Source organism: Methylobacterium persicinum (assembly GCF_022179525.1).
GTDB lineage: Bacteria > Pseudomonadota > Alphaproteobacteria > Rhizobiales > Beijerinckiaceae > Methylobacterium > Methylobacterium persicinum.
This window is the reverse complement of sequence record NZ_BPQX01000014.1, coordinates 166034-223414: the sequence shown is the minus strand read 5'-3', so window position 1 is coordinate 223414 and position 57381 is coordinate 166034. Positions and strand designations below refer to the sequence as shown.

Below are 57381 nucleotides of genomic sequence, written 5' to 3'. Positions count from 1 at the left end.
CGACCCCGCCGATCAGCACGTAGGCAAGTGCCCCCCAGAACACCGAGTGGGTGAGCGGGATGAAGGCCAGCATCGCCGCCGCCGCCGTCAGGATCACCGGGCGGGCCCGGCGCACCGTCGATTCGACGATGGCTTGATAGTCCGACAGTCCCGCCGCGCGGTCGTGATGGATCTGATCGACAAGGATCAGGGTGTTGCGCATCAGGATGCCCGACAGCGCAATCAGCCCGAGGATTGCGTTGAAGCCGAAGGGCTGGTGGAAGACGAGCAGGGTCGGGACCGCGCCGACGAGGCCGAGCGGTGCGGTGGCGAACACCATGAACATCGTGGTGAACGAGCGGACCTGCAGCATGATGACCGTCAGCGTCACGATCAGCATCAGCGGGAAGACCGTCACCAGGGCCTGCATCGCCTTCTCGCTCTCCTCGACGGAGCCGGCGGTGTCGATGCGGTAGCCCGGCGGCAGCTTCGCCTTGATCGCCGCAAGGGCGGGCACGACCTGCGCGTGAATGTCCGGAGGCTGCTTACCGTCGAGTACGTCGCCCTGCACGCGGATATAGGTCTCGCGGTTGTAGCGCTTGAGCACCGCGTCCTCGTTACGGCTCTCCAGGTGCGCGACTTGTGAGAGTGGGACCTGCCGTCCGTCCTTCGTGGCGAGCGTGAGGTCGCCGATGTCGCCCAGGGATCGGCGCTCCGGGCCGGGGCTGCGCAGGAGCACGTCCACGGAGCGCAAGTTCTCACGCACCTGGGTCGCGGGGGTGCCGTTGAGGTAGCTCTGCAATTGCTGGCCGACCTCCTTCGGCGTCAGGCCGATCAGGCGCAGGCGCTCCTGGTCGAGGGCGAGGTGGAGGGTCGGCGTCCTGTCGCCCCAGTCGAGGTGGACGAGGCGCAGATTCGGGTTGGCCATCATGACGTCACGTACCTCCGCCGCAATTCCGCGGATCACGTCGAGGTCGGGGCCGACCACCCGAAAGGCGACGGGAAAGCGCACCGGTGGCCCGAATACGATCTGCAGGACGCGTACACGCGCCTCGGGGAAGCGCCCCTCGTCCACGAGGTGGCGCACCTTGGCCCGGAGGACGTCGCGGGCGTGAGAATCGGCGGTCTGCACGACGATCTGCGCGAAGGCGGGATCCGGCAGCTCCGGGTCGAAGGAGAGCACGAAGCGCGGCATGCCCTGGCCGATGTAGCTCGTGATTTCGCGCGCCTCGGGCAGGGTGCGAACGGCGGCTTCGATCCGCTTCACGCTGGCTTCGGTGGTGGCGAAGGCGGAGCCGGATGGCAGCGTCACCTCCACGATCAGTTCCGAGCGCTCCGAATTCGGGAAGAATTGCTTCTCGACCTTGCCCATGCCGACAACAGCGGCCGCGAACAGCGCCACGGTGATGCCGGCCGCGATCCACTTGTGGTCTACCGAGAGCCGCACGACCCGGCGCAGGCGCTGGTAATTTCTGGTGGCGTAGATCGCCTCGTGCCCGCCCTCGACTCGTTTGATGTCCGGCAGAAGCTTGACGCCGAGATAGGGCGTGAAGGTCACGGCCACGATCCACGAGACGATCAGCGAGAAGGCCACCACCCAGAAGATGTTGCCGGCATACTCGCCCGCCGTGGAGGCGGCGAAGCCCACGGGCAGGAAGCCGGCGATGGTGACGAGGGTGCCGGTGAGCATGGGCGCGGCGGTGGCGGTCCAGGCATAGGTCGCCGCCGAGATCCGGTCGGCCCCCTCTTCCATGCGCACCACCATCATCTCGATGGCGATGATCGCGTCGTCTACGAGGAGGCCCAGGGAGATGATGAGCGCGCCGAGGGTAATGCGGTCGAAGTCGCGGCCGGTGACCATCATCACGACGAACACGGCCGAGAGGGTGAGCGGCACCGCCAGCGCCACCACGATGCCGACCCGGAAGCCCAACGCCATCAAGCTGACGAAAATCACCACCGAGAGGGCAGTGAAGAATTTCACCATGAACTCGTGGATGGCATCGTCGATCACCTTCGCCTGATCGGTGATCTTGGTGAAGGTCACGCCCGCCGGCAGCTCGTGATGGATCGCGACCTCCTCGGCGTTCAGCGCCTCGCCGAGGTTGAGGCCGTTGAAGCCGGGCTTCATGACGAGGCCGAGCACCAGGGCCGGCTCGCCATCGTTGCGGATGGCGAAGGCCTTCGGATCCTCGTAGCCGCGCGTCACCTGCGCGATGTCGCCGAGCTTGAGGCTTCGCCCGTCCGCCGCCACCGGCAGGTTGCGGATCGCGTCGAGCCCGTCGATGGCCCCATCGAGCCGCAGGTACACCCGGGGTCCGTCGGCCTCGACGAAACCGGCGGGGGTCACGTCGTTCTGGTTGCCAAGTGCGGCCAGGAGTTGCTGGCCGTTGATGCCGAGCGTTGCGAGGCGCTGGTAGGAAACCTCGACGAAGATCTTCTGCGCCTGTTCGCCGAGGATGTTGATCTTCTCGACGCCGGGCACGCGCAGCAGGCGCTGGCGCAGATCCTCGGCGCGCAGCACAAGGTGCCGGTGCGGCAGGCCCTGGGCCTGGAGCGCGTAGAGGGCGAAGTAGATGTCTGAGAACTCGTCGTTGAACAGCGGCCCGAGCACGCCGCGCGGGAGGGTGGACGCCTGGTCCGACAGCTTCTTGCGCGCCTGATAGAACTCCGATTGGAGCTTCGCCGGCGGCATCGAGTCCTTGAAGAACACCTTCATCAGCATCAGGCCCGGGCGGACCGTCGTCTCCACCCGGTCGTAGTAGACGAGTTCCTGCAGCCGCTTCTCCAGCGGGTCGGCCACCTGCCGCTGCATCTCGTCGGTGGTCGCGCCGGGCCACGCCGCCGAGACCGCCATCGTCTTGACCGTGAAGGTCGGGTCCTCGGCGCGCCCGAGCTTCTCGAAGGCGAAGATGCCGGCGGCCGTAATCGCGAGCAGGAGAAACAGCGTGACGGCGCGCTCGCGCACCGCCAGAGCCGAGAGGTTGAAGGCCGAGGCGTTCATCGGACGGCCCCCGTCATGGCGGCGTCGGCCTGCCGAACCTTCTGGCCGGCCTTGAGCAGATGGGCGCCGAGGGCGACGATCCGGTCGCCGGGGCTGAGGCCCGCGGCGATGTCCGCGCTCTCCTCCGACAGGCGCGCCACGGCGACGGGCTGCGCCGCGACGGTCTGCGTGTCGGCATCGTAGCGCCAGACGGCCGCGCCGCCGCCCTGGTCGAACAGGGCGCCGAGGGGCACCGAGACCGACGCTGACGCCCGACCCTGGGCGGGCTTCAGCTGGAGGGTGACGGTCGCCCCGAGCGGCGCGATCTCACCCCCACCCGCGAGGATGTAGCGGGCGCGGTACGTGCGAGTCGCAGGGTCGGCGGTGGCGGACAGCTCGCGGAGCTTGGCCGGATAGGTTGTCTCGCCCTCGGCATAGAGGGTTGCCGAGGCGGTGCCCTTCGCCAAGTGCCGGCTCGCCTCGGGGAGGAACACCTCCGCCTCACGGGCGCCGTCGCGGGCGAGCTTCACCACAGTCTGGCCGGCGGCGACGACCTGGCCGGGCTCGCTCGGCACCTCCATCACGACGCCGTCGGCATCGGCCTGCAGCTCAGAATAGCCCGCTTGGTTGGCGATCTGGCTCGCCTGCGCCTCGGCATTGGAGAACTGGGCGATGGCCGCGTCGGCGGCAGCCTTGTTCTGGTCGTAGGTTTGCTTGGAGGTCCAGCCGTCGCCCACGAGCTTGCGGCTGCGTTCTTCGTCGGCCTTGGCCTTGACCATCTGCGCACGGGCGGCCTCGACGGACGCGCGGGCGGCGTTGAGTGCCAGGGTGAAGTCGGTCCGGTCGAGGCGCATCAACGGCTGGCCGAAGCGCACGTGGTCCCCCGGATCGACAAGGCGCTCGGCGATCTTGCCGCCGACGCGAAAGCCGAGGTTGCTCTCGGTGCGGGCCCGAACGACGCCGGTATAGCGGGCGACGGTGCCCGGGGCGGGCGCGACCGCGACGGTCTGCACCAGGGGCGGCTCCGGCGTGACGGCGGTTTCTGCCGGCGAGCACGCCGTCAGCGCCAAGCCGGCGAGCCCGATCATCCATCTTGCGTCCATCGCTAGTCCCCGCCGCCGTCCGAGTGCTACAAAAGATTATGATCGTAATCTATTATGGCCCGGTGTCGACGTCAACGGCACCTGCGGCGCCAGCGGTAAACGGACGAGCAGCTTGCCTTTCGCCCCAGCAACAGGCGAAGCATGGTGCGACGGCCAGGAAGACTGCCGATGAACCGTGACCCCGATAGTGTCGGCCACCAATCTCCCGCTCGTGCGTTCACCGTTCATTCGTCGGCGGAGTGTCCTATGCTCGCTAGAGTTGCCCTGATCTCGATTGCCCTCGCATCAGGTGCCCAAGCCGCCGCCTTCGATGATCTGAAGGGTCATCTCGCGTCCTGCCTGCGATTCGAAATGAACGATTCGCCCGCGCGGCGCGGCGTTCCGGCCTCGGTCCGGGTTCATGACGCGCTGGATCGGTGCGCCGACGATGTCGCCCGCCTCGAGCGGGCCGATGGACGACGACTCCGCGGCGACGGCGGAATCAGCCCCTCCACCAAGGAGGTCATCCTCCGGGTCGTGAGTCGCAGCGGCAACGGCGTCGCCAACGTGCGGTACTGAAGGCGATCTTCCCATTGGATCCGCGGCAAACGAGACGTTGGCCGTCCGCCGAGGGTGGCGCTCAGGCTCTGATATCGAGCACTTGCCCTTGTCCAGACGGTGCCGGAGGGGCCGGTGAGGCCGCAGTCTGTGCGACCAGCGCCGCGACCGACTTCTGGGCATCGATCTGTTGTCGGGCGACAGCGACGCCGACCGATTGGGCGAAGCTTCCCGCTTGCATCTGCACAGTTTGGGCAAGGACGCTCGTCATTCCCCATCCTTATCGGCAGCCTATTAAGGCCAGGTGTTCGCAATTGCTCGAATGAGCGCCAACTCATTCGCGGGGCGGCTGTCTTTACTCTCTTTGTGAGTGTTTTACGGAGGGACGAAAGCCTCGGACCTTCCCCGTTTGCCAGACCCGTGATTGAGAGCCGAGCGAAGCAATCCAGGGCTCCGCCACGTTCGGGCACGGCCCGCTACCCTGGATTGCTTCGCTCCGCTCTCCATGACGGTGAGGATCTGGACGCCGTCCGATTTGTCGCACCCAACTCGGGAAAGTGCGAACGTAACTAGCGAATTCCTGATCATATATCGACGGAACATGCTTGCGGTAACGGTTCATTACAATGAATGTGCCTATACCTTCCGCATATAAGTATAAATTATAGTCTATAATGAGATGAAGATTCTGCTTATTCTCCATTACAGGCAGAATCGTAGATCAAAATATAATTTATAGCATCAAATTTTTGAAATACGCCTCATTTGAACATTCCATACTGTTGATTTCACAAAAAATTGCGCCTAAGATGGAAGCAAAATCAATACTAAACACCTAGGGAAACACATGTACGATTTTAGCTGGCATGAACGCCATGGGGAGAAGACTCAAGCGTCGGCACACGCTGTCCTTTCAATCGTTACCGAAATATACACACCGAAATCGGTCATCGACATCGGCTGCGGTAGCGGGATTTGGCTCCGAGAAGCGAAGCGCCTGGGCTTTTCGGAGACGAAAGGTGTCGACGGCCCTTGGACAGATCTTGACCATTTGTGTATTCCACCGAACGAGGTCACGATCTGCGACCTCGAACATCGCTTGAATCTCAACCGTCAGTTTGACGCCGCCCTCTGTCTCGAGGTTGCGGAGCATGTTTCGCAGGCGTCGGCGAATTTGATCGTCGAAAATCTGACTTCGCTCAGTGATGTCGTGATATTCGGCGCCGCCATCCCATACCAGGGTGGCTTTCGCCATATTAATGAAAGGTGGCAGTCCTGGTGGGCCGAGAAATTTGCCAACCACGGATATCAGTATTTCGATGTTTTAAGACCGCAGATCTGGCATAATCCAGATGTTCATTTCTGGTACAAGCAAAACACGCTCGTGTATGTCAGGCACGATCGGGCCGATCTCATCAAGATCTACAAGGATTACATAGCGAACAGATCGTTGGGCAGCTACCCGTTGGATCTCGTCCATCCGGAACGGTACGAAGCCTTGGCATCGTATAAACAGATCGCGTTCAAGCCGCTGCTGCGCGAGCTCCCCGCCGCCGTCGCCAAGCGGGCGACAGGAATGCTCTTGGGCAGACGCTGAGGCGGCACAGGCCGGCCGCCACCCCGCGGTCCCGCGGTCCCGCGTTCATTCAAGCCGGAAGAACATGGAGCATCCCGCCGAGCAGGCCGAGCACGCCAATGCCGACCAGAGCGACGGTGATATACAGCCGCATCCAACTCGCGTCGGCTGCCCGCGAGGGCTGGGCATCGTCGGAATCGTCAAACCAATCGGTCACGGGGTCACTTCGTGTCGGGTCTCTGGGGAGACGCATGCCCTATGCACTCCCCAAGACGATGAGATGACCTTGGCCGTTCTCGCGGCGGATTTACTGGATCGGCAGTTCGCTCCGCTCCGAGTCCTTGCGGCGATCCTTCTTCCGTCGGGACACCGGAAGAGTGGTCTCCTCGTCCTCGTCGATGCGCGCCTTCAACGCGAAGTCGTGCAACCGCTGTGCGCGCTCCACGTCGCCATCCACTGGGCTGGTGAGGGCAAAGAACGCAGCGCGCACGATGTCCTTCTTGGACGCTTTCGGGTGCTTTTCACGCACGGCGGCGATCAATTCCTTCCGCTTGATCCCCGGCCCCGCCAACCCCTGCAACGTGGCGGCCAATTCTTCGATCTTGGGCATTGCTCTCTCTCCTGCCGACGACCATCGCCCCGGCGATCAAGCCCGCGATCATCTGGTCATAGGCCTCCTATTGGCGCACGGGCAACCTGCCGGGGGAAGATTCGCTTCCAATTCCATCGGCTGCGGACGAAGACAGGGTTCAAAGAACCCTCGCCGTACCGCCCATGCGCCGTTATTGAAAGAATTCGTGTCGGACCGCCCATGTCGAGGCTCGAAGGGGTGGGATTCGCGGCGCCGAAACTACTTAACGCGGGTCCGCGCCGCCGCAACTGAGTTTCGTCGATGCCCCGATACTTCATCGATTTGCACGATGGCATCGAAGCGGTGCGCGACACGACAGGCCACGAACTCGCGAATCTCGATGCGGCGCGGGTCCAGGCCGTGCGCGTTCTCACGGGCATCGCCCACGCCTTCTCCGACGAGCCGGGGCGGCAGGATTTCGTCGCCGCCATCCGCGATGCGGAAGGTGCCGTCAGGCTGCGCCTCCGGATGTCCCTCGACGCCGGTCCTATCGGCGATGTGCACACCGCGTCGCGGGACGGCAATGGGAGCATCGCGACGCCCTATCCCGTTTGGGTGAGCAGCCCGCTGAAGCTTCGCTGCTTCCTTGTCGCCGTTGAGCATCGGCGGCGACCCGCACCGGTCTATGCCGTGTTGGCGAATTCCCCCGACGATGCGCTGACGGCGGTCGCCTCGGCCGTGGCGCCGCGGTCGAAGCTCAGGATGGTCGGCGGTTTGTCGAAGGATCTGGTTCGTCAGCTCCGGCTGAAACCGGGCGACGTTCGCCTGATCTGAGCCCCGGCGCCCGTTCCGGGATGGGAGCCGGGATGGGCGCAGCCGCCCCACCGGGCATCGAAGGCGAAGGGCTCCGGCGGGGTTCGGTCCGCTTCTTGCTGGCCTCAGGAACAAGGGGAGTATCCGCGACGACCGAACCGGGAGAGCCTGCATGCGTCGATCCCTGCATACGGACGAGGAGATCGCCTTCCTGCTGGACGAGGCCGCCCGCGGCATCCCAATCGCCGAGATCTGTGCGAGCGCCCATGTCTCGCTCGGCACCTTCTACCGATGGCGGCGGCGGCTCGGCGGCCTGAAGCCCGCGGGCGTGGCCCGGCTCGATCAGGTCGAGCGGGAAAACGCGGCCCTGCGGGCGGAGCTGCAGCGCTTGCGCGGGGCGATGACGATTCAACCGACGCGACAGGGTGTAGCGGAACGGGCGGCTCCGTACCGGCCGCCACGTTACCGCAACTCCGACGCCTGTGTCGGCCGCTTCGCCTTCGTGCGGACCGCGAACTGACGGTCCCTCCGAAGGCGAACCGGCCTACCAACCCGGCGCGATGGTCCTACCCCTTCGCGACGAGGGCCGCCTTGGGCATCAGCATGTGCACGCCCTTGTTGCCGTCCACCGTTTGGGTGATCCGCAGATTCCCGGCAAGGGAACAGAGCATGTAGGCTTGGTTGCGGGTCAGGCCGGTGCGGGCGCAAACGAGGCGCACCATCTCGCGCACGGCCTGGCGCATGGCCTCGTCCAGGCTCTCGTGCAGGCCGATTGACATCAGGTCGGTTGGGGTCTCGGCGAAGGGCCACGCCCCGGCAAGATCCTTGCGAACGGTGAGGCGAAAGGTGCCGGTGAGCCCCGTCTCCAGGGCGGTGATACAGACCTCGCCATCCCCCTGCACGCCGTGGCCGTCGCCCGCGTAGAAGCCGCCGCCGGAGTTGAACACCGGCAGGTACAGGGTCGTCCCGACCCGCATCTCCTTGTTGTCCATGTTGCCGCCGAAGGCCCGGGGCACCGGCGTCCCGACCCGTCCCCAGGCGGCGGGCGGGGCGGTTCCCATGATGCCGAAGAACGGATCGAGGGGCAGTTCCGTCCCCCAGGGCAGGCGGCAGACGCCCCGGGCGGTGTCGATGTCGGCGTGGATGGTCTCGTACTCGGTGAACTCGTCCGGCAAGGTGCCGAGCAGGGGCAGGATCGCCACGAAGCCCCAATCGAGGCGGAACTTCAGGTCGAGGATGTCGACCTGAAGCATGTCGCCCGGCTCGGCGCCGACGACGTGGACCGGACCGGTGACGAAGTGTGGGCCGGGACCGGGCTTCAGCGTGTCGAGGGCCTTCAGCAGGTCGGCCGGCACCCGGGCCGGATCGGGATGGAGCGACTCGCGCCCGCCTGCGGGATGGGAGTGCAGGGTGACCGTGTCGCCGGACTCCACCGTGAGGACCGGTGGAAGCGCGGCGTCGAAATAGCCGAGCACCATCGTCTCGGGGGTACCTGGAATGTCGTGATGCGTGGGCACGGGGCCTCCTTCTGGTCCTGTCAGACGGCGATGTGGCGGGCGAGCGTCTCGTGGGTCAGCGAAGCAGGATCGCCGCGCTCCACCACGCTGCCCCGGGAGAGCACCACCACGGTGTCGGCGACCCGCAGCGCGAAATCGAGGTACTGCTCCACGAGGAGCACCGTGATCCGGCCCTTCAGCCCGGCGATCACCGTTTCGATGGCGGCGACGATCGAGGGCTGGATCCCCTCTGTCGGCTCGTCGAGGAGAAGGGCGCGGGGCCGCGTCGCCAGGGCCCGGGCGATGGCGAGTTGCTGCTGCTGGCCGCCGGAGAGGTTGCCGCCGGGGCGGTGCCAGAGACCGCGGAGCGCCGGGAACAGGGCGACCGCCTCATCGACCGACCCGGACCGGTCCAGCCCGTGGGCCCTGGCGGCCACCCGCAGGTTCTCCGCGACCGTGAGTTCGGAAAAGATCTCCCGGCCCTGCGGCACGTAGGCGAGGCCCGACCGGGCCCGCCGGTCGGAAGACAGGCGGGTTAGTTCAGTCCCGTCGAGGGCGATCCGCCCACGGCTCGCCGGGATCAGACCGGTCAGGCAGCGCAGCAGCGTGGTCTTGCCCGCGCCGTTGCGCCCGAGCACGGCGAGGCAGGCGCCCGGCTCGACGGCGAGGCCGACCCCGCGCAGAACCTGCGCACTGCCGTAATGCTGGTCGAGCCCCTCGACGAAGAGGCTGGCGGGGGCGGGGGCATCGGTCATCGGCCGAGGAAGACCTCGATCACGCGGGCATCGCCACGGGCACCATGCATGCTGCCCTCGTAGAGAGTCCGGCCCTCGTGCAGCACCGTGACCCGGTCCGCGATGGCCTCGACGAAGCCCATGTCGTGCTCGATCACCACGACGGCCCGGTCCGGCCTGCGCAGCCCCCGGATCAGGGCGGCGGTATGGGCCGTCTCGGCGTCGGAGAGGCCCGCCACCGGCTCGTCCAGGAGGAGGAGGGCAGGTTCGGCAGCCAGGACCATGCCGATCTCCAGCCACTGTTTCTCGCCGTGGGCGAGGCTCCCCGCGAGCGCCTGGGCCCTGGGCGCGAGGCCGGTCTCCCCGAGGACGGAGGCGATCCGGGCCGGGCGCTCCCCCGGGCTCAGGGCGGGGCCGCAGCCGATCTCCAGGTTCTCACGCACGGTGAGGGCAGGGAACACGCTGGGCTTCTGGAACTTCCGCCGGACGCCCGCCCGGGCGATCTCGGCCTCGGAGCACTTGGTCAGGTCGAGGGTATCGCCGAGCATCACCCGGCCGGAGACCGGCTTGGTGATGCCGGAAATCACATCGAGCAGGGTGGTCTTGCCGGCCCCGTTCGGGCCGATCACGGCCCGCACCTCGCCGGGATCGACGGCGAGGGAGACGGCGTCGAGGGCCGTGAAGCGGCCGAAGGCGACGGTCAGAGCCTCGACGACGAGGGCGCTCATCGCTGCCCCCCCAGCCAGGTCGGACGCGGGCGCCAGCTCACGAGATCGAGGAGGCCGTTGGGCAGGACCAGCACCACGAGGAGCACCAATCCGGACAGGATGAAGGGCCACGCGTCCGGCATCGCGGCGCTGAGCCAGAACTTCAGGCCGTTCACGAGGACGGCGCCGATCACCGCCCCGCCCAGGCGTCCGAGGCCGCCGATCGCCACCCAGACGGCGATCTCGATGGAGAGGTCGGGGGCGAGCACCCGCGGATTGATGATGCCGACCTGCGGGACGTAGAGGATGCCGGCGAGGGCCGCGATCATGGCCGAGAGGCACCAGATCCCGAGCTTCAGCCGGGTGGTGCTGTAGCCGAGCGTGCGCAGGCGGGTCTCGTCGTCGCGGCAGGCGAGCATCCGCCGTCCAATGGCGCTGCCGACGAGGAGGCGCGTCCCCGTCAGCACCGCCGCCAACGTCACGAGCGCCGCGACCGCGAGGCCGGTGACGACACCGGGGGATCCCATCGGCCAGCCGAAGAGCAGGGGGAAGCCTGTCATGCCGTTGTTGCCGCCGAGCCCGGTATCGTTGCGGTACATCAGCAGCATCGCGACGTAGACCAGGGCTTGGCTGATGATCGAGAAGTAGACGCCGTTGACCCGCGAGCGGAACGAGGCGAGCCCGAACACGAAGGCGACGAGCCCGGCGACCGCCAGGGCAAGGACGAAGGCGTAGGGCGCGTGGTCGAGGCCGAACCAATAAGCCGGCAGGCTCTTCCAGCCCATGAACTGCACGAAGTCCGGCAGGACGCCGGTGACGGCGGCGCCGTGCGCCAGCAGATGCATGGCGCAGACGTAGCCGCCGATCGCGAAAAACAGGCCATGCCCCAGGCTGAGGATGCCGAGGTAGCCCCAGACGAGATCGAGGGCGACGGCGAGGATCGCGAAGGCGGCAAGCTGGCCGAGGACGTTGACGAGGAACGGGGCGGGGGGCGCCACGAGGAGGGCCGCCGCAGCCGCGAGGCAGAGCCCCACCAGCCCGGCCACCAGGGGATCGCGCAGCGCGCGTCGGGCGGGTCCGCCCAGCGGCGCGAGGGCGGTCTGTACGGCGCCGCTCATCGCCGCCGCCTCACCGCGAACAGGCCCTCGGGCCGCCGCTGCAGGAACAGGATGATCCCCACGAGCACGATCACCTTGGCGGCGACCGCCCCCGAGATCGGCTCGATCAGCACGTTGGCGCCCCCGACCCCGAGGGCCGCCACCAGCGTCCCCGCGAGGCTGCCCACGCCGCCCAGCACCACGACCATGAAGCTATCGACGATGAAGCCGGACCCCATGCCGGGATTGACGCTGTAGATCGGGCACAGGGCTACCCCGGCGAGGCCGGCGAGGCCCGAGCCCAGGCCGAAGGCGAGGCGGTCGATGCGGCGGGTGGGCAGGCCGAGGCAGGCGGCCATGTCGCGGTTCTGGGTCACGGCGCGGATGTCGAGCCCCAGCGGCGTCCGGCGCAGGATCAGGAGGGTCAGCGCCAGGGTGGCCGCCGCGAAGCCGATGGCGAACAGCCGGTTCCAGGTGATGACGAAGTCGGCGTAGAGCGGGATCCCGCCGCTGACGTAGGCAGGCATCGTGAATTGCAGGTTCTGGGTGCCGACGCCCACGCGGACGAGGTTCACGAGGAATAGGCTCACCGCCCACGTGGCCAGCAGGCTCATCAGCGGGCGCTTGTAGAGGTGGCGCAGGATCAGCGCCTCGACGGCGATGCCTACCAGGGCGACCGCCAGGAAGGCCACCGGGATGGCGGCGAACAGGTATAGGTCGAGCTGAGCGGGGGCGAAGCGCCGGAACGCCTCCTGCACGCCGTAGGTGGCGTAGGCGCCGAGCATGATGAACTCGCCCTGGGCGAGGTTGATCACCCCCATCAGCCCGAAGATGATCGCGAGTCCGGCCGCCGCCATGAACAGGATGCTGGCAAAGCTCAGCCCGTTGTAGAGGATCGCGAGGGCGTTCCCGACCGCCACGGCGCGCCCGACCTGGGCGAGGCCCGCATCGAGGGCCGCCCGGAAGGCCGGATCGCTGGCGTAGGCGGGATCGCCCTTCAGGGCCTCAAGCCGTGCCGCGGCGGTCCCGGACGGGCTTGCGGCCACGGCGGCGATGGCCGCCCGGCGCCGGGCCGGATCGGGCGAGGACAGCGCCGCCGCCTGGGCGAGGCCGGCGATCGTCCCCTTGAGGGAGGCATCCGTCTCCGCGTCCCGCGCCCGGTCGAGCAAAGCCGCCGGGACGGTGGCGATGCGCCGCTCTAGGACCGAAAGGCCGGCGGCGCGGGATGCCGGATCCGGGCCGGTGAGCAGGGCGACGGTGCCGCGGGCGGTCTCCACAGCCGCGCGCTGGCGCAGGCCGAGGACCGGTGCGCGCGTCTCGGCGACCGGGCGAACCGCGCCGGTGAGCGCATCGCGTCCCTCGGGGGCCCCCGGTCGGTCGAAGAGGACGGCGCCCTCCGCCGGGCAGGCGAGGCGACGCTCCGCCAGCGCACCGAGGAGCCGACCGGCATAGGCGAGGTCGTCCGCGGCCAGATCCCCGCCGGCCTGAACGAGGCTCTCGGCGCCGCGGACCTGCCCGGCGGCGTCGCCGCACAGATCCGCCGTGAACCGGGCCCTGTCGAGGGGCGCGGCAGAGGCCGGAACCGCACAGACCGCCAGACACCAGAACGTCAGGAGCGCCGAGAGCGCCAGGAGTACCTTGGGGGAACGCCGTCCCGGATCAGCCATAGGGGCTGAAGGGGACCGGCTTCGGGGCGTTCGGAGACTGCCAGAGCACGTCGAAGCCGCGCTTCTCGTTGACCGAACCGATGAAGACGCCGCGGGAGACGTAGTTGTTGTCCCCGGTCATGCTCAGCGTGTAGCCGGACGGATCGTCGAAGCTGAGGCCCGCGAAGGCGCCGCGGACATCCGGCACCGCGAAGGATCCGGCCTTGGCGGCGGCGAGAGCCCAGAGGTGGACGCTGTCGTAGGCCGACACCATCGGATCGATCACCGTGTCGGCGCTGAACGGCACGTTCTTGGCCTTCACGTAGGCGGCCCAGTCGGCGAGGAACTTGGTGTTCCGCTCGCCCTTGGCGGCCTGGAGATAGGCCCAGCAATTGAGGTGGCCGACCAGCTTGCCGGTATCGAGCCCTTCGAGATCCGCCTCCACCATGTCGAGGCCGAGGATCGGCACGTCGGTGGCGCTGATGCCCTGGTTGGCGAATTCCCGCAGGAAGTCGGGGATGGAGGATCCGACCACGGTAAGCACCACGATCGGCTGTCCCCCGGGCTGGCTCGCGAAGCTGCGGACCTGGTTCACCAGGGTCTGGAAGTTCGAGAAACCGAACGGCACGTATTCCTCGCGCCACGCGCTTTCGGGAATGCCCTTGCTCTTCCAGTAGCCCTTCAGTTGCTTGTTGATGGTGCGGGGCCAGACGTAGTCCGAGCCGATCATGAAGAAGCGCTTCGCGCCGACGCCCTCCTGACCCATCAGGTAATCGACCGCCGGGAGCACGGAACTGGCCGGGGGCGAGTTCACGTAGACGACGTTCTTGCTGTTTTCATCGCCCTCGAAATGCAGTGGGTAGAACAACAGACCGTCGTTCTGCTCGACCACCGGCAGAACCGACTTGCGCGATACGGAGGTCCAGCAGCCGAACAGGGCCGCCACCTTCTCCTGCTGAAGCATCTGCCGGCCGACCTGCGCGTAGAGCGGCCAGTCCGAGGCAGGGTCGGAGGTCAGCACCTCGATCTGTTTGCCGTTGACGCCGCCGCGGCCGTTGATCTCGTCCGCGGCCATGCGAACCACGTAGTTCAGCCGGCCCTCGATGTTGGCCATCGTGCCCGACGAGGAGAACAGGCAGCCGAGTTTGACGGTGTCGGCGGCGAAGGCCGGCCGGATGATGGCCGGTGCCGCGAGCAGCGCCGCCGTGCCGACGAAGCTTCGCCGCGTGAGATGCGTCATCGACCCCAGAGCCCCTCTTGAATTGAGCGTCCGATTGTCGGTCCGCGGCCGGACGACAGGAAGGTCAAAGAGTCCGCAGGGCGGCGAAGGACTTGCGCATATTGGCAGCACTTGCGCGCGGAACGGGCGGCCTGCCCGCGAGAACGTAAAAATTGCGGTTGCCGCCTGTTCGGGCGAGGGCCGGTTCCTTTTGGAACGCGATGCCGGACCAGTATCCTGTAACGTTTTGTGACGGCGGCCTTCTCTCCATTGCAGGCCCCTCGCGCCGGCCTATCCTCCGGGGCATGACCGACGGCACCATCATCGCCATCGTCGAGGACGACGACGACATCCGCAGCCAGCTCGCTGGCTATCTGGAGGGGGAGGGGTTCCGCGCCGTGGCCCTCGACGGCGGCGCCAGCCTCGACCGGCTCCTCGCGAGCGGGCCCGCCCCGGCCCTGGTCGTGCTCGACTGGATGCTTCCGGGCGAGGACGGCCTGTCGATCTGCCGGCGCCTGCGCGACAGGGGCGGCCCGCCGGTCATCATGCTGACCGCCAAGGATGAGGACATCGACCGGGTGCTTGGCCTGGAAATGGGCGCGGACGACTACGTCTCCAAGCCGTTCAACCCGCGGGTGCTGCTCGCCCGGGTCCGCGCGGTTCTGCGCCGCGCTGCCGGGACCGGCGCCCAGGCTCCCGAGAGCCTGCCTGAACGCCTGAGGGTCGCCGACCTCGTCATCGACCCGGCAGGCCGCACCGTTACCACCGGGGAGCCCGCTACGGAAATCCCGCTGACCAGTGCGGAGTACGACCTGCTCCATTGCTTCGTCACCCGGCCCCAGCGGGTGCTGTCCCGCGACCAGCTCCTAGATTGGACGCGGGGCCGCACGGCCGACACGTTCGACCGGACCATCGACGTGCAGGTCAGCCGCCTGCGGCATAAGCTCGATGCCTCGGGCAGCGGCGCGTCGGCTCTGATCAAGACCGTGCGCAACGCCGGCTACATCCTGGCCGCCCCAGTCAAGGCCGGATCCCCCTGATGGCGCGCATCAGTCTTCTCGGGCGGATCATGCTGGTCCTGATGGGCGCCCTCTCCCTGCTCGTCGTCGCGACCTTCGGCATCGACCGGTGGCAGCGCAGCCAGGAGCCCACGCCCAACGGCGCGCGCTTCAACCGCCTCGATCAGGCGGCGGGCATCGTGGCCCTCGTGCGGGATGCGGATCCGGCGCAGCGGCCGGCGATCCTCCGGGCGGTGAACGGCGCGGCCCTGAGGGCCGAGATCGTGGACGCGCCTCCCGACGACGCCGCGCTGATCCGCGAGCCCTTCCTCGAAGCGCGCCTCCACCGGCTGGCGGGCGCCGGGTCCGAGGGCGTCCGCGCCTTCACGGAGCCCGATATGCTCCGTCGCGGCGGCGGTCCCACAGATCTCCTGAACGGCCGACCGAACCGGCCGATCGGCAGCCTCGCCGAGGCCACCTACCAGCTGCCGGACGGGAAGACCCTCGTCATCTCCACGGTGAAGGGGCATCATTCCCTCATGCCGTGGCTGCTCGGACAGCCCTTAAGCCTGTGGGTGGCGATCCTCGGCGTGGCCGTGGCAGGCGTCGTCACCGTCGGGGCGCGGCACGAACTCGCGCCCCTGCGCCGGCTGACCGAGGCGGTCTCCCGGTTCGACGGCCGGGCCGCCGAACCGGCCCCGGCCCCTACGGGCGCTCCGGAGATCCGGCGCCTCGCCCAGGCGGTCCAGGCGATGCAGGAGCGCATCGTCGGGCTGATGGGCGAGCGCTCGATGCTGATCGGCGCCATCTCCCACGACCTCAAGACCTACCTGACGCGGATGCGCCTGCGGGCCGAGGGCGTCGCCGAGACGGAGCGGCGGGACCTGCTCGTGAAGGATCTCGACACGATGACCGCCCTCATCGAGACGTCCCTCGGCTTCGCCCACGGGACCGCCGCCGAGGTCGGACGCTCCCCGGTGGACCTCGCCGACCTCGTGGCGGCCGAGGTCGCCGAGCACGAGGCACAGGGTACCCCCATCACCCTGGCGGGGGACGACATTCCGGACGCGACCGTGGCCGGTGATGCGGTCGCCCTGCGCCGGGTGATCGCAAACCTCATCGGCAACGCGGTGAAGTTTGGGCGCTCGTCGGTCGCCGTCGCGGTCCGACGCGCGGGGCCGGCCTGCCTGGTCGTGGTCGAGGATGACGGGCCGGGCATCCCGGAGGCGGAACGCGCCCGGGTGTTCAGCCCGTACTACCGGGTCGAGCGGTCGCGGAACCGCCAGACCGGCGGCACCGGGCTCGGCCTCGCCATCGCCCGCCAGATCGCCGAGGCGCATGGGGGCACCATCGTCGCGGAGGCCGCCCCATCCGGCGGGGCGCGGTTCGTGATGACCCTGCCGGCGCTCGCCTGACGCGCCCGGCGCCATCCGCAGGATGACAGAACGCGGGTCTGTCCCCCGGCTCGAGCTTGACAGCGCCCGCCCGCCCGGGACCCTTGCTCCATCGAGCGCACGGTACGGCAGGAGCGGCACGCATGGCGTCATTCGCGGCGGATGCATTCCCGGCGGACTGGGAAGAGGGCCGGTTTCTCGGGCGGGTTCAGCGTCCCGGAGGGCCGTCCCCGATCATCGTCGAGAAGGGCCGCGTCTACGATATGGCGGCGGTGGCCCCCACGGTGTCCGCCCTGATCGAGGCGGGGCATTTCTCGGCGGAGGGCGGCCGGCCGATCGAAGGGCCGGATGGGCTGGCGATCCTGAGCCCGATCGACCTCCAATGCGTCAAGGCCGCCGGGGTGACCTTCGCCACCTCCACCCTGGAACGGGTGATTGAGGAGCGGGCCGACGGCGACCCCTCCGCCGCGGCGGGCCTGCGCTCCCGGCTCGAAGGCCGGATCGGCGGCGGCCTTCGGACGGTGGTCCCGGGCAGCGACGGCGCCGCCATGCTCAAGCGGGCCCTGATCGAAGACGGTCTCTGGTCCCAGTACTTGGAAGTCGCGATCGGCCCCGATGCCGAGATCTTCACCAAGTCCCCGGTCCTCTCGACGGTGGGCTGGGGCGCCGAGATCGGGATCCGCTCGGACTCGACGTGGAATAACCCGGAGCCGGAGATCGTGCTGCTGGTGGCGAGCAACGGCACGCCGGTGGGGGCGACGCTGGGCAACGACGTCAACCTCCGGGATTTCGAGGGCCGCTCGGCCCTGCTGCTCGGGAAAGCCAAGGACAACAACGCCTCCTGCTCCCTCGGCCCGCTGGTGAGGCTGTTCGACGATAGCTTCACGATGGACGACGTCCGCAACGCCGAGCTCGAACTGCTGGTCGAGGGAGAGGACGGGTTCAGCCTCAAGGGAACGAGCGCGATGAACCAGATCAGCCGGGATCCCCTCGATCTGGTCCGGCAGGCAATGAGCGAGCACCAGTACCCGGACGGGTTCGTGCTCTTCCTCGGCACCCTGTTCGCGCCGATCCAGGACCGGGACGAGCCGGGCCGGGGCTTCACGCACAAGGTCGGCGACCTCGTGACGATCGAGAGCCCCCGGCTCGGCCGCTTGGTCAACCGCGTCACGACCTCGAAGGCCGCCGCCCCCTGGACCGAGGGCATTGGCGCGCTGATGCGCAACCTCGCCGAACGCGGCCTGCTCGCACGCCCCGCCGCCCGCTGAAAAGTCGTGGACGACGGCCGACGTCGCCCCTGGCGGGGACGGCGCCGGCGCCGGGCCGCCATGATGCTGGCCCGGCCCATGCTACGCTTCCGCGCTGACCCAAACGGAGCGAGTCACCGTGCTGAACAGACGACGTTTCATGGCCGTGTCCGGCGCCGCGGCGCTGGCCACCCCAGCCCTGGCTCAGGGCGCGGGCTCCCGGGTCCTCAAGTTCATCCCACAGGCCGACCTCACGGTGCTCGATCCTGTCTGGACGACGGCCTACGTGACCCGCAACCACGGTCTGGCGGTGTTCGACACGCTCTACGGCCTCGATGCCCGCTTCCGGGCCCAGCCCCAGATGGTGTCGGGGCATGTGGTCGAGAACGAGGGCAAGGAGTGGCGGCTGACCCTCCGGCCCGGCCTGAAATTCCATGACGGGACGCCGGTCCTCGCCCGGGATTGCGTCGCCAGCATCGCCCGGTGGGGCAAGCGCGATGCCATGGGCCAGACGCTCATGAGCTACACGGACGAACTGTCCGCCCCCGACGACACCACCATCCGGTTCCGCCTCAAGAAGCCGTTCGCGCTTTTGCCCGATGCGCTCGGGAAGGTCGGCTCCTCGATCTGCGCCATCATGCCGGAGCGGCTCGCCAAGACCGACGCGTTCACGCAGGTGACGGAGATGGTCGGCAGCGGCCCGTTCCGCTTCAAGGCGGACGAGCGCATCGTCGGCGCCCGGGTCGTCTACGAGAGGTTCGACGGCTATGTCCCCCGCGAGGGGGGCGAGCCGCAATGGACCTCCGGCCCGAAGCGCGCCTACGTCGATCGGGTCGAGTGGACGATCATCCCCGACCAAGCCACCGCCGCCTCGGCCATGCAGACCGGGGAGATGGACTGGTGGGAGCAGCCCCAGGCCGACCTCGTGCCGACCCTGTCCGGCCTGACGACGCGGATCAACGATCCGACGGGACTCATCGGCACGCTGCGGATGAACCAGCTCCTCCCGCCCTTCGACAACCCGGCGATCCGCAAGGTGCTCCTGAAGGTCGTGCAACAGACCGACTTCATGCAGGCGGTGACAGGGGACGACCCCAAGCTAATCTATACCCCCGTCGGCTATTTCTGCCCGAAGCTGCCCATGGCGAACGACGCGGGGCTCGAGGCCCTGACCGCCAAGCGCGACTTCGCGGCGGCGAAGAAGGAACTCGCCGCGGCGGGTTACAACGGCGAGAAGGTGGTGCTGATGGGCGCCTCGGACTTCCCGACCCTGAAGGCGCTCGCCGACGTCGCCGCCGACATGCTGACCCGGACGGGCTTCAACGTCGACTATCAGGTCATGGACTGGGGTACCGTAGTCCAGCGTCGGGCCAAGAAGGACCCGATCTCGCAGGGTGGCTGGAACGCCTTCTGCACCTTCTGGGCGGGTCTGGATCAGGCGAGCCCGGCGGTCAGCTCCTTCCTGCGGGGCAACGGCCAGAGCGCCGCCATCGGCTGGCCGACAAGCGAACGGATCGAGGCCCTGCGCGCCCAGTGGCTCGACGCGCCGGGCCTAGGCGAGCAGAAGACCATCGCCGCCGAGATCCAGAAGCAGGCCTTCACGGATTTGCCGTACCTGCCCCTCGGCCAGTACTTCGTGCAGACCTCGTTCAAGCCGTCCCTGACGGGTGTGCTCGAAGGCGTCCCGGTGTTCTGGAACGTGAAGAAGGGGTGAGGGCAAAAGGGGCCGCTGCAAGAGGCGGCCCCCCTGGGGCGCTTCGCCCGTCCCGCGAGAGGCTGACCGGAGGGCGTTTCCCCTCTAGGTGAAGTTGTCAGCGGGAGGAGCGCGCGATGCAGACGATCGATCACGGCAGCCACGGGGAGATCCGCGAGGCGGTCCGCGCCCTCTGCGCCGACTTCCCCGCCGAGTACCATCGCCGGATCGATGAGAAGCGGGGCTACCCGGAAGAGTTCGTCGATGCCCTGACCAAGGCCGGCTGGATGGCCGCCCTCATCCCGGAGGCCTATGGCGGTTCGGGCCTCGGGCTGACGGAAGCCTCCGTCATCATGGAAGAGATCAACCGCTCGGGGGGCAATTCCGGCGCCTGCCATGGGCAGATGTACAACATGAACACCCTCGTCCGGCACGGATCGGAGGAACAGCGGCGGACCTACCTGCCGAGGATCGCCGCGGGCGAATTGCGCCTGCAATCCATGGGCGTCACCGAGCCCACCGCCGGCACCGACACCACGCGGATCAAGACGACGGCCGTCCGCAAGGGAGACCGCTACGTCATCAACGGCCAGAAGGTGTGGATCTCCCGCGTCCAGCATTCGGACCTGATGATTCTTCTGGCACGGACCACCCCCCTCGATCAGGTGAAGAAGAAATCGGAAGGCATGTCGATCTTCATCGTCGACCTGCACGAGGCGGTAAAGAAGGGCATGACGGTCCGGCCGATCCTCAACATGGTCAACCATGAGACCAACGAACTGTTCTTTGACGATTTGGAGATACCCGCCGAAAACCTGATCGGCGAGGAAGGGCAGGGGTTCAAGTACATCCTCACCGGCCTCAATGCCGAGCGCGCCCTCATCGCCGCCGAATGCATCGGGGACGGCTACTGGTTCATCGACAGGGTCACGGCCTACACCAAGGAGCGGACCGTGTTCGGCCGCCCGATCGGCCAGAACCAGGGCGTCCAGTTTCCCATCGCCGAGAGCTTCATCGAGATCGAGGCGGCCAACCTCATGCGCTACGAGGCCTGCCGCCTCTACGATGCGGGGGAGCCCTGCGGCGCGCAGGCCAACATGGCCAAGTACTTGGCGGCCAAGGCGTCGTGGGAGGCGGCCAATGCCTGCATCCAGTTTCACGGCGGCTTCGGCTTCGCTGCCGAATACTATGTGGAACGCAAGTTCCGCGAGACGCGCCTCTATCAGGTGGCGCCAATCTCCACGAACCTGATCCTGTCCTACGTCGCGGAGCACATCCTCGGGCTGCCCCGGTCCTTCTGAGGATCCGGCAGCCGGACGAATTCAGTCAAAGGCGGGTTGCACCGGCGGTGTATCCTTGGCACCCCGCCGACATGCATGCACCGCACCCGATTCGCAGACCGGCCTCGGCCCTGCGCGACCTGCTGACCAGCGAAGCTGGCGGAGGGCTCGTCCTGATGGCCAGCGCGGCGCTGGCCCTCGCCGTCGCCAACTCGCCCATCGCGAAAACTTACTTCGCTGCGCTCCATGCCCATCTCGGGCCGCTCAGCGTCCTGCATTGGATCAACGACGGCCTGATGGCGCTGTTCTTCCTGCTCGTCGGGCTGGAGATTAAGCGCGAGACCCTGGACGGGCGCCTCCGGACGTGGCCCGACCGCATCCTGCCCGGCATGGCGGCGCTGGGCGGCATGATCGTGCCCGCCCTGGTCTATGCCGCGGTCAACTGGTCCTCGCCCGAGACCCTGCGGGGCTGGGCGATCCCGGCGGCGACGGACATCGCCTTCGCCCTCGGCGTCCTGGCCCTGCTCGGGCGGCGGGTGCCGGTGTCCCTCAAGATCTTCCTGACCGCGCTCGCCATCATCGACGATCTCGGCGCCGTCCTCATCATCGCGGCGTTCTACACTTCCGGCCTGTCGCTGCCGATGCTGGCGGGGGCAGGGGTCACCCTTGCCCTGCTCATCGGCCTGAACAGGGCGGGCGTCGCCCGTCTCTGGCCCTACCTGCTCCTTGGTGCCGTGCTCTGGGTGTTCGTCCTGAAGTCCGGCATCCACGCCACCATCGCGGGCGTACTCCTGGCTCTGACGATTCCCCTCCGGCTCAGTGCCGGCAGACCCGACGATCCGGAATCGCCCCTGCATCGCCTTGAACACGCCCTCCACCCCTGGTCAGCCTATTTAGTTCTGCCGGTCTTCGGCTTCGCCAATGCCGGGGTATCCCTGGCGGGCTTCGAGCCGGCGATGCTGCTCGATCCGGTGACGCTGGGCGTGGCGCTCGGCCTGTTCGTCGGCAAGCAGATCGGTGTGTTCGGTTTCGTGCTGGCCTGCGTGAAGTCCGGGCTGGCGAAGCGCCCGGCCCATGCGGGCTGGGGCCAGATCTACGGCGTATCGCTCCTGTGCGGGGTGGGTTTCACCATGAGCCTTTTCATCGGGCTCCTCGCCTTCGCGGATGCACCTGCCCTGGAAGCCGAGACGAAGGTCGGCGTCCTGGCCGGGTCCATCGCCTGCATCCTGGCCGGCGCGGTGGTGCTGCTCCTCGCCTCGTCCAAGGCCCGCCCGTCCTAAGCGGCTGGCACGGTCATCTCAAAGTGCAGGCTGTTGCCGTCGATGACGCGGTTGAAGCGGCCGCCCAGGCTTCGCTCGATGGTCTGGCGGAGCAACCGAGAGCCGAACCCGCTGCCCTCTGACCGGGCTTCGACCGCCTGCGCCACCGTCTCTTTCCAGGTGAGGCTGAGCACGCGGCTTGCCACGCCTCCGTTCAGGGTCAGCGCCCCCCCGCACGACAGGCACCCGTACTTGGCCGAGTTGGTGGCGAGTTCGTGGAAGATCATCGCGTAGTCGTTGACCCGATCGGGCGTCACGACCGCGTCGTCGCCGATTGCGATGCGGATCTCGGCGCCGTCACGGTACGGCGCCAGGATGCGCTCGGCGAGGTCCTGCAACGGAACGGTTCCGGCATCGAGCTTGCGCGACCGGATCGCCAGGGTCGTGGCTTCGTGCAGGACCGTGAACCGGCGCGACAGATCCTCCGTGAAGCCTGGAACGGACGTCGCCTCCCGGGCAACGATATTGGTGAGCGCCCGCGCCACGCTGAACATGTTCGACACCCGGTGTGCCAATTCCGCGGTCAGCAGTTTCTCAGCCTCCTCGGCGCGCTTGCGCTCGGTGACGTCGAGGAAGATGGCGTGGAGCCAGTCTCCCACCCGGCCGGCATCCCCGCCGACGCCCCGCGCCGAGATCCAGCGCGCCCCGATCCCCTCGCCGATGCGAAAATCGAAGCTGTAGGGTTGCGGGTTTGTGGCGCTCGCGGCCCAAGCGTCCATCATGGGGGCCCGGTCCTCCGCATTCACGCGGGAGAACAGCTCGTCGATGCCGACGAAGGTCTCGGTCGTGCCCCAGAATTCCCGGCAGAGCGCATCCAGCCGGGCGAGCCGGCGCTCGGGTACCCATGCCCACAGGCCTACGCCACCCCGATGGATGATCTCGCTGAAATTCGCGAGCGTCCACGCCTCGCCGCCCGTCGGGCCGGCTTCCGTCTCGAGTGTCTCAGATCTCATGTGCTCAGCGAATAGGACGGGCCGCTAGGGAATTATAGAAGCATATCGGATCAGTTTAGGCATCTGGTCTCCCTTAAATGCAGCTGATTCCCCACGGCCGACTTTTCCCTGAAACGCGAAAGCCGGTCGAGAGCCCCGGCCGGCGGCGCGATCACGTTTCCGGAAGCTGGCTGGCGATGGCGGTGATGATGCGGGGATCCGCGGGGTCCACCGTATGGGGGAAGGCCGCAAGGAGGTTGCCGTCGCGGGCCACGAGATACTTGTGGAAGTTCCAACCCGGCGTGGCACCCGGCTTCTCCGCCGCCGCCCAGCGGTAGAACGGATGGGCGGCCGGTCCCTTTACGTGGACCTTCGACACGACCGGGAAGGTGACGCCGAAATTGCTGCGGGCCGCCTCCGCGATGGCGACGCCGTCCAGGGGTTCCTGGTTGCCGAAATCGGGCGACGGCACGGCGATCACCGTGAGGCCCCGGTTGCCGAACCGGGTCCAGAGGCCCTGGAGCCCCACGAATTGGCCCGCATAGCCGCAGGCGGTCGCGGTGTTGACGACGAGGATCGGCTTGCCGGCGAGATCCGCCAGCGCGAGGCGGCCGCCCTCCGGCTTGTCGAAGGCGAAGGCGCCGGCCTTGACCTCTCCCGCCAGGGCTGCCCGCGACCCGCCCACCAGGGACAGGCCGAGGAGCGTGAGGATCTGACGGCGCTGGACGGCGCCGGTGAAGGATGAGGACATTCCTGATCTCCCAAGCGAACGGGGGTCGGAGAATCCACCCGGGGTCGAGCCATGGGATCTAGGCGATCCGGCGCCCGCGTCCATCGGCGGACCAGCCGCGCACTCAGCTTTCCAAGGGCGTCACGACTGGGATAGGACGGCAACATGTGCAACCGCTGGGGGCGTCCCCCCGGCGCGGGTGAGGATGCCATGGCCGGCAGGGACGAAGCGACGTGGCGTGTCGGCGTCCTGTTTTCCCGCAGCGGTGTCAGCGGCATCACGGAAACCGAGCACTTCCTCGGCACCGCCCTCGCCATCGAGGAGATCAACACCGCCGGCGGCGTGCTCGGGCGCGCCATCGAGCCCATCTGCTACGATCCCGCCGGAGATACCGACGCCTACCGCTCCTACGCCCGGCGGATGCTCGCGGAGGACGGGGCCGAGGTCGTGTTCGGCTGCTCCCTGTCGGCCAGCCGCAAGTCGGTGCTGTCCACCGTCGAGCGACACAACGGTCTGCTCTGGTACCCTTCGATCTACGAGGGCTTCGAGTATTCGGAGAACATCATCTATACAGGCGCGACCCTGAACCAGAACGTCTTCGCGCTGGCCGATTATCTCCTGCAGGAGCACGGCAAGCGCATCTTTCTGATCGGCTCCGATTACATCTACCCCCGTGAGTCGAACCGGGTGATGCGCGACCTCGTCGAGGCCAAGGGCGGGATGGTGGTCGGCGAACTCTACGCGCCCCTCGACGGGGACGATGCCGCCCACGGCGCGATGGTCGACGCCATCCGCCACGCCGCGCCGGACGCGGTTTTCTCGACGGTGGTGGGGCGCGGGGCCGAACGGCTGTACCGGGCCTATGCGCAATCCGGGATCGACCGGGCCCGCTGTCCCATCGCCAGCCTCACCATGGCCGAGGGGCAGATCCGGGCCATCGGCCCCGACCTGTGCCGTGGCCATGTCCTGGCGGCCTCCTATCTCGGGGCCCTGGCGGGCGAGGAGAATGCGCGTTTCGTGGCGGCGTTCCAGACCCGGTTCGGGGCCGAGCGGCCGACCAGCATGTGGTCCGAGACCGCCTATGCCCAGGTCCACCTCTTCGCCCGCGCCCTCGCGGAGGTGGGCACCCTCGATGCGGCGCGCCTCGGGGCGGCGGCGCTGCGGCAGCGTCTCGCCGCGCCGGAGGGCGACCTCGCCTTCGACGGCGAGACGCGGCACATCTGGCTCACGCCCGGCATCGGTGTCGCCCGGGCCGACGGGCAGTTCGACGTGGTCTGGCGGGCGCGCCGCCCTGTGCGGCCCGACCCGTACCTGGCGTGGTCGCGCTTCGAGGCGAACTCCCTGGACGAGGGGATGGCCGCTTGAGCGCGTCCGCCCGCAAGATCCTCGACGACCTGCGCCGGGCCCGGGCCCTCGTCATCCACCCGTCCGACGAGGAGGGCGCTGCGCTGGTGGAGCAACTCCGGCGCCTCGGCTGCACCGTGACGCTGGCTTGGCCGCCGCCGGCCGCCCTGCCGGCGGAAATCGACACCCTGTTCATCCAGCTCGACGACGCGCAGGTGATGCATCTCCTGCCCTCCATCGAGGAGGCCGAGCCCGCCGTCATCGCCATCGTCGCCTACGAGAGCCCGACGTCCCTGAAGGCCATTGCCGACGTCAACGCCCACGGCGTGTTGAACAAGCCGCTCCATCCCCGGGGTGTCCTCACCCAGTTCGCCCTGGCCCGCTACCGGCGGGGCTACGAGGGCAGGCTGACGAGCAAGATCAACCGGCTCGAGGAGACGATGAAGGGTCGCCGCACCGTGGAGAAAGCGGTCCGGCTGCTGGTGGAGCTGAACCGGATCGACGAGGATGCGGCCTACAAGATGCTGCGGGACCGCGCCACCGCCGCGCGGGTGCCGATGGCGAGCGTGGCCGAAGGCGTGGTCTCGGCCCACGAGGCCATGAGCGGCCTCGGCCTGCGCATCGCTTTGGCGGAAAAGACCTGATCGCAGCATCCTGCCGCAATTATCGGCTTGCTCTCTGCAAGACTGCGGCTATCGTCTGAGGACCGGGCAAGGTTGCCCCGCAGCAGGATTGCTGCATCACATCTCGGCTTTGGAGCCTCTGGACCGCGGATGATGTCCGCGCCCAGAGGCTTTTTGCGTTTTGGAGCAGTCATGATCCAAGCGAACGGTCCCGCACGCCCGCCAATACGGGTGTCTTGCATCCAATTCGCGCCGGAAATCGGCGCGGTCGATGCGAACATGGCCGAGGCCTCCCGGCTCGTCCGCGCCGCGGCGGCGGAGGGCAGCGGGCTGATCGTCCTGCCGGAACTTGCCAGCACGGGCTACGTCTTCGCCTCGCAGGAGGAGGCCAACTCCCTCGCCGAGCCCGTGCCCGACGGGCCGACGACCAGGGCCTGGGCGGCGCTGGCGCGGGAACTCGGCATCCACATCGTGGCGGGAATCGCCGAGCGGGGAGGGGACGTCCTCTACAACGCCGCGGTGATCGTCGGTCCGGAGGGGTACATCGGCACCTACCGGAAGGCCCATCTCTGGGATCAGGAGAACGTCTACTTCGCCAAGGGCGACCTCGGCTTCCCGGTCTTCGACACGGCGGTCGGCAGGGTCGGCGTCGCGATCTGCTACGACGGCTGGTTCCCGGAGACCTTCCGGCAACTGGCGCTCGGCGGCGCCGAGATCGTCTGCATTCCCACCAACTGGGTGCCGATGCCCGACCAGCCCGAGGGCGAGGCCGCCATGGCCAACACGCTTCACCGGGCCGCCGCCCACTCCAACGGCCTGTTCATCGCCTGCGCCGACCGGGTCGGCACCGAGCGGGGCCAGCCCTTCGAAGGGCAGAGCCTGATCATCGGGCCGAAGGGCTGGCCCCTGGCCGGCCCGGCGAGTCGCGACCGCACCGAGACCCTCTCGGCCCTCGTCGACCTCGACGAGGCCGGCCGCAAGGACCTGAACGCCTTCAACTCCCTCCTGCGCGACCGCCGCACCGACATCTACGGCTGAGGCCAGACGCCCCGTCCCCCAACCGTTTCGAGGAGCCAGACCATGCTGAAACATCGTCTCATCGGTACCGTTGCCCTCATGCTCGCAGCCTCCACCGCGCAGGCCGCGGACGGCAAGCCGATCGTCATCGGCGTCCCGATCGGACTGTCGGGCGCCAACAGTGTCGTCGCCCCCTCGGTGGTCCAGTCGGCCGAACTCGCCGTGGAGGAGATCAACGCCAAGGGCGGCGTGCTCGGCCGCAAGCTCGTGCTGGAGGTGGCCGACGACGCGTCCGGCGCGGCCGGCGCTCAGAAGGCCTTCGACGGGCTGATCTACCAGAAGAAGGTCGATGTCCTGATCTCGATGGAGACCAGCGCCGCCCGCAATGCCGGCCTTCCCGCAGTCACCAAGGGCCGCGTGCCGTACATCTACACCTCGTTCTACGAGGGCCATTCCTGCAACAAGAACCTGTTCGTGGATGCCTGGGTGCCCGAACAGCAGGTGCCCCCGGTGGTCGACGCCTTCAAGGCGAAGGGTGCCAAGACCTACTTCCTCATCGGCAGCGACTACGCCTTCGGCCGCGGCATGCTCGGCTTTGCAAAGGGCTATGTCGAGAAGACCGGCGGCAAGGTGGTCGGCGAGGAATACCTGCCGATGGACGGCAGCGACTGGACCGCGATCATCTCCAAGCTGAAGGAAGCCAAGCCTGATGCGCTGATCACCTCCACGGCGGGTGGCGCGCCGAACGTGACGCTCACCAAGCAGCTCCGGGGCGCGGGCGTCACTCTGCCCTTCGCCAACCTCGCCCTGGACGAGGGCACGGCCAAGAGCATGGGCGCCGACGCGGAGGGCGTGTACCTCTCGGCCTCCTACGTCACCGGAATCGACAGCCCGGAGAACAAGACCTTTCTGGAGGCGATGAAGAAGAAGTTCGGCGGCGAGCTGCGGACGCCCAACGACCTCTCGGTGCCGGAATACGAGGCGATCTACCTCTACAAGGCCGCCGTCGAGAAGGCGGGGGGCACCGAGACGGCGAAGGTCCTCGAAGCCCTGCCCACGGTGAGCGTCACCGGACCCCGGGGCACGATCCGCATGAGCAAGCAGCACCATGCGCCGCTGACCATGTATCTCGGCCAGATCCAGGCGGACGGCACGGTCAAGGTCGCCGGCACCTTCAAGGACGTCGATCCCGGCGACCAGTGCCCGAAGCTACAATGAGCTGACGGGGTCTTCCGACTTCGTCCGACGCCCATCGCACACTCGGAAGCCCCGATGCTGCTCCTCCTCGACATCCTCACCACCGCGGCGATCCTGTTCATCGTCTCGATCGGATTGCTGGCGATCTTCGGCGTCCTGAAGATCATCAACTTCGCCCACGGGGCGTGGCTGACGGTGGGTGCCTATTGTGCCGTGGTGACGGCCAAGCTCGGGCTGAACCCCTGGTTGGCCCTGCCGCTCGCCTTCGTCGTCGGCGCGGTGCTGGGCGGGCTGGCGGAGCACTTCATCATCCGCCCCCTCTACCGCCGGCCCTTGGACGCGATCCTCGCTACCTGGGGCCTCGGCATCGTGGTCGGCCAGCTCATCACCCTCGCCTTCGGCCGGGACGTGCAGCTGACCCCGAACCTGTTCGCGGGGACCGTCGCCTTCGGTGGCGTCGAGTATTCGGCCTATCGCCTCGTGGCGCTGGGCATCGCCCTGGTCATCGGGACGTTGTTCGCCCTCACCATCGAGCGGACGCGGCTCGGGCTCTCGGCCCGGGCGGTGATCATGAACGAGACGTTGGCCCGTAGCCTCGGCATCGACACGGGGCGGGTCCGGCTCGTGGTGTTCATGGTCGGCGCCGGTCTCGCCGCCCTGGCGGGCGTCCTGCTGACGCCGCTCACCAGCGTCGATCCCAACATGGGCGTCTCCTGGCTGATCGGCGCCTTCATGCTGGTGATGGTGGCCGACGCCTCCTTCCTGGCGCTGGCGGCGGCCTGCCTCGTCTTCGGGGCGGCCCAGGTGCTCATCAGTACCTTCGTGAGCCCGATCCTCGGCAGCATCGCCGTCGCGGTCCTCGCGGCCCTCGTCCTGCGCGTCAGCCCGAAAGGTTTCTCCCGTGCTTGAGACGATCCCCGCGGCGGAGCGCGCCGCCGTCGCCCCGCGCTCCCGGAGCCGGCTCTCCCGGGCGGCCCCCTTCGTCGCGGCGGTGCTGGCGTCCCTGGCCCTCTGGATCGCGCCGGCCTTCCTCGACACCTTCGCGGTCAACGTCCTGACCCGGTCGATGATCTACGCGGTGCTGGCCGTCACCGTGGATCTGCTGTGGGGATTTGCCGGCATCCTGACCTTCGGGCAGGCCGCGTTCTTCGGCGTCGGCGCCTACGCGGCGGCGATGATCCTCGGCGCCTATGGCGCGACGCCCGTCGGCATCGCAGCTGCTTTGGCCACCGCGGTCGCCGCGCCGGCGCTCCTCGGCCTCGTCGTCGGGTGGCTGTCCTTCTACCACCGCTCGACCCCCCTCTATGCGTCGGTGATCTCCCTCGTCGTCCCGATCGTCGTCACGCAGCTGATCTATTCGGGGGGCGAATGGACCGGCTCCAGCAGCGGCCTCGTCGGCTTCGACGTGCTGCCCTTCGAGATCGAGGGTTATTTCCGCCTCGCGGCCCTGGTGCTCGTCGCCGTCACCCTCGCCGCGTGGATCCTCGTCCAGTCGGATGCCGGGCGGGCCCTCGTAGCCCTGAAGGACAACGAGGCGCGCTGCGCCTATCTCGGCCTCAACCCCCGGCGGCTGCAGATCCTTCTCACGACGGCGCTGGCCGCCGTGGCCGGGCTCGCGGGCTTCCTGTTCGCCAACGCGTCCGGGGTCGTCGCCCCGGAGAATGCCGGCTTCCTGTTCGGCACCGAACTGGTGATCTGGGTTGCCCTCGGCGGGCGCGGCACGCTCCTCGGCCCGGTGATCGGCACCATCGCCATCGACTACCTCGCCGCGAACCTCTCGGGAGACCTGCCCTTCCTGTGGCAGCTTCTCCTGGGCACCGCCTTCGTCGCGATCATCATCCTGCTGCCCGGCGGGCTGGCCGATCCCGTCGGACGCCTGTGGCGGGCGCTGCCCGTCGGGCGGACCGGGCAGGCCGCCCCCGCCCTGGCGGCGCGGGAGGCCGGGTCCGCCACCAGCACGGCGGAGGCCCCGATCCTCAAGGTCCAGGGCCTCGCCAAGAGCTACGGCAGCCTGACCGTGCTGGAGGGCATCGACCTGGAGATCCGGGCGGGCGAGCTCGTGAGCCTCGTCGGGCCCAACGGCGCCGGCAAGACCACGCTGATGCGCTGCCTCAGCGACGGGACGGAGCCGTTCCGCGGCGCCATCGCCATCGGCGGCACGCCCACCACCGGGCTGACGCCGAACCGGATCGTCGGCCTCGGGGTCGGGCGCAAGTTCCAGGTGGCGAGCGTGTTCGAGAGCCTGTCGGTGGCCGATTGCCTCCGCCTCGCCCGGGCCTCCCATGATGGCCTGAGCCCGCTCAGCCAAGCCCCGACCCTCGGCCTGCCCCAGGCCGCCCTCGACGTCCTACGGATGACGGGCCTCGACCGCCTGCTCACCCGGCCGACACGCCTTCTCTCCCACGGCCAGAAGCAGGCCCTGGAACTCGCCATGGTGGTGGCCCTGGAGCCACGTCTCATCCTCCTCGACGAGCCCACCGCCGGCCTGACCAAGGCCGAGCGGACCACCATCGGCAGCGTCCTCAAGGCCCTCACCGCCGGGGGACGGATCGCCGCCGTGCTGGTGGAGCACGACCTCGACTTCGTGCGCGAGATCTCCTCGCGGATCGTGGTGCTGCACCAGGGCCGGCTGGTCCTCGACGGAACGGTCGACGAGGTGGTCGGCTCCGAACTGGTCCGGACCATCTACTCGGGAGGGGCCCATGCCTGAGGCAGCACGGCGGAGCGAACCGGTGGGGGCGGCGCTGGCCCTCGACGACGTGTCGAGCGGCTACGGGGCCATCTCGATCGTGAAGGGCGTGACCCTGTCGGTCGGGCAGGGGGAGATCGTCGCCCTGCTCGGCAAGAACGGCATGGGCAAGACGACCCTGCTCAAGACCGTCCTCGGCATGGTGGCACTCCGCGGCGGCGGCATCACCATCGGCGGACAGGCCCTCTCCGGCCTTTCCCCGGCCAAGCTCGTAGCGCTCGGCGTCGGCTACGCGCCGCAGGAGCAACCCCTGTTCCAGGATCTTTCGATTCGCGACAACCTGCGCCTCGCAGTTCCCTCGGACCGGATGCTGCCCGGGGCCCTGGAGCGGCTCTTCGGCCACTTCCCCTTCCTGAAAGAGCGGCTCGGCCAGCGGGCCGGGACACTGTCGGGGGGCGAGCAGAAGATGCTGATCCTCGGTCGCGCGCTGATGCTGCGGCCGCGCCTTTTGCTGATCGACGAGATCTCCGAAGGCATTCAGCCCTCCATGGTCGAGCGCCTGCGCAAGGTGCTCCTCGCGGAGCGGGACGCGGGCCTGTCCATGCTGGTGGTGGAGCAGCATGTCGCCTTCGCCCTCGGTCTCGCCGACCGTTACGCCGTGCTCAAGCTGGGCGAGATCGTGGACAGCGGGTCCGCCAAGGCTTCGGACGCGCGGGAGCGCGTCATCGACCACCTCGCGGTGTGACGCATCATGGAACTCAACACCTTCTCCATCGCCGCCCGGTGCCCCCGGACCGGGCAGCTCGGCGTCGCGGTGGCGAGCGCGGTCCCCGCGGTGGGCGCCCTCTGCCCATACCTGCGGGCGGGGGTCGGAGCCGTCACAACTCAGTCCTGGGTGAACCCCTACCTCGCCCTACGCATCCTCGACGGCCTCGCCGGGGGCGCGGGGGCGGAGGCGGCCCTGGCGGCGGCGCTAGCCACCGACGACCGGGCGGATCTGCGCCAGATCGGACTGGTGGATGCCGCCGGGGCAGGGGCCGCTTGGACCGGGGAGGGCTGCACCGCGGAAGCCAAGCATCGCACCGGGGCCGGTTACGCCGTGCAGGGCAACATGCTGGTCTCGCCCGAGGTGATCGACGCCATGGCCCGGGCCTTCGAGAACAGCGCCGCCTGCGCGCTCGACGAGCGGCTGATGCGCGCCCTGGAAGCCGGCGACGGGGCCGGCGGCGACCGGCGCGGCAAGCAGTCGGCGGCGCTCAGGATCGTCGAGCGCGAGGATTATCCCTGTCTTGACCTGCGGGTGGACGACCACGCTACCCCCATCGCGCAGCTACGCCGGATCCTCGCCGTGGCGAGGGCGCAGCTCGTGCCCTTCGTGGCGGGGATGCCGCGCAAGGACGGCCCGGCCGGCGCCCTGCCGGACGAGGTCGCCGCGATGCTGCTGAAGCCCCCCGGCGAGCGGCCCGGCGCGCCGTCCGACCGCGCCGCATATCTGCAGGCGCAGTTTGCCCCGGTCCTGAAGGAGATCGAGACCCTTCGCGACCTCGACCTCGCGCAGGTTCACCCGCCCATCGTCTTCGATCCGAGCCTTCCCTATCGGCAAGTGAGCCATGACTGACGCCCTGTGCGGGTTGCCGATCACCGAACTCGCCCGGCGGATCGCGGCGGGGGAACTGTCGAGCACCGACCTTGTCGGCGCCTGCCTGGACCGGATCGGCCGCCTCGACGGCGACCTCAAGAGCTTCGTCTGCCTCTCGTCGGCGGCCCTCGACGCGGCCCGTGCGGCGGATGCCGAGATCGCCCGTTCAGGGCCGCGGGGCCCGCTCCACGGCATTCCCGTCGGAATCAAGGACAACTACACCAGCGCCGATCTGCCGACCCGGGCTGGCACGGCGGTGGAGGCCCTGACCTTCCCCCGGGAGGACAGCCACGCCGTGGCGAAGCTTCGGGCCGCGGGGGCGATCATCCTCGGCAAGCTGCGGATGCACGAATTCGCCTGGGGCATGGTCACCCCCCCGACCCGCAACCCCTGGGACCTCAACCGGGTGCCGGGCGGCTCCAGCGGCGGCTCGGGCGCGGCGGTGGCGGCGCGGCTCTGCCCGGCGGCCCTCGGTTCGGACACGGGCGGCTCCATCCGGATCCCGGCCGCCCTGTGCGGCGTCGTCGGCCTCAAGCCTACCTACGGGCGGATCGGACGCTCGGGGATCGTCCCGCATTCCTGGTCCCTCGACCATGCCGGCCCCCTGACCCGGACGGTGGCCGATGCGGCGCTCCTGCTCCAGACCCTGGCGGGACCGGACCAGGCCGACCCGGCCACCGCTTCGGTTCCGCTGTCGGATTATACGGCCGGTCTCGGCGATCCGGTCCGTGGGTTGCGGGTGGCGGTGATCCGCAACCACTTCTTCGATGCGGTTGACGAAGACGTCGCCACCGCCGTTGAGGGCGCGATCCGGTTCTTCGCGGAAAAGGGCTGCACGGTGCGGGACGTCACGGTGCCGTCCCTGCGCTACGGGCTCGGTGCCATCTACGCCATCGAGCTTTCCTCCTCCACGGCCTACCACGACCGCAGCCTCGCGCAGGGCCATGTGGCGGGCTTCGCGGAGGATGTCCGCGACCTCGTGGAGATGGGCCGCTTCGTCACCGGGCCGGACTACCTCCGGGCCGAACAGGCGCGGGCGCTGATCATGGCCGAGATGGCCGCCGTGCTGGACAGGGCGGACGTGATCGTCACGCCCGCGTCGCCCTTGACCGCTTGGCGAACCGACGAGTCGGCGGTCACGATCGCCGGGCGACCGGAAAGCGTCCTCGCAGCGTCCTGGCGGCTCACCTATCCGTTCAATCTGACCGGGCTGCCCGCGATCGCATTGCCCTGCGGCCTCGATCGGCGCGGCCTCCCGATCAGCCTGCAGATCGCCGCCAAGCCCTTCGCCGAGGCTATGCTCCTGCGCGTCGCACATGGGTACGAGCAGTCCCACGACTGGTGGCGTCTGGTCCCACCCTTCGCGGATCGTTCTTAGAGCGTTTTCCGGGAAACTTGGATCACGTCATCTCCACGGTCATTGCGAGCGGAGCGAAGCAACCCAGGGATCCGCTCAGTTCTGATGTGTCCCGCTGCCCTGGATTGCTTCGCTCCGCTCGCAAAGACGGGGTGGGTGGACGAGGTCTGTCAAAGACGCCGTATTCCCCGATGAACCTCCCAGTCGGGATGGATTGACGGAGACTTCGTGGGGCCGCCTCAGACCGTGGCCCGTTTCTCGACGACCCGTGTCTCGACCACATCCGCAGGTTCGTACAACCAGCGGGCTAAGGCCCCTGCCGCCATGGCCCCGACGATCGGCGCGACCCAGAACAGCCAGAGCTGCCCGATGTACTCACCGCCGGCAATCAGCGCCGGACCCGTGCTGCGGGCCGGATTGACCGAAGTGTTGGTCACCGGGATCGAGATCAGGTGAATCAGCACAAGGGCAAAACCGATCGGGATTCCGGCAAAGCCCACGGCGGCGCCCTTCGACGTCGTCCCGATGATGATGAACAGGAAGAAGAATGTCGTCAGGAATTCGGTGATCAGGCAGGCCGTGAGGTTGTACTTACCGGGGCTGAGCGCGCCGTAGCCGTTGGAGGCGAAACCATTCGCGACCCAGTCCGGCTTGCCGGAAGCGATGCTGTAGAGGACGAATGCCGCGAGGACGGCACCGATCACCTGCGCGACGATGTAGGGTAGCACATGCCGGCTCGCACACCGGTGGGCCGACCATAGGCCGAGCGTGACGGCGGGATTGAAGTGGCCGCCCGAGATGTGGCCGACGGCATAGGCCATCGTGAGAACGGTGAGACCGAAGGCAAACGCGACCCCAAGGAAGCCGATCCCAAGTTCGGGGAATGCCGCGGAGAGGATGGCGGCGCCGCAGCCGCCGAACGTTAGCCAGAAGGTGCCGAAGAACTCGGCGCTCGCCCGGCGCATCGTATCGTGATCCATCCCAGTACCTCTCGCTGCTGGCCTCACGCCCCATCTGCGAAGCGGCAATCGAGGCGCTTCATTTCCGACTTATCCATTCTATATGATAGTTTTCGATCCATATTATGCCGAATCGCAGGGCTTATTTATTGCACAAAACGATGTCTACAACAACAAGTTGGTCCAATATTGCACCATCGATCCAGCGTGAAACAAAACCTGAGCCGTTCCCGATTTGCGGTGCTGCACGCCCGACGGGGGCGCTGAGGGGCAACGGCGGGTCGATCCTCCTGTCGCGTCCCAGTCGGACATTCGGGATAGGCGAACCTGGGGATAGGCCGCTCCGGCCATTAAAACTCACCGCGTTGTGCAGCAATTCGGTCGGATTCGAATGCCGGTATTCGACCGGCACCGTGCTTGGCGATCGGCTGCACCGCCGATGTTTGTATGCTCCCCACAATGCTTTACAAATACTCGATGACTTGCAAGCCGTCAGACGCAGCAGCAATCTTGCTGCGACCCGGTACGACCGAGCCCCCGATAAGTCTATTTGTGTCTTATATTTTTCTATAACAGTCCGCGCTTTAAGCCTCGATGAGTAAATACATGGAATTAATTAGGCGATGGGTTCGCGTTTGTAATCGACGGGGGCAGAATTCAATGGGCAGGTTGACGATCCGGCGCAAGCTCATCGCCACGGTGAGCTTATTCCTGCTTCCGATCACCCTGTTTGCGGCGCTGTACGTGCAGCAGGCGATGACCAATGTCCGGTTCGCCGATGCGGAAAGGTCGGGCATCGCACAGATCAGAACGGTGTGGCCGGTTATGCTCCAGTCCGTTGCCCTGCCTGCGGGGGCGGTCCTGGGCCCGCAGATGTTGAAGGCCGAACGGGCCGCGAACCTGGCCCTGGCCGAGGCGAACAAGGCCGTCGCGGCCGGCCAAGACCTCGGCAAGGCCCTGTCTGGCTCCGACCGCGCGGCCCAGGTCGCGGCGGCGCACGCTCTCATCGATGCGGTGGGCGACGGGTCGAACCTGCTGCTCGATCCAGACCTCGACTCCTTTTACGTGATGGACGCCGCCGTGGTGCGGATGCCCGAAATGCTGGAATTGAACTGGAAGCTCCTCGGCCAAGCCCGGGAACAGGCCGGGCGGACGACCGTATCCAAGGCCGATTACGCCGCGACGCTCATCGACCTGGGTAAGTTGCGGGCCAATCTTGAGGGGGTCGAACGTTCCCTGGCCAAGGCCTTCGCTGCCAATGCCGGGGACACGAAGCGGGCGCTGGCGGAGCCGCTGGCGGCTTTCCAGGCTGCCTACAAGACCCTGTTCTCGACGGCCGACGATCTCATGCAGGCCCATGAGGCCGGGCGTCGGCCAGAGGCAGAGGTGGCGGCGTTCGAGGATGCGGTCGCCACGGTGAACGCCGCCCTTGATCGCCTTCAGACGAGCGCCACGGACGAACTCGACCGGTTGCTTAAGGCCCGCATCGACGGATTCTATGGCGCCATGATCGTCCCGGGCGCCGTGGGATTCGGCGTCGCGGCCGCAGCCTTCCTGATCGCGTGGTTCCTGGGCCGCTCAATCGTGGGGACGCTCGAGAATCTCGGCCTGCGCATCCAGACCCTGGCCGACCACGATGTCGCCGCCGACGTCCCGGAGGCGAAAGGCAGCGACGAGATCGCGGAGCTAGCCCGCGCCGTCGTGCATTACCGCGACCGCACCGCGGCTCAGATCGCCGAAGCGGCCAACGCCGATCGCGCCGTCGAGCGCGATGCCTGGGTCGCCCACATGATGGAGATCTCGGAGCAAATCACGTCATCCACCCAGCATGCCATGGGGCGCTTCCAGGAACTCGCCGGCGTGATGGGCGCCTCGACCAAGCACGTCCGTCGCCATGCCAGCTCGACCCGCGAGCAACTAGATCAATCCGTCGAGAGCCTGGAAGGTTCGGTCTCGGAATTCTCCGGGGTCGCCGCAGCGGTCACCCAACTGTCGGCGTCGGTGGCGGAGATCGCCAGCCAGGCAACGCAATCCAATGCGGTTGTACGGCAGGCGCAGGACCGGGTTCATGCAGCCCGTTCGCTGGCGATACTCCTCGACGAGGTGAGTGCACGCATCGGCAGCTTCAGCGACCTCATCAGCGGGATCGCGGGCCAGACCAATCTGCTCGCCCTCAACGCGACGATCGAGGCCGCCCGGGCAGGCGCGGCCGGTCGAGGCTTCGCCGTCGTGGCAACCGAGGTGAAGGAGCTGGCCGAGCAGACCGGCAAGGCAACGGCCGAGATCGGCCAGCAAGTCGCGGCTTTGCGCAAGGCTTCCCACGATGTGCTCACGGCGATGGAGGGCGTCGACGAAACGATCACGACCATGACCGTCGCGGCCTCGGCGATCGCCAGCGCTGTGGAAGAGCAAAGCGCGACGACCTCAGAGATCGACCGCACCGTGCAGATTTCCACCGACCGCACGCAGGTCGCGATCAAGGGATTGAGTTCCTTGCCGGCCGCCGCGACGGAGACCGACCGCCTTGCGACCGAGCTGGCGCAGTTCGCCGAAGATCTCCTCGGAGAGGCCGGGGCCTTCAGCCAGAAGCTGGAGGGGGTGGTCCGGGCGATTTCGGAACGGCGTGCAACCGAGCGCTTTCCCACGAACGCCCCAGTTCGCGTTCACATCGACGGCCGGCCCCGCGACGCCCGGCTGGAGAATGTGAGCAGGGGCGGAGCGATGGTGTGCTTACCCGGCGTGGAGGTGACGCCGGCCATGTCGGTGACGATCGATTTCGGCGACGGCCGCGCCCGCAGCGGCATCGTCAGCCATGCCAACCTCGACTTATTCGGTGTGAAGCTGATCGAAGCGGATCACCTCGGGGACGATCTGATCGCGTCGCTCGCCGCGCAATACCGCCAAGCCGCGTGAGCAGACGCCATGCCGGACGCTCAGCGGCCTTGTTACGCCAAGCCGGATCGCCCGACCTGTCTGGCTTAAGGGGAATGGCTGATCCGGGGATGGGTGTCATCGCCTGGGCGCGACACGCACTCAATACAGAACCGGTTCCGTCGGTCGAATGGTGGGCCCGGCAGGACTCGAACCTGCAACCAGACCGTTATGAGCGGTCGGCTCTAACCATTGAGCTACAGGCCCATGATGTTCAACGTGAACACCTTGTTGGACATCCCGCCACAACCGGTACGTCATGATCGGTCGGACGACGAATATCCCGCTTCTGTCACTAGCGGCCAGGGGCCCGCGGAGCAAGCGACCATCCGGCGCGCGCGCCTGTTCTCAACGGCGCGACACCCCGTCGACGCTCTCCTTTCATGCGCTCGGAAAGCCGAGGAAGCCCTACGGCGCATCGCAGTCCCGCCCCGGGTCCGATGGTCCCGCGTTTCAGGCTACGGCGCGGTGTGGGCGTATCTCCTCGCCGACCGTCGATGTAGGCGCCTCCTCGGCATCGGCCGGGCCGTCCAGATCATCGCACAGGGCCGTCGTCAGGACCCGGGCCCGGTGCCGCCAGAGGTCACGCTGTTGCCGGAAATGGGCGAGTCGGCCCTCGCTCTGGGCCAGGGCGATGCGGAGGGTGTCGATGTTGCCCCGCAGGGCTGCCGTCCGGCTTCGCTCCTCTGCGAGGGCCGCCTTCAGGATGGCAACCGCTGCGGCGTCCCCCGTCAGCCGCCCCTGGAGCGGCGTCTCCGCATCGACCATAACGCGGGCGGGCGCGGGGGGCTGGCGCTGAACGATCGCCTCCTGCAAGCCCGCCACGTCCAGACCCGCCAGGGACTGCTCGGCCTCGGACCGCTCAGCCAGGGCATTCACCTCCGGCGAGGGGGGAGGGGGCACGGCGATGGCTGCGGCCAGACCCTCCTCCTCCAGCACGAGACCGTGCAGCATGCGGAACACTGCATCGCCGTCGAGGCGGCGCAGGTCGAAACCGCTCTGGGCGGCCAGCTTGTCCCACACGGCATGGCCGGCGGGAGATTGGCCGACGAAGGCCATCGACCACTCCGTGAAGGCCCGCTCGTTTACAGGCCGGCATTCCAGCACCGTGACGTCGCCATGACGCGTATCGCGCTGGATGCGCTCGAACGTGTCCTCGACGCCCTTCTGCGGCCCCTCCAGCACCTGCGCGAAGGCGCTGCGGTTGAACATCAGCGCGCCCGTCACGCCGACGCGGGCGTTGTTGCGCCGGGACGCCGCGAGGATCTCCTCCACGGCAGCCTGTGCCTCCGGCCCGGTGCCCTCGAGAAGGTTCTTGCTGGCATAGACGAGGCGGTAAAACTCGCTCATGGGCCGGCTCTTATGGATCGATGTGGACGGATCGGGGCCGTCTGTGCTGTCGCCCCGGGTGATGCGGCGAGTCCCGTTCAGGGATTCAGCAGATGGAGCAGTTGTTCGACCGGGACCGGACGGCTGATGAGGTAGCCCTGCACATCCGTACAGCCCTCGGCGCGGATCCGTCGCATCTGCTCTTCCGTCTCGACGCCCTCGGCGACCGTGGTCATGCCGAGGCTCCGGCCGAGGCCGGCGATGGCGCGGATGATCGCATCCCCGTCCGTCTTACTGGACAAATCGTTGACGAAGGACCGGTCGATCTTGATCTTGTCGAAGGGAAAGCTGCGGAGATAGCTCAGCGACGAGTATCCCGTGCCGAAATCGTCCATCGACACGCGCACGCCCAACGCCCGAAGCCTGTGCAGGGTTTCGAGGGTGCGCTCGTTGTTCTGCAGAAGCACCCCTTCGGTAATCTCGATCTCCAGGCGGTCGGCCGCGAGACCGGACATCGCGAGGGCGGAGACGATTGTCTCGACCAAGCGATCGCTCTTGAATTGCGCAGGAGAGACATTCACCGCGACGGTAATTCCGGCCGGCCACGACGCGGCGTCGCGGCAGGCCTGCCGAATCACCCATTCACCGATTGGAACGATGAGGCCGACTTCCTCCGCCAGCGGAATGAATTCCGAAGGGGGCACGGTTCCGCGCTCGGGATGTTTCCAGCGCAGCAGCGCCTCGCAGCCGGTCAGGCGCTGGTTCTCAAGGTTGAGCTGCGGCTGGTAGTGCAGCAGGAATTCACGCCGGGCGAGGGCTTGGCGGATGTCGAGCTCCAGCCTGCGCCGGGCCTGCATGCGCACGTCCATCTCCGGCTCGAAGAACTGGTACGTGCCGCGCCCCTCGAGCTTCGCCCGGTACAGGGCGAGATCCGCCTGCTTCAAAAGGCGATCCGCGTCCGTCCCGTCCTGCGGTGCCAGAGCGATGCCAAGGCTGGCGCCGATCGTAAGCAGTTGGCCATCGATGATGTAGGTTCGGCCGATCAGATCGACGAGTCGGCGTGCCAGGACGGCGGCGTCCTCCGGATGCCCGACGGCGGCCTGGATGACCACGAACTCGTCGCCTCCGACTCGGGCCACCGTGTCGGTCGCACGCACGGCCGAACGCAGCCGGTCAGCGACTTTGGCCAAGAGCGCGTCGCCGACGGCATGTCCCAGCGTATCGTTGACCGGCTTGAAGCGGTCGAGATCGAGCAGCAACAGGGCGAAGGGCTCGGCGAAGCGGCCCAGCCGCTCGATGGAGGCATCAAGGTTTTCCCGCAACATCAGCCGGTTCGCGAGGCCGGTGAGGGGGTCACGGCGGGCGAGCTCGGCCGATTGGGCTTCGAGCATCCGTCGGGCGGTGACGTCCTCCAGAAGAACGGTCCACCCGTCGGGCACCGCCTGGATGCGCACCGAGATCACGTGCTGACCGCTCTGCGCCTCACATTGCATGGGGACACCCTCGGCTTTCGCACGACGGAGCATGGAGAAGCCAAAATTCAGTCCCGAGCCGGTGGCCGCCGCCAGAACCCGGAGAAGCGCGCGACCCGACATCCCCACGGCGGACGCATGGCCGGACTGGGAGAGGATACTGCGCGCCGGCCCGGTCGCGATGACGACGCAGCCCGTATCGTCCAGCGCGAGCAGGCCCTGATCGAGCCCGTCGAGATAGGTCGCAAGGCGGCCGACCGGATCGGGTCGGGTGTCGCTATCGCTGACGGCCGGACGGGCGGCGCGGATCGGCAAAGGCATCGGAGATCTAGCGGTCTTCAACTAGTGGGCTGCAGCGATTTCCATCACCGCTGCACCATGAACGCCCGCAAGCGTCACTAATTCGTGACCGCCAGGATGATACCTGGCACTTTACATCAATTTCCGCTGCGGAGACTTGCCGCAGCGTGTGATATTGAATTCCTGCGACCTCCGCGCATCGCCGGCGCCTTCCGACTTCCCTTGCCAGGGAAGCGAAGGCCCCTCATCGCGGAGAAGAACAGCGCCCGGCGTGCCTTGAAGGACACGCGTCCGCCCGATTCGCGCACTGACTCGAACCGTTCGGACCTGGATGGGGACGTTAATGAAGCGCTTACCATCCGACCTTAGCGCTGAAATGATAGTGTTGGAAATGTCAGGCGCGAGATTGTTTTGATACCATCTCAGCCATGACGACGATAGACCAGATGTCCGCACTCTTAGAGCGGTATCACATTCTGTGCGCCCTCTGCCTTTGACTCAAATTCTTGTCCGAAATCATGGCGGAACGCTCGGCGATCCATCTCATGTCGGCGGCCTGCGCCGCATGTTTCGGCGTCGATTATTGGCGCATGGGCACCTCGACCGGGGCCGTGATGAGCACCTTGTCGGTGCCGCAGAGCCTCACTTCGGCGCGCTTAGGAGGCGCCGTCCAGCGACTGGCGTGGTTCGCGGCCTTCTTCACCACCAGCGCGGGTGCGGTCCGCGCTTTAACCACCGCGACCTGGGCGGGATGGCCCTCGGCCTTTGCTGGGACCGGCGCGTCTGCGCGATCCGCGCGCGGTTTCAAAGCGACGCGGGGGCGATGCGCGTCAACTTCATCGGCGCCTCCCTCGCTTGGGCCGGGCACAACCTTGTCGTCGGCTCACCCTTCGCCCTTGCCTGTGATCTCTTCACCCTCGCCGGTCCGATGCTAGCTCTCAATGCGAGCCAGCCGATTTCACAATGGGATCGCAGCCTGACGAGTCCCAGGAGCCACAAGAGAAAACCCGCGCCATGCCCTTGGGGGACACAGCACGGGTTTGTGAGAGTTCGTGAAAGGACAGCACGCTAGCCAGCGCGCTGTCCTTGAATACATCAGGCGAAGAGGAAGTCGTGCGCCGACAGGTGCTGCTGATGGGTGTTCGTCAGGACGACCGAATCGTTCTGAGCGTCGAAGTTTGAGATCCAGATCGTCGACCCGTTATCGTAGATCTTGAGATTGCTGAAGTCGATTCCGAGCCCGCGCATATCAATGTGATCGAGGCCTTGCGTGAAATCCGTGATCGTCGCGGTGCCGAAACCACGGTGATCGAACACGAAGTTGTCGTACCCGCCACCACTGCTGATCGTTTCCGAACCGGAACCGGCCACGAAGGTATCGTTGCCACGCCCACCGGTGATCCAGGCCGGGCCGTTGCCGGCTACGACCATGTCGCCATTGTCGTTGCAGCGAACCGTGCAGGCCCCATCACCGAGGGCAACCTTGTTGATGATGGTGTCCGAACCGATCCACGTAAACGGTATGCTGTTCTCATACGAGGCACTCCCCGTATGAAGGTCGATGGATTCGTTTCCGGTCATCATCGCCGTGTCGATCCAGCTATCGACGCCCCACCGGTCGTGCAACGTGAAGCGCGACCAGTCACTCACGTCCATTTTGAACGCTTCATCTGTGTAATGAAACACATGCGACTGAGTTGGCGCCGACCCATAAAGGTCTAGCGTAGCCGAGTTAATCTTCACGTTGTCGCCGCTGACGGGATCGAAAACCTGTGCAGTCCAAGTCCCCTGTGCCGCCTCGCCCAGGAAGGCATGTGATGCGAGCGAGATCTTCACGCCATCGGGCTGAGAGTTAAAAAGATCACCCTTGATCGTCACTGAACTGTCGAGGATGATCGACTGCGTTCCCGACCCACTGGTCAGCACGACCTTTAGATTGTTGAGGTTGGCCGATGACAAATCGAGGGTCAGATCGGCGTTCTCAACGTTCTCTGCGCCTGAGATATTGAAGACGAAGGTCGCCCCTCCACGCGTCGCAGGAACGACGCTACCTGCAGCGACCGCCGACAGATGTGTCTCATTATTAAACGTCTGGGCAACCGGATTCATGTAGTTCCATACGACAGCTTCCCGGATCGCGTCGTGCGCATTGAGTTCTCCGAAACCTTCGTCGTTCGAGAAATGATATCCGCCACCATTGAAGGTGCCCGCATGGTTGACAGTCCACCCATAGGCCATGTTGCCCGTGGCCCATTTTGCGAAGAAAGGCAGCTCGTTGTCGTGTGACGCAAGAGCAAGGATGGACTGAACATCCCTGGCACCAAGCTTTCCGTTGGCGCCCAACATGTCGGCGACGACTGCAGCGACTTCGGGGGCCGCCGCCGATGTGCCACCGAATGTGTCCGTGATGGTTCCGCTGCTGTATCCCGCTGCACCGGTACGATCGGTCGTCGTGATCTTCAAGCTCGATCCACTGCTCGGAGCGGATGTCAGGATGGCCGCACCCCGCGTCGCATAATTTGAAACATCATAATCGCTCGCGATCGCGCCCACGGTGACCACGTGGCGGTCGGCCAGCAGGCCGTCTGTGTTCGCGTCGCGATGATCGTACAGCCAATCGTTGCCCGCAGCGAAGACGATCACCGTCCCCAAGCCGCCGCGGCCGACCGAACCCGCGTAGTTGAGGCCGTCAGCAAGCGCTTGCGCATAGCTATACGGAGCGGTGATGCCCTTCGACCACTTATAGACAGCGCCGTACGAGTTGCTCGTGACATCAAAGTTCGCCATCTGTCTGACGGCTTCGAGATAGAGGTTGAAGAATGAGGCGGGGCCATCGAAGACGTTGACGGCTGTCAGGAATGCTCCGTTGGCGATCCCCGTAACTTCACCGCCCGTCTTCGTCGGGTCGGCCGCGATGATGCCGCTGGTCGCCGTCCCATGCACGCCCTGGCCATTGCCCGCCAGGACACCAGGATCGGCCTTCACGCCGTTGATAATCAACTCACGCGAGGCGTCATAGTGAGTCATCAAAGCAGAGACGGACTTATCGATCCCATCGTCGTATATACCCACGTGAACGCCTGCGCCGTTGTACTTCGCAAGCATCTGATGTTCAGTCGTCGCCGAGCCGAACAGCGTGACGAGATTCCTTTGATCGTGCGGCACGGCCGGTGTGAAGAGCTTGGCCTTTATCCACTGGATCGCCGAGCTGAACAGACCCGTGGTATGGAACTCCAAGGAGCCGTAGGTGTGATCGCCGACCGGCGCCGCAACCGCCCCAAGGCGAACTGCCTGAGCAGCCAGCGAACCAATTAAGGACCCAAACGACGCTCCCGAAGAGCCATCCCGGAGTCTGAGAATCGAATCGGAATCCGACAGGCTGAACTCCGTATCGTTGTCTTCCGGCACCCCTAAGACACGGCCTTTGACAGCTCTTCCAAAGACAAGCGCCGAATTCGATCTGCTCTCGATTGATGAATAATCATTCGAACGAAAGCGGTATGACTGTGCGTTACTTGTTTCCGACATCTTGGACCCCCTCTAGGCAAATGGATGTTCCCGCGATCCATCTACAGAAACGATTCCTAATGCCTGAACGGATGTGTTCGTTGCACCGTACACACCATGAGTCAAGATGGAGATCCTGCTATACATGTCTTTTATCTTGAATCTATCGTCTTGGAATTGTGTGCAACTTATTTATTACTACTCTCGGTTTTAAGGCCGATGCGGCGGATATTATCGCCTCGGAAATATTCAGATCATAAAATCTGACCCGCAGGTGCTGCTATTTTCGATAATAATGCGATCTGACCCGCTCGAAATGGTCAATATGTCTTTTTCTTATATTTGATTACATCCTAATCAATATTCGGATATAAGCTTCGTGATTGGATTCATAGGTTAACTTAGAATGATGAGACCCGCGCTATCGATATGCTTGCAGCGAATTCGGTTCAAAGAACACATCCGAGCCGCGTCCACACGCGGCCCGGATGTTTCGATCTTTATCACAAGGCGAGAAAACGAGATCTCAGCCGACCGTTAGACTGGGCGGGTGTCAACGTCACCAGCGGCGCCAGCCACGATGCCATCCGCCATGCCAGCCGACATGGCGGTGCCAGCCCCAGGGTCGATGCCAACCCCAATGACGATGCCAGCCATATCCGTAATAAATCGGCCTCACCACATAAGGACGATAAAAGCCATTCGGCCGGCAATAGCCGTAGAAGTTCCGGTGAAAGCCAAGACCGCATCCATCGCGGGCCTCCGCCGTTCCCGCCGTCGCAATGACGGTGCCGAGCGCCAAAAGAGCTGCGCCGATCAACTTCATTCGCATCGGTCTGTACCTCCTTATAAGTAAGCGAGAAACACCGATTGCTAAATGGCAGTTGCGACAGCTGACGATCTTTCGTGTTGCATTTTGTTTCAATGCGTTACGCTCATTGCGAATGACTGTGTTCCAGGGTGCAATCTGTCGGCCATGCCCTGACGGAGCAAAGGAGGGATTGAGGCGACATCGGCGTACACTCCGCGAAGCATTACCGTGACACCGCTGAAAACCATTGATCTCCGCATTGGGGGAACAAGGGTTGGCCTGCTGCACCACTGTCACACCTCGCGGTGATCTGGGAATTCTCTCCGCGATGCGCTGAATCCGGTTTCACTGTCGAATTTGGAATCAGAGCGATTAAAAACTGAAGGTGATCTTGGATCCGGGCGGTCTTGTGCTTGCGGGAGATGCTTGATCGCGCCCGTGGCGTCGCCTAATGCCGTTCGGCCTGTCGACGCCACGCTGAGTTCCCCGGCCGGCGGGCCGGAGAGCTTTCATGCCGCCTGCCCGAGCGATTGTGTTCCGCCTGCACTGGGCGCTCGGCCTCACGGCGGGGCTGATCCTGGCGGTGATGGGAGTGACGGGGGCGCTTCTCAGCTACGAAGAGGCGCTCACCAACTGGGCCAATTCCGACCGTCAGGTGGTGCAGGTCCGGGAGATGCCTCCGCTCGCCCTCTCGACGCTGATCGGGCGCATCGAGGAACAGGAGCCCGGCAAACGAGTCGCACGCCTGACACTGAAGGGCGACCCCGCGGCCAGCGTGAATGTCCGTTTCGCCCGGGACAAGGCGGCGGGCGGGCGGCCGGGTTCGGTGTTCGCCGACCCCTATGACGGCACCATCCTCGGTCCGGTGCGAGGGGAGGCGACTTTCGCCACGATCCTCGACTTCCATCGCTTCCTGCTCCTGCCGGGGGAGGGCGGCGGTTGGGGCCGGCAGATCACGGGGGCCTGCGCCATCGCGCTGCTGTTTTTCGTCGTGAGCGGGATGGTGCTGCGCTGGCCGAAGGTGCACCGGGTGCGGATCTGGCTGCGCCCGAGCCTGTCGCGCCCCGGGCGGGCGTGGTGGTGGTCCCTGCATGCGGTGGCTGGGACATGGTTGCTGCCGATCTATGGCGTCATCGCCCTGTCCGGGCTCACATGGTCCTATGATGGGTTCAAGGACGTGACGAACCGCCTGCTCGTCGGGCCGCCCGCGGAGACGATGAAGGCGTCGCGCAAGGGTGTCCGGAGCCCAGGCGATCCGTCATCGGGCGCAGCGAGCATCGATGCGGCATGGAACGCTTTCCGGACGGGGGAGGGCCCCGACTATGCCCGGGCCCTGATCCTCCTGCCCGAGGACGGACGCGCACCGGTCCGCATCCGCTGGTTCACCCGCGACGACGACCGGCCCGCCGCGCGCAACGAAGCCCGTTACGATGGGTCCACCGGCGCGCTCATCTCGGCCGAGCGTGCGGCCAACCAGCCCCTGGGCAAGCGCATCGCGGGCAACATGCTGGAAGTGCACCGGGGCCGGTTCTTCGGCCCGGTCTTCGCGCTGTTGTTCTGCCTTGCGGCCCTGGCCATGCCGGGTTTCGCGGCGACGGGGCTGGTCCTCTATCTCCTCCGCCGCAAGGCCGCCGGTCGTCGAACCGCCCGACAGCCAATGTTGCCCTCCGCCGCTGAGTGAATCACAGGCGCGCGCGGATCGCGGCCAGAACCGAGAACGGCGCACCAGGCGCATTATTGAACTGGTTGAACGGCTGCTCGATGTAGCGGGCATCGGTCAGGTTGCGCAGGTTGACGGAGAGCCTCCAGCGCTCGTCGAAGTCGTACCACGCGGCGGCATCGACCCGGGCGTAGGCGCCCACCATGTAGCTGTTGGTGAGGTCGCCGAAGCGTTGACCGACATAGGTGACGCCGGCACCGAGCCCCAGGCCACGCAGCCATCCTTCCCGGAACTCGTAGGTCGTCCAGAGGCTGCCGCTGACGTTCGGCACGCCGACGAGGCGATTGCCGATGGGGAAGATCCGATCCTCGGTGATCCGTGCGTCGAGGAAGCCGACGCCGCCGATCACGTTCCAGCCGGGCAGGATCTCGCCCGCGAGGTCCGCCTCGAACCCCTGCGACCGCTGCTGTCCCGTGATGACGGAGAAGCCGGTGTTGACCGGATCGCTGGCGGCGACGTTGTCACGGGTGATACGGAAGGCCGCCACCGACAGGGTCAGGGTCGGCAGCAGATCGATGCGGGTCCCAACCTCGACCTGCTCACCCGTTTCCGGCCGCGGATTGCTGACGTTGAGAACGTTGGCGGTCTGCGGCGCGAAGGAGGTGGCGTAGCTCGCGTAGAGGGTCAGCGGCTCGAAGGGCCGGTAGATCAATCCCACCCGGGGCGACGCGCCGAATAACTCCTGCTCCGGGGACAGAGCCCGGGTCCCCGGTTGCCGATTCGCGTAGAGTTGAGTGCCGGTATCGAACCGGGCACCCAGAACGAGTTGAAGCTCGGGCGTCAGCACGATCTGGTCTTGCAGGTAGAAGCCGAACAGTTCGAGCTTCTGCTTCAGATCCTGCTGGAGGGTGAGGCCCACCGGCGAGACGCCGGAGAGGACCGGGTTCAGGAAGCTCGTCGAGGGCAGCACACCCTGCAGCGAATAGGGGTGGCGGAACCCGTTCGTGTACTCGAACCCCAGCAGCGCCGTGTGGGCGAGGCCGAACGTGTCGAACTTGAGCACCGCTTCGCTCTGGGTGTCCACCGCCGCGAAGGTCGAATCGACGGTCGATTCCCGGCGGGCGACGGTGGTGCCCGCGGCATTCACCCCGGTGTTGCGGGAAGCGAAGACGTGGAACACCCCCCATTGGCCGTTCACGATCTGCCGCAGGGTGAGGTTCTCGTTGACGTCGTGCTCGACGCGAATGGTCGTCGCGTTGATCTCGCCATAGTACCGCGACCACGGCGTGCCGTAGTACCGGCTGATCTTGTCGAGGGGCACCCTTCCGCGGAAGGCGGTGAGTCCCTCGTCGTACTGGCTGTACTGCTTCGAGAACTCGGAATTCACGTAGACCCGGGTGTCGGGGCTGGGCGTCCAGCTGAAGGCCGGGGCGACGAAGTACCGGGAGTTGGTGTTGTCGCCGAAGTTGCGGAAGGTCGGGTCTTCCTGCGCGGCGAAACTGATCCGGCCCGCGAGGGTGTCGGATCCGAGGAGCGCGCTCGACACCGAGCCCTGCACCCGCCGGAGGCCGAAGCCTCCACCGAGCACCGTCATTTCTCCTGAGGGTTCCAGGGTCGGCCGTCGGGTGACGATGTTCACGACGCCGCCCGGGTCGCCCCGGCCGAACAGCACCGAGGCCGGGCCCTTGATGACTTCCACCCGCTCGGCATTCGCAAGGTCGCGCTCCACGGGATAGAACGCGATGGCCGGGTTGATGAGGACACCATCGACGGCGAAGATCTGTGTGCTGAAGCCACGGATGATGTAGTTCTGCGAGCGCCCTTGCACCGTGCTGCCCGGCGTGACGTTGCTGGCATTGGTCACCGCATCGGTGAGCCGCAGGTCCTGCTGATCGCTGATCACCTGCCGGGGCACGACGTTGATCGTCTGGGGCGAGTCGCGCAGCGCCGTGTCGGTCTTGGTGCTGGTGGCCGACCGTGTCGCGCGGTAGCCACTCACCGGGCCGGTGGCGGTCTCGCTCGCCGTGCCCTGGCCCACGACGCTCAACTCCTCCAGCACGACCTCGTTCGGCGCCGGCTCGGCGCGAGCGGGGGTGAGGCACCCCAGGGTCAGGGCGATCCCGACAGGGGTCAGGCGTACCATTGCCTGCGGAACCCTGGTCCCGACGGGAGCGGGGATTCGTCTGCGGTCGGTCATGGCTCTGGAAAACACCTTCCGGCGCGACACTCGCGCCGTCTCGCGTCTTCGTCCGCAACCTCCGAAGGATCAACTCAGCAACGGCTTTTATATCTGTGTTTCCGATCATTGCCGGAGCATGTTTCACAAAGACAACAAAGACTAATTAGATCAATTCCAGGGAACAGATCATCGCCGTTGCCGTCCACAACCATCGATCTGGATTCGGGATCGGCCCGGTCGGCCCGCACTCCCTTGCGTCGTCCAACGAAAAATCCGGCGATCGCCGGGGCGGCATTCATCCTGCTCCTGCGGCAGGGGGGCGCCGGCCCTTGAGCGCGGCGGACGCAACGGCTACCTCTCCGCCCGGTGCGCACCCGCCACCGCTTGGCCGGCATGACCGGCAGCCTGCGTCCGAGAGGGCCGTTGTGGCGTCGAGTCTCCCCCCGATCCCGTCTCCGGACATCGATCCGAACGCGCCGAAGCGGCGCGTGAGTGCCCGCGGGCGGCTGCGGACCTATTTTCTCACCGGCATCATCGTCGCCGGTCCCCTCGCCATCACCGCCTACATCACGTGGTGGATCATCGCGCTGATCGATTCCTTCGTGAAACCGCTCATTCCGGCGAGCTACCTGCCGGACCATTACCTGCCGTTCTCGATCCCCGGCATCGGCCTCGTCATCGCCTTCGTGGCGGTGACCCTCCTCGGCTTCCTCACGGCCAACCTCGTCGGCCGTTCGATCATCGAGTTCGGAGAGGTGCTGCTGGCCCGTACCCCGGTCATCTCCGGCCTCTACAAGGGCTTGCGGCAGATCTTCGAGACCCTGTTCTCGGCGAACGGCACCTCGTTCCGCACGGTCGGGCTGGTGGAGTTTCCGGTGAAGGGGACGTGGTCCGTCGTCTTCCTGTCGGCGCCGGCCGCGCCGGAGGTGGAAGGCGCGCTGCAGGGCCGGGGGATCGGGGAGGGCGAACTGGTCGGGGTGTTCCTGCCCTGCGCGCCGAATCCGACGACGGGCTTCTTCTTCTACCTGCCCCGCTCGGAGGTGGTCGAAGTGCCGATCAGCGTGGACGATGCCGCCAAGCTCGTGATGTCCGCCGGGGTGATCCAGCCCGAGGATGCGCAGCACCGCCTGCACGCCATGGCGGCGAACCTGCGCGCCGCCCACGCCCCCGAATCACGGGAGCCCGCGCCAGAGAGCGTGTGAGCCGCGCTCACATTTCGCCGATCAGAGCGCAGAGAAGCGGGCCGCATCCCACCGCAGTGCCACGCAGGATTCCTTCGCTGCGCTCGTGATGACGTCGAAACGGGCGATCCGGTGGGGGAAGGGGCCAGCAGCGGCATTGAGACCGATCGCCGGGCCAACAAAAAACCGCCCCGGCGGCTGGCACCGGGGCGGTTTGAAGATCTTTGGTTGTCAGCGCTGCAGCGATGCCGTCTGCGGTGCGATGGTCGGCGGGGTCGCCTGCGCCACCGAGACGGTCGAGTGCTGCGCCGGGGTCATCCAGCCCGTGCTCGCTTGGATCGTCAGCGCAAGACCCAGCGCCACGCAAAGGCCATTGGCGGCGATCCAGAACGGGCGCGACGCCCGCTTCACGGCAGCCTGAAGCTCGTCCGCAGTCCGGTTTGCCGCGGTCTCTCGATCGGAGATCGGCATCAGCCACGGCTCGTTGGGGAGCGCGAAGTGGCCGGCCATCTCGTGAGAGCCCGGCAGGTGCTGGAACAGTCCGTTCGACATGTCCGTCCTCCAGATTCATCCGTGACAGCCCGGCGTACCGGGCCATTCGTTCATCTGCAGTTAAGGGACGATTGTGTCCGATGCAAGGTCTTAGCCTACCGGACGTCTGTCCGGCCGCTGGGATTTAGCGTAGCCCGTCCCGCTAAGTCACTGTATTGATGTTTATTTTCAAGTTCCTGCGGCGCAATGCCGAGTCAGGCAGGAATTTTTCGCCGCGGCTCCGTTCCTGTCGCTTTCCTGAACGACGCCGTTCAGCCAGCGCCGATCAGCCGGATCGCCGCCTCCCGCTCGAACAGGTAGAGCAGCACCCGGAGGGCCTGTCCCCGGGGGCTTTCGAGACGCGGGTCGCGCTCCACGATGAGCCGCGCATCGTCCCGGGCGACCTCCAGCAGGTCGCCGTCGCTCTCGATCCGGGCGAGTCGGAAGGCCGCAAGGCCCGATTGCCGGGTGCCGAGCACCTCACCCTCGCCGCGGAGCTTGAGGTCGGCCTCGGCGATGCGGAAACCATCCTCGGTCTCGCGCATCATTTCCAGGCGAGCCCGCGAGACCTGCCCCAGGGGACCACGATAGAGCAAAAGGCAGGAGGACGCCTTGGCACCGCGTCCGACCCGGCCCCTAAGCTGGTGAAGCTGCGCGAGGCCGAAGCGTTCGGCATGCTCCACGACCATGATCGTGGCCTCGGGGACATCGACGCCCACCTCCACCACCGTGGTCGAGACGAGGAGCGTGGTCTCGCCAGCCGCGAAGCGGGCCATGGCGGCGTCCTTCTCCGGCCCCGGCATCTTGCCATGGATCAGCCCGACCGCGTCTCCGAAATGCTGCCGCAGGTCCTCGAACCGCTCGGCCGCCGCCGCGAGATCGACGAACTCGGATTCCTCGACCAAGGGACAGATCCAGTAGACCCGCTCCCCCTGCGCCATGGCCCGGCCCAGCCCGGCGACCACCTCGTCGAGGCGATCGGTGGACATCGTGACCGTGCGGATCGGCTGCCGCCCCGCGGGCTTCTCGTCGAGGACTGAGACGTCCATGTCGCCGAAGAACGTCAGCGCCAGGGTGCGGGGGATCGGCGTCGCCGTCATCACCAGGAAGTCCACGGCCTCGCCCTTGGCCCCGAGGGCGAGGCGCTGGTGGACGCCGAAGCGATGCTGCTCGTCCACGACGGCAAGGCCGAGATCGTGGAAGGTCACCGCCTCCTGGAACAGGGCATGGGTACCGACGAGGATATCGATCTCCCCAGCCGCGAGGTCGGCCAGCGTCGCCCGGCGTTCGGACGCCCGGTCGCGGCCGGTCATGAGGCGCAGGCGCAGGGCTCCTGCGAGGGGTACGAGGCGCTCGAAATGCTGGCGGGCCAGGATCTCCGTTGGCGCCATGAGGGCGGCCTGCCGCCCGGCCTCGACGGCCGAGGCCATGGCGAGGAGGGCGACCGCCGTCTTGCCGGAACCGACATCGCCCTGGAGCAGGCGGAGCATCCGCCGGGGAGCCGCGAGGTCCGCGCGGATCTCCGCGACGGCCCTGGCCTGTGCCCCCGTGAGGGCGAAGGGCAGGCCCTCCGCGATCCGTGCCGCGAGGATTCCGTCACCGGCATTCACCCGCCCCGCCTTCCGCCGCTGGCGGGCGCGGGTGAGGGCGAGGGCGAGCTGCGACGCCAGGATCTCGTCATAGGCCAGCCGCCGCCGGGATGGCGTCGCCGGAACGGGCTGAAGTGGGTCCGCTTGGCGGGGCGGCGCCTCCTCCGGGCGGTGCTCGGTGCGCAGGGCGTCGGCGAAGGCCGGGAAGCGGTTCTTGGCGAGCCAGGCCGGGTCCTGCCATTCGGGGAGGGGCGCGAGCCGTTCGAGGGCGGCGACGGCGAGCTTGTTGATCGCCCGGGAGGTCAGCCCTTCCGTGGCGCCATAGACGGGCTCCACCGCCGGCAGGTCAGCGAGCCCGGCCTCGTCGAGGACCCGCGAGGGGTGCACCATCTGGCGCGTCCCGTCCCACAGGTCGATCTTGCCGGACACGTACCGGTGCGCCCCCAGGGGTAGCATCTTCTCGATCCGCGCCCGGGGCATGCCGAAGAAGACGAGGGTGATGTCTCCGGTCGCGTCCTCCGCCACGACCCGGTGCGGGCGCCGGCCGGCGCCCGGCGTCGGCGGCCGATGCGCCACTACGGTCACGCCGAGCGTCACGGGCTCACCCGCCGGCGCCTCGGCGACGGACCCCACGAGGCGTCGCGCCACGCCGCCCTGGGGCAGGTGGAACAGCAGGTCCACAATCCGCGCCTCCCGCTCCGGCGTACCGAGGAGCTTCTCGATGAGGGGCGCGACCTTCGGCCCGACGCCGGGCAGGGACCGGGCCGGGGCAAAGAGCGGATCGAGCTGGCTCGGGCGCAGGGTGTTGTCGGTCATCGCATTCGTGCGGGCGGCCCGCTTTCATCGCAGCGGCGGCTTACCGAAGCCTTCTAGCAGGCCCGCGGGAAACCGTTTCGCAGTCTTTATGAGGGGAGGGATGCATCCCGCCGGGGCGCGCACGCACGGCTCCGCTTTCCCCGGCCGGCAATCGTCTTACAACGCTCATCCCGCCTCCCGGCCGATCGCTCGAAGGAACCGCATGGCCGCCGACTTCCTCCCCGGTTTCGCCCACCACCGGATCGAGACCGCCCCGGGTGTCGTCATCCATGCCCGTTCCGCTGGTTCCGGACCACCGGTCCTCCTCCTGCACGGCCATCCGCAGACGCTCTCGACGTGGCTTCACGTCGCCCCCCGCCTCGCGCAGGGTCGCAGGGTGGTCGCGATGGATCTGCGGGGCTACGGCGATTCCGGCAAGCCGGAGGGCGGCGAGCGGCACGAGGCCTATGCCAAGCGCGCCATGGCAGCGGACGCCGTCGCGGTGATGCGCGCCCTCGGCCACGATCGCTTCGCCGTCGTCGGGCACGACCGGGGTGGTCGGGTGGCGCACCGCCTCGCCCTGGATCACCCGCGGGCGGTGGAGCGCATCGTGGTGATGGACATCGCTCCCACGGCCACGGTCTACGCCCGGACCGACAAGAACCTCGCCACGAGCTACTTCTGGTGGTTCTTCTTCATCCAACCGGCCCCTTTGCCGGAGAAGCTGATCGGCGCCGATCCGGAATATTTCCTGCGCCATCACATCGAGAACCAGTCGAAGACGCCGGGATCGACGCCGCCGGACCTCTTCGCCGAATATCTCCGCTGTTATTCCGACCCGGCCTGCCGGCACGCCATCTGCGAGGATTACCGGGCCGCAGCGGGCATCGACCTCGACCACGATGCTGCCGATTCGGACAAGCGGATCGCCGCGCCCCTCCTCGCCCTGTGGGGGGCCAGGGGCGTCGTGGGCAGGACCTACGACGTGCTGGAGGTCTGGCGCGAAAAGGCGGAGCACGTGTCGGGGCGGGCCCTCGATTGCGGCCACAACCTTCAGGAGGAACGGCCGGACGATGTCATGGCGGAGTTGATGCGCTTCCTGCCCTGAGGGAGGACCGGCCCATCGTCCCACCCTTGGCAGAAGCCCGCCGGGGGGACAGATAGTCATCTCGCGACGGAGCGGACGAGGACCACGGGCCGTGCAGGGCAGCACTACGGGATCGACGACGCCGTTCGAGGTGGCGGTGGTGGGAGCGGGCGCCGCCGGCCTCGCCTCAGCCCTCGGGAGCGCCCAGGCGGGCATCCCGACGGCCCTGGTCGGCCGTCACGCGCCCGTGGCGGATGGGCGCACCGTCGCCCTGCTCGACGGGTCCGTGCGCTTCCTTCAGGCCCTGGGCGCCTGGGATGAGGTCGGTGAACGGGCGAGCCCGCTTTGCACCCTGCAGATCATCGACGACACGGGCAGCCTGTTCCGGCCGCCGCCGGCCCGCTTCCACTCCGCGGAGATCGGCCTCGATGCGTTCGGCTGGAATGTCGAGAGCGCCCATCTCGTCGCCGCCCTCCGCCGCTGCGCCCGAAGCCAGCCGAACCTGACCCTGATCGAAAGCGACGCCACCGGCGCCGAGCCCGGGGAGGCTAACTCTCGAATCACCCTCGCCGATGGCGGCGTCGTGGAGGCGCGGCTCGTGGTCGGTGCCGACGGGGGCCGCTCGCCCTTGAGGGCAGCCAGTGGGGTTCCCGTTCGGGAATGGAACTACCCGCAGGCGGCGATCACCACGATCCTCGCCCACGACAAGTCCCACGACGACGTCTCGACAGAGTTCCATACCCGGTCCGGCCCATTCACCCTGGTTCCGATGTCCGGTGGTTTCCGATCCAGCCTCGTCTGGGTCGCCGGCAAGGCTCCGGCCGAACGCCTCGCCGCCCTCGACGACGCCGCCTTGGCCGAGGCGGTGGAGCGGCAGGCCCGGGGCATGCTCGGGCGGATGCGCATCGACGGGCCCCGCGGACTCGTGCCCCTGCGCGGCCTTCTTGCCTCGACCCCCGTCGCCGCGCGGCTCGCCCTCGTCGGGGAAGCCGCCCACGTCTTCCCGCCCATCGGTGCCCAGGGCCTGAACCTTGGGTTGCGTGACGCAGCCTGTATCCGGGATGCGGTGGTGCGGGCGCACCGGGACGGGCGCGATCCGGGGGGGAGGGCGGTGCTCGCGGCCTACGCCGCCGGTCGCCGGATCGACGCGGCCGCCCGTACGGCGGCGGTGGACGTCCTCAACCGGTCGCTGCTGACGGATCTGCTGCCCCTCGATCTGGCCCGGGGGCTCGGCCTCCTCGCGATGACCCATCTTGGGCCCCTGCGGCGAATCGTGATGCGGGAAGGCGTGTTGCCGCGGTTCGGGGCGCCGGAACTGATGCGGGTGAAGAGGGCATAGGCCCGCGGCCGATCGGTTCGTGCCGCGAGAGCGGTTTATGGAAAATTCGGATCGCGTCCTCTCCCCGTCAATGCGAGCGGAGCGAAGCAATCCAGGGATCCGCAACATCCTGAGAGGTTCCGCTGCCCTGGATTGCGTCGCTTCGCTCGCAATGACGGAGAGGCTTAGTGAGCGAACAGTTCCCGAGACCGCTCTAGATCATTGTGTGTGCTGCGTTTTTTGAAGCCGAAGGTGCGTCCGCTTCGGCGGAGACGCTAGGCAGAATGAACGAGCGAGGGTTTAACGGAGACGGCCCAATGGCTGGCCGATTCCCGCACAGCCCACCTCGTCCCCACGGCACCAAGCTTCAGAACGACGGTCTTGCCGCGACGCAGGCCCCGAGACGGGTCGCCAGATCCACCGGCGCGCCGGCCCGGCCGTCGCCGATCTCGCCGATCAGGATCACGGGGATGCCCTTCTCCCGCATCCGGGCCCGGAGGCGGGCCGCCCGACGCGCATAGGCAGGGTCGCGCCGGGTGGGCGCTTGAACCAGTACAGCGGCGGGAGGAGCGATGACGGCCAGCACATCGTCCGCCGCCTCGAGGGAGGCGGTGACGCTGGCATAACCCAGCCCGGCGAGTTCGCCTGAAAGGGAGTGATCGACGGCCCTGACGCCGTCGTCCACTACGAGGACTTGCTGCAGCGCAACCATTAGCTTGAGCGATATCCCATCGGCCCCGGCATGGAAAGATAGCCACGCCCGGAAACGTGATTCAAACCCACGAGACGGGAGTTGGATCCCCCGTGCGCACTTCGCAACGAAGGTGCGACGGGTAACCTGAGCGGTGGCTGAACCGTTCCAGGGCCGGCATTTCAGGGTGCGGGCCGAACCAACAGGGAGGCAGGCGAACCCCCTGCGCAATAATCGGTTTCCTGCCAGATCCCCTCCGCGGTACCGCGTTGCGAAGGCGCAGTGCGGTAGGCCGATGTCCGACTGAGGAGCCGGTTGTCCGCGGTACGCCGAACCACAAGGGGGCGGGACTCCGCACCGAATTCGCCCAGCGCCTCCCCTGAGTCGTCCACCGGAATCTCCCACCGGCCGCGGGGGCGGGTCAGTACGGCGTCCTCGTCCAGCACCAGCACATCGTGACAGGGAGGGCCCGCCACGTCCCGGGCGCCGGGCTCGGGCAATTGCACGGGCGCGCGGTGCACGACGTCGATGGCGCGCACGGTCCAGGGCAACGTCACCCCGGACAGGGCCGATTCGAAAGCACCGGGCACCACGAGGCGGGTGGGAATCGGGCGCAGCAGGCAGGTCTGAAAGGCGAGGACGTCGAAGGGGATCAGGGTTTCCAGCGTCGCCGAAGAGGCCAGCGCCGTCCCGAGCCCCGTGACGAGGCCGCGCAGATCGTGGGCCGGGAGCAGCGTGAGGACCCGTTCCGGCGTCCGCAGCCGTTCGCGATGACCCGCGACGAGGGCCGCGAAGGACGGCGCGTCACGGCGCACCGGATCGCGGGGATCGCCACCGGCGAAGGTGATGAAGCCGTCCCCCGGCCGGGGCTCGGCGATCCCCCGCTCGAGGGCCATGGCGTCGAGGCTGATGACCCCGTCCGGCAGGCCCGGACCGAAGGCGGCGATGAAACGCAGGCTGAAATGGCGAAGGGCCGTATGCGCCAGTTCGTCCGCCGGGCGACGCGATCCCCGCCGGCCCTCCGTGAGGATGCCCACGAGGCCGGCGGCCTCGATGGCAACGGACAGGGATTCGGTGTCCCAGAGGGGCGAGAGCGGGCAGGGCAGGTGGCCCGCCGCCTC

At 67.2% G+C, this 57381-nt stretch carries 48 protein-coding genes and 1 tRNA gene (2 of these 49 only partly in view); 24 read left to right on the top strand and 25 right to left on the bottom strand.

Annotation, left to right across the window (positions count from 1 at the left end; translation table 11 throughout):
* Together MFF22_RS05690 and MFF22_RS05685 are read right to left on the bottom strand one after the other, a co-directional pair.
* Positions 1-2983, bottom strand: partial view of an efflux RND transporter permease subunit gene (locus tag MFF22_RS05690; RefSeq protein WP_238248001.1) — the 5' portion only. It extends 131 nt beyond the left edge of the window; the window shows 2983 of its 3114 coding nt (coding positions 1-2983); the start codon lies at positions 2981-2983; the stop codon falls past the left edge of the window.
* The gene (locus MFF22_RS05685) at positions 2980-4065 is read right to left on the bottom strand and encodes an efflux RND transporter periplasmic adaptor subunit (protein WP_238248000.1); all 1086 of its coding nucleotides are present in this window, start codon (positions 4063-4065) and stop codon (positions 2980-2982) included. The genes MFF22_RS05690 and MFF22_RS05685 overlap by 4 nt, the downstream gene beginning before the upstream one ends.
* Positions 4066-4233: 168 nt before the next feature.
* Here MFF22_RS05685 and MFF22_RS05680 point away from each other — a divergent pair, with 168 nt between their 5' ends.
* Complete coding sequence (locus MFF22_RS05680) at positions 4234-4623, top strand: hypothetical protein (RefSeq protein WP_238247999.1); 390 nt, start codon at positions 4234-4236, stop codon at positions 4621-4623.
* A gap of 61 nt (positions 4624-4684) precedes the next feature.
* Here MFF22_RS05680 and MFF22_RS24905 read toward each other — a convergent pair whose 3' ends face one another.
* On the bottom strand, positions 4685-4843 hold the full coding sequence (locus MFF22_RS24905) for a putative motility protein (protein WP_238248038.1): 159 nt from the start codon (positions 4841-4843) through the stop codon (positions 4685-4687).
* Positions 4844-5449: 606 nt separating this feature from the next.
* Between MFF22_RS24905 and MFF22_RS05670 the strand changes: the two genes are divergently transcribed.
* Positions 5450-6199, top strand: coding sequence for a methyltransferase domain-containing protein (locus MFF22_RS05670; protein ID WP_238247998.1), 750 nt, complete (start codon positions 5450-5452; stop codon positions 6197-6199).
* A 49-nt stretch (positions 6200-6248) separates the two neighbouring features.
* Here MFF22_RS05670 and MFF22_RS05665 read toward each other — a convergent pair whose 3' ends face one another.
* Together MFF22_RS05665 and MFF22_RS05660 are read right to left on the bottom strand one after the other, a co-directional pair.
* On the bottom strand, positions 6249-6395 hold the full coding sequence (locus MFF22_RS05665) for a hypothetical protein (RefSeq protein ID WP_238247997.1): 147 nt from the start codon (positions 6393-6395) through the stop codon (positions 6249-6251).
* Positions 6396-6485: 90 nt separating this feature from the next.
* Complete coding sequence (locus MFF22_RS05660) at positions 6486-6788, bottom strand: hypothetical protein (protein WP_238247996.1); 303 nt, start codon at positions 6786-6788, stop codon at positions 6486-6488.
* 282 nt (positions 6789-7070) lie between these two features.
* Here MFF22_RS05660 and MFF22_RS05655 point away from each other — a divergent pair, with 282 nt between their 5' ends.
* A complete protein-coding gene (locus MFF22_RS05655; protein ID WP_238247995.1) occupies positions 7071-7583 on the top strand; it encodes a DUF6894 family protein in 513 nt (170 codons plus the stop codon).
* Between the two features lie 151 nt (positions 7584-7734).
* Positions 7735-8082 (top strand): transposase, encoded by a 348-nt coding sequence (locus MFF22_RS05650; RefSeq protein WP_238247994.1) that lies wholly within the window; start codon positions 7735-7737, stop codon positions 8080-8082.
* A 46-nt stretch (positions 8083-8128) separates the two neighbouring features.
* On the opposite strand, the gene MFF22_RS05645 is transcribed toward MFF22_RS05650, so the two are convergent.
* Genes MFF22_RS05645 through MFF22_RS05620 form a run of 6 tightly spaced genes read right to left on the bottom strand, consistent with a single transcriptional unit; the run spans position 8129 to position 14482 of the window.
* On the bottom strand, positions 8129-9079 hold the full coding sequence (locus tag MFF22_RS05645; protein ID WP_238247993.1) for an acetamidase/formamidase family protein: 951 nt from the start codon (positions 9077-9079) through the stop codon (positions 8129-8131).
* Between the two features lie 20 nt (positions 9080-9099).
* Complete coding sequence (urtE, locus tag MFF22_RS05640) at positions 9100-9813, bottom strand: urea ABC transporter ATP-binding subunit UrtE (RefSeq protein WP_238247992.1); 714 nt, start codon at positions 9811-9813, stop codon at positions 9100-9102.
* Positions 9810-10520, bottom strand: a complete 711-nt coding sequence (locus tag MFF22_RS05635) for an ATP-binding cassette domain-containing protein (protein WP_238247991.1) — start codon at positions 10518-10520, stop codon at positions 9810-9812. Before MFF22_RS05635 ends, urtE begins: the two co-directional genes overlap by 4 nt.
* A complete protein-coding gene (gene urtC, locus MFF22_RS05630) occupies positions 10517-11617 on the bottom strand; it encodes an urea ABC transporter permease subunit UrtC (RefSeq protein WP_238247990.1) in 1101 nt (366 codons plus the stop codon). The genes MFF22_RS05635 and urtC overlap by 4 nt, the downstream gene beginning before the upstream one ends.
* A complete protein-coding gene (urtB, locus tag MFF22_RS05625) occupies positions 11614-13263 on the bottom strand; it encodes an urea ABC transporter permease subunit UrtB (RefSeq protein ID WP_238247989.1) in 1650 nt (549 codons plus the stop codon). The genes urtC and urtB overlap by 4 nt, the downstream gene beginning before the upstream one ends.
* Positions 13256-14482 carry a transporter substrate-binding protein gene (locus tag MFF22_RS05620; protein WP_238247988.1) on the bottom strand — a complete coding sequence of 409 codons (1227 nt, stop codon included), beginning with the start codon at positions 14480-14482 and terminating at the stop codon, positions 13256-13258. The genes urtB and MFF22_RS05620 overlap by 8 nt, the downstream gene beginning before the upstream one ends.
* A 284-nt stretch (positions 14483-14766) precedes the next feature.
* On the opposite strand from MFF22_RS05620, the gene MFF22_RS05615 reads away from it, so the two are divergent.
* The 6 genes from MFF22_RS05615 (at position 14767) to nhaA (ending at position 22353) form a co-directional block, all read left to right on the top strand.
* Positions 14767-15501: a response regulator gene (locus MFF22_RS05615; protein ID WP_238247987.1), complete on the top strand. Its 735-nt coding sequence runs from the start codon at positions 14767-14769 to the stop codon at positions 15499-15501.
* Positions 15501-16874, top strand: coding sequence for a sensor histidine kinase (locus MFF22_RS05610; RefSeq protein WP_238247986.1), 1374 nt, complete (start codon positions 15501-15503; stop codon positions 16872-16874). Before MFF22_RS05615 ends, MFF22_RS05610 begins: the two co-directional genes overlap by 1 nt.
* A gap of 122 nt (positions 16875-16996) precedes the next feature.
* Positions 16997-18121: a fumarylacetoacetate hydrolase family protein gene (locus MFF22_RS05605; RefSeq protein ID WP_238247985.1), complete on the top strand. Its 1125-nt coding sequence runs from the start codon at positions 16997-16999 to the stop codon at positions 18119-18121.
* Between the two features lie 118 nt (positions 18122-18239).
* Positions 18240-19814 (top strand): ABC transporter substrate-binding protein, encoded by a 1575-nt coding sequence (locus MFF22_RS05600; protein ID WP_370877552.1) that lies wholly within the window; start codon positions 18240-18242, stop codon positions 19812-19814.
* 116 nt (positions 19815-19930) lie between these two features.
* A complete protein-coding gene (locus tag MFF22_RS05595) occupies positions 19931-21094 on the top strand; it encodes an acyl-CoA dehydrogenase family protein (protein WP_238247984.1) in 1164 nt (387 codons plus the stop codon).
* A 71-nt stretch (positions 21095-21165) separates the two neighbouring features.
* Positions 21166-22353, top strand: coding sequence for a Na+/H+ antiporter NhaA (gene nhaA / locus MFF22_RS05590; protein WP_238247983.1), 1188 nt, complete (start codon positions 21166-21168; stop codon positions 22351-22353).
* Here nhaA and MFF22_RS05585 read toward each other — a convergent pair.
* Positions 22350-23345 (bottom strand): sensor histidine kinase, encoded by a 996-nt coding sequence (locus tag MFF22_RS05585; protein WP_238247982.1) that lies wholly within the window; start codon positions 23343-23345, stop codon positions 22350-22352. The two genes, nhaA and MFF22_RS05585, sit on opposite strands and share 4 nt — an antisense overlap.
* A 151-nt stretch (positions 23346-23496) precedes the next feature.
* Positions 23497-24075, bottom strand: coding sequence for a glutathione peroxidase (locus tag MFF22_RS05580; RefSeq protein WP_238247981.1), 579 nt, complete (start codon positions 24073-24075; stop codon positions 23497-23499).
* A 189-nt stretch (positions 24076-24264) separates the two neighbouring features.
* On the opposite strand from MFF22_RS05580, the gene MFF22_RS05575 reads away from it, so the two are divergent.
* The 9 genes from MFF22_RS05575 to MFF22_RS05535 all read left to right on the top strand — a co-directional run bounded on the left by MFF22_RS05575 (position 24265) and on the right by MFF22_RS05535 (position 33941).
* Positions 24265-25419, top strand: coding sequence for a transporter substrate-binding domain-containing protein (locus MFF22_RS05575; RefSeq protein ID WP_238248036.1), 1155 nt, complete (start codon positions 24265-24267; stop codon positions 25417-25419).
* A complete protein-coding gene (locus MFF22_RS05570; RefSeq protein ID WP_238247980.1) occupies positions 25416-26042 on the top strand; it encodes an ANTAR domain-containing response regulator in 627 nt (208 codons plus the stop codon). The genes MFF22_RS05575 and MFF22_RS05570 overlap by 4 nt, the downstream gene beginning before the upstream one ends.
* Positions 26043-26213: 171 nt before the next feature.
* On the top strand, positions 26214-27059 hold the full coding sequence (locus MFF22_RS05565; protein ID WP_238247979.1) for a nitrilase family protein: 846 nt from the start codon (positions 26214-26216) through the stop codon (positions 27057-27059).
* Positions 27060-27101: 42 nt separating this feature from the next.
* Positions 27102-28256 carry a substrate-binding protein gene (locus MFF22_RS05560; RefSeq protein WP_238247978.1) on the top strand — a complete coding sequence of 385 codons (1155 nt, stop codon included), beginning with the start codon at positions 27102-27104 and terminating at the stop codon, positions 28254-28256.
* Positions 28257-28310: 54 nt separating this feature from the next.
* Positions 28311-29144, top strand: a complete 834-nt coding sequence (locus MFF22_RS05555) for a branched-chain amino acid ABC transporter permease (RefSeq protein WP_238247977.1) — start codon at positions 28311-28313, stop codon at positions 29142-29144.
* Complete coding sequence (locus MFF22_RS05550) at positions 29137-30945, top strand: branched-chain amino acid ABC transporter ATP-binding protein/permease (RefSeq protein ID WP_238247976.1); 1809 nt, start codon at positions 29137-29139, stop codon at positions 30943-30945. Before MFF22_RS05555 ends, MFF22_RS05550 begins: the two co-directional genes overlap by 8 nt.
* The gene (locus MFF22_RS05545) at positions 30938-31669 is read left to right on the top strand and encodes an ABC transporter ATP-binding protein (RefSeq protein ID WP_238247975.1); all 732 of its coding nucleotides are present in this window, start codon (positions 30938-30940) and stop codon (positions 31667-31669) included. The genes MFF22_RS05550 and MFF22_RS05545 overlap by 8 nt, the downstream gene beginning before the upstream one ends.
* 6 nt (positions 31670-31675) lie before the next feature.
* Positions 31676-32542: a DUF1028 domain-containing protein gene (locus MFF22_RS05540; RefSeq protein ID WP_238247974.1), complete on the top strand. Its 867-nt coding sequence runs from the start codon at positions 31676-31678 to the stop codon at positions 32540-32542.
* Complete coding sequence (locus MFF22_RS05535; protein WP_238247973.1) at positions 32535-33941, top strand: amidase; 1407 nt, start codon at positions 32535-32537, stop codon at positions 33939-33941. The genes MFF22_RS05540 and MFF22_RS05535 overlap by 8 nt, the downstream gene beginning before the upstream one ends.
* A gap of 218 nt (positions 33942-34159) precedes the next feature.
* Here MFF22_RS05535 and aqpZ read toward each other — a convergent pair whose 3' ends face one another.
* Both aqpZ and MFF22_RS05525 read right to left on the bottom strand, forming a co-directional pair.
* Positions 34160-34900, bottom strand: coding sequence for an aquaporin Z (gene aqpZ, locus MFF22_RS05530; RefSeq protein ID WP_238247972.1), 741 nt, complete (start codon positions 34898-34900; stop codon positions 34160-34162).
* Between the two features lie 684 nt (positions 34901-35584).
* Positions 35585-35878: a hypothetical protein gene (locus MFF22_RS05525; protein ID WP_238247971.1), complete on the bottom strand. Its 294-nt coding sequence runs from the start codon at positions 35876-35878 to the stop codon at positions 35585-35587.
* A gap of 15 nt (positions 35879-35893) precedes the next feature.
* On the opposite strand from MFF22_RS05525, the gene MFF22_RS05520 reads away from it, so the two are divergent.
* On the top strand, positions 35894-37792 hold the full coding sequence (locus MFF22_RS05520; RefSeq protein WP_238247970.1) for a methyl-accepting chemotaxis protein: 1899 nt from the start codon (positions 35894-35896) through the stop codon (positions 37790-37792).
* Positions 37793-37941: 149 nt separating this feature from the next.
* Here the strand turns inward: MFF22_RS05520 and MFF22_RS05515 are convergent.
* The 5 genes from MFF22_RS05515 to MFF22_RS05495 form a co-directional block, all read right to left on the bottom strand.
* A tRNA-Ile gene (locus MFF22_RS05515) sits at positions 37942-38017 on the bottom strand.
* Between the two features lie 246 nt (positions 38018-38263).
* Entirely contained in the window at positions 38264-39160 is an 897-nt protein-coding gene (locus tag MFF22_RS05510; protein ID WP_238247969.1) for a BLUF domain-containing protein, read from the bottom strand.
* A gap of 77 nt (positions 39161-39237) precedes the next feature.
* Positions 39238-40932: a putative bifunctional diguanylate cyclase/phosphodiesterase gene (locus tag MFF22_RS05505; RefSeq protein WP_238247968.1), complete on the bottom strand. Its 1695-nt coding sequence runs from the start codon at positions 40930-40932 to the stop codon at positions 39238-39240.
* Between the two features lie 1074 nt (positions 40933-42006).
* Positions 42007-44319, bottom strand: coding sequence for a S8 family serine peptidase (locus MFF22_RS05500; RefSeq protein WP_238247967.1), 2313 nt, complete (start codon positions 44317-44319; stop codon positions 42007-42009).
* 658 nt (positions 44320-44977) lie between these two features.
* Entirely contained in the window at positions 44978-45250 is a 273-nt protein-coding gene (locus MFF22_RS05495; RefSeq protein ID WP_370877553.1) for a GCG_CRPN prefix-to-repeats domain-containing protein, read from the bottom strand.
* 490 nt (positions 45251-45740) lie between these two features.
* On the opposite strand from MFF22_RS05495, the gene MFF22_RS05490 reads away from it, so the two are divergent.
* Positions 45741-46910, top strand: a complete 1170-nt coding sequence (locus MFF22_RS05490) for a PepSY-associated TM helix domain-containing protein (protein WP_238247966.1) — start codon at positions 45741-45743, stop codon at positions 46908-46910.
* A gap of 1 nt (position 46911) precedes the next feature.
* Here the strand turns inward: MFF22_RS05490 and MFF22_RS05485 are convergent, their stop codons facing one another.
* Positions 46912-49032, bottom strand: a complete 2121-nt coding sequence (locus MFF22_RS05485) for a TonB-dependent siderophore receptor (protein ID WP_238247965.1) — start codon at positions 49030-49032, stop codon at positions 46912-46914.
* 461 nt (positions 49033-49493) lie between these two features.
* On the opposite strand from MFF22_RS05485, the gene MFF22_RS05480 reads away from it, so the two are divergent.
* Positions 49494-50270 (top strand): DUF502 domain-containing protein, encoded by a 777-nt coding sequence (locus MFF22_RS05480; RefSeq protein ID WP_238247964.1) that lies wholly within the window; start codon positions 49494-49496, stop codon positions 50268-50270.
* 210 nt (positions 50271-50480) lie between these two features.
* Here the strand turns inward: MFF22_RS05480 and MFF22_RS05475 are convergent, their stop codons facing one another.
* Both MFF22_RS05475 and recG read right to left on the bottom strand, forming a co-directional pair.
* The gene (locus tag MFF22_RS05475; protein WP_238247963.1) at positions 50481-50801 is read right to left on the bottom strand and encodes a hypothetical protein; all 321 of its coding nucleotides are present in this window, start codon (positions 50799-50801) and stop codon (positions 50481-50483) included.
* A gap of 251 nt (positions 50802-51052) precedes the next feature.
* Positions 51053-53185: an ATP-dependent DNA helicase RecG gene (gene recG, locus MFF22_RS05470; RefSeq protein WP_238247962.1), complete on the bottom strand. Its 2133-nt coding sequence runs from the start codon at positions 53183-53185 to the stop codon at positions 51053-51055.
* A gap of 202 nt (positions 53186-53387) precedes the next feature.
* Between recG and MFF22_RS05465 the strand changes: the two genes are divergently transcribed.
* Positions 53388-54272: an alpha/beta fold hydrolase gene (locus MFF22_RS05465; protein WP_238247961.1), complete on the top strand. Its 885-nt coding sequence runs from the start codon at positions 53388-53390 to the stop codon at positions 54270-54272.
* Positions 54273-54363: 91 nt separating this feature from the next.
* On the top strand, positions 54364-55590 hold the full coding sequence (locus MFF22_RS05460) for an FAD-dependent monooxygenase (RefSeq protein ID WP_238247959.1): 1227 nt from the start codon (positions 54364-54366) through the stop codon (positions 55588-55590).
* 346 nt (positions 55591-55936) lie between these two features.
* Here MFF22_RS05460 and MFF22_RS05455 read toward each other — a convergent pair whose 3' ends face one another.
* Together MFF22_RS05455 and MFF22_RS05450 are read right to left on the bottom strand one after the other, a co-directional pair.
* The gene (locus MFF22_RS05455; RefSeq protein WP_238247958.1) at positions 55937-56281 is read right to left on the bottom strand and encodes a hypothetical protein; all 345 of its coding nucleotides are present in this window, start codon (positions 56279-56281) and stop codon (positions 55937-55939) included.
* Positions 56282-56442: 161 nt separating this feature from the next.
* A protein-coding gene (locus MFF22_RS05450; protein ID WP_238247956.1) for an AMP-binding protein crosses the window boundary here: on the bottom strand, positions 56443-57381 show its 3' portion. The gene runs 297 nt beyond the window's last position; only the last 939 of its 1236 coding nucleotides appear in the window; its start codon lies off the right edge, out of view; its stop codon occupies positions 56443-56445.

Bases quoted from the DNA above. Each gene is read 5' to 3' on its own strand.
- MFF22_RS05490 (WP_238247966.1), top strand. From the start codon at position 45,741: ATGCCGCCTGCCCGAGCGATTGTGTTCCGCCTGCACTGGGCGCTCGGC.
- MFF22_RS24905 (WP_238248038.1), bottom strand. From the start codon at position 4,843: ATGCAAGCGGGAAGCTTCGCCCAATCGGTCGGCGTCGCTGTCGCCCGA.
- urtB (WP_238247989.1), bottom strand. From the start codon at position 13,263: ATGGCTGATCCGGGACGGCGTTCCCCCAAGGTACTCCTGGCGCTCTCG.
- urtC (WP_238247990.1), bottom strand. From the start codon at position 11,617: ATGAGCGGCGCCGTACAGACCGCCCTCGCGCCGCTGGGCGGACCCGCC.
- MFF22_RS05485 (WP_238247965.1), bottom strand. From the start codon at position 49,032: ATGGTACGCCTGACCCCTGTCGGGATCGCCCTGACCCTGGGGTGCCTC.
- aqpZ (WP_238247972.1), bottom strand. From the start codon at position 34,900: ATGGATCACGATACGATGCGCCGGGCGAGCGCCGAGTTCTTCGGCACC.
- MFF22_RS05655 (WP_238247995.1), top strand. From the start codon at position 7,071: ATGCCCCGATACTTCATCGATTTGCACGATGGCATCGAAGCGGTGCGC.
- MFF22_RS05495 (WP_370877553.1), bottom strand. From the start codon at position 45,250: ATGCGAATGAAGTTGATCGGCGCAGCTCTTTTGGCGCTCGGCACCGTC.
- MFF22_RS05610 (WP_238247986.1), top strand. From the start codon at position 15,501: ATGGCGCGCATCAGTCTTCTCGGGCGGATCATGCTGGTCCTGATGGGC.
- MFF22_RS05595 (WP_238247984.1), top strand. From the start codon at position 19,931: ATGCAGACGATCGATCACGGCAGCCACGGGGAGATCCGCGAGGCGGTC.
- MFF22_RS05475 (WP_238247963.1), bottom strand. From the start codon at position 50,801: ATGTCGAACGGACTGTTCCAGCACCTGCCGGGCTCTCACGAGATGGCC.
- MFF22_RS05620 (WP_238247988.1), bottom strand. From the start codon at position 14,482: ATGACGCATCTCACGCGGCGAAGCTTCGTCGGCACGGCGGCGCTGCTC.
- MFF22_RS05560 (WP_238247978.1), top strand. From the start codon at position 27,102: ATGCTGAAACATCGTCTCATCGGTACCGTTGCCCTCATGCTCGCAGCC.
- MFF22_RS05540 (WP_238247974.1), top strand. From the start codon at position 31,676: ATGGAACTCAACACCTTCTCCATCGCCGCCCGGTGCCCCCGGACCGGG.
- MFF22_RS05455 (WP_238247958.1), bottom strand. From the start codon at position 56,281: ATGGTTGCGCTGCAGCAAGTCCTCGTAGTGGACGACGGCGTCAGGGCC.
- MFF22_RS05660 (WP_238247996.1), bottom strand. From the start codon at position 6,788: ATGCCCAAGATCGAAGAATTGGCCGCCACGTTGCAGGGGTTGGCGGGG.
- MFF22_RS05680 (WP_238247999.1), top strand. From the start codon at position 4,234: ATGAACCGTGACCCCGATAGTGTCGGCCACCAATCTCCCGCTCGTGCG.
- MFF22_RS05635 (WP_238247991.1), bottom strand. From the start codon at position 10,520: ATGAGCGCCCTCGTCGTCGAGGCTCTGACCGTCGCCTTCGGCCGCTTC.
- MFF22_RS05535 (WP_238247973.1), top strand. From the start codon at position 32,535: ATGACTGACGCCCTGTGCGGGTTGCCGATCACCGAACTCGCCCGGCGG.
- MFF22_RS05510 (WP_238247969.1), bottom strand. From the start codon at position 39,160: ATGAGCGAGTTTTACCGCCTCGTCTATGCCAGCAAGAACCTTCTCGAG.
- MFF22_RS05615 (WP_238247987.1), top strand. From the start codon at position 14,767: ATGACCGACGGCACCATCATCGCCATCGTCGAGGACGACGACGACATC.
- MFF22_RS05685 (WP_238248000.1), bottom strand. From the start codon at position 4,065: ATGGACGCAAGATGGATGATCGGGCTCGCCGGCTTGGCGCTGACGGCG.
- recG (WP_238247962.1), bottom strand. From the start codon at position 53,185: ATGACCGACAACACCCTGCGCCCGAGCCAGCTCGATCCGCTCTTTGCC.
- MFF22_RS05465 (WP_238247961.1), top strand. From the start codon at position 53,388: ATGGCCGCCGACTTCCTCCCCGGTTTCGCCCACCACCGGATCGAGACC.
- MFF22_RS05575 (WP_238248036.1), top strand. From the start codon at position 24,265: ATGGCCGGCAGGGACGAAGCGACGTGGCGTGTCGGCGTCCTGTTTTCC.
- MFF22_RS05650 (WP_238247994.1), top strand. From the start codon at position 7,735: ATGCGTCGATCCCTGCATACGGACGAGGAGATCGCCTTCCTGCTGGAC.
- MFF22_RS05565 (WP_238247979.1), top strand. From the start codon at position 26,214: ATGATCCAAGCGAACGGTCCCGCACGCCCGCCAATACGGGTGTCTTGC.
- urtE (WP_238247992.1), bottom strand. From the start codon at position 9,813: ATGACCGATGCCCCCGCCCCCGCCAGCCTCTTCGTCGAGGGGCTCGAC.
- MFF22_RS05605 (WP_238247985.1), top strand. From the start codon at position 16,997: ATGGCGTCATTCGCGGCGGATGCATTCCCGGCGGACTGGGAAGAGGGC.
- nhaA (WP_238247983.1), top strand. From the start codon at position 21,166: ATGCATGCACCGCACCCGATTCGCAGACCGGCCTCGGCCCTGCGCGAC.
- MFF22_RS05545 (WP_238247975.1), top strand. From the start codon at position 30,938: ATGCCTGAGGCAGCACGGCGGAGCGAACCGGTGGGGGCGGCGCTGGCC.
- MFF22_RS05555 (WP_238247977.1), top strand. From the start codon at position 28,311: ATGCTGCTCCTCCTCGACATCCTCACCACCGCGGCGATCCTGTTCATC.
- MFF22_RS05505 (WP_238247968.1), bottom strand. From the start codon at position 40,932: ATGCCTTTGCCGATCCGCGCCGCCCGTCCGGCCGTCAGCGATAGCGAC.
- MFF22_RS05580 (WP_238247981.1), bottom strand. From the start codon at position 24,075: ATGTCCTCATCCTTCACCGGCGCCGTCCAGCGCCGTCAGATCCTCACG.
- MFF22_RS05670 (WP_238247998.1), top strand. From the start codon at position 5,450: ATGTACGATTTTAGCTGGCATGAACGCCATGGGGAGAAGACTCAAGCG.
- MFF22_RS05585 (WP_238247982.1), bottom strand. From the start codon at position 23,345: ATGAGATCTGAGACACTCGAGACGGAAGCCGGCCCGACGGGCGGCGAG.